Genomic DNA, 56,607 nt, shown 5'->3' with positions numbered 1-56,607 from the left:
GGAATGCCATGGCCGCGCAGGCGCGCCGCCGTGCCTTCCGACGAAGCCACGGTGCCCTTGATGCGGTCCTTGATCTTGGCCAGTTCGTCGATGAAGAAGTTGGCGGTCGAGCCAGTGCCGACGCCGATGATTTCGCCGTCGACCACGTAATCGATGGCGGCGCGTGCCACTGCCTGCTTGAGTTCGTCTTGAGTCATGATGCTCTGTTGGTAGAAGAAAAAGAATCCGCCATTTTAAAGTATTCGCATCGCGTCCCATACAAAACCGGTGAAGGAGCCCCGCGACCATCGGCGACTATATTTCGCTTGTGCAACACAAGTTGATGTCGAATAACTTTACACTCATGTACATACTCCGATCATGCAGAGGCACAAGTTATTGTTTTTGTTGTCAAATTTCCAGATGGCATCATATTTGCTTTATAAGGGGAAACAATTATTTCTCCTGAAAGACACTCCATGAAATTTGCTGCTCGTACCATCCTCACCGCCATTGCCGGCATCAGCGCCGCCTTGATCTCGACCAGCGCCAGCGCCGGCTACATCGGCAAACAGGTGTCGCTTAACTTCACCGCCGGCAACGCCAGCGCCGACCTCGTCTTCGCAGGTCCGCAGACTGTCGGCAGCGGTGTCGAATTCACCGGCCAATCCACCGACGTCTTTGGACAGGTATGGACGCTGAGCGTCGACGTGTTCGACACCGGCGTGATCCTCAAGACGGACTCCGGCACCTTCGGCAATATCAGCAGCTTCCCGGACCGCTTCCTGTTCGACCTCAGCTTCATGGGCGCACCGGTGTCGACCATGGCGCTGGCGGATCTCACGGTCCATCCGTATTTCAGCAACCCGCTGACCAGCATTACCTCGACCGGCCCGGACAGTATCCGCTTCGGCTTCCAAGGGATGTACACGGCTTCCAGCTATACCTTCGAGAACGTCCAGACGAACCAGGTGCCGGAGCCGGGCAGCATCGCACTGCTGGGCCTGGGCCTGGCCGGCCTCGGCGCCCTGCGCCGCCGCCGCGGCTGATCCCCCGGCCGGCCCGCGTCGGCGTGGACCGCATCGGCGACGGCGCCGGTCCACGCTCCACGGGCATCTTCCGCAACAGGCAAGCCTGGCGCTACGCGCGAAGGCTTGCCTCCATCGCGGAACGCATCATTGCCGCAGACACCTGCAAGATCATGCCCAGCGCATTGCCAGGACGGCGGCGACGCATCAAACTCGACACTTCCGAGCAATTGTCGATACCAATGAAGAAATCCAAGCTGCATCATCTCGTCCTCTTATGCACGCTGATGGGCCTCGGCGCCACAGGGCCATGCCGGGCCGAAGAGCCGAGCCTGTGCACCTCGCTGTGCGCGTCCCAGAAACAGGAATGCAAGGCAAGCGCGCTGGAGGCGACGGCACACGATACCTCGCCCCTCCTCGAAATCGAAGACAAGAATCCCTACGCGCGTAACGCGGCGCGCGGCCAGGTGGTTTCGGAAATCACGCGTACCGCCGAAAGGTCCGACTTCCAGAAGCGAAAGCAGGAACGCTTCGATACCTGCGACACCAGGTTCCGCCAGTGCACCCGCGCATGCAGCGCCCCGAACGCTTCGGTCGTCAGGAAATCCGGACGCCCGCAGTAAGGCGCCGACTATCGCCGGCTGGGGCGAACAAGCCGCTTCGACAAGTCATCCAAGCGCAGGGCAAGCCAGCGTGCGGCGCCAGGATGCAGGTTTTCCCGGCTCGACGGATCGGCCACGAACAGCGCCAGCACCTCTTCGTACAGCGCCAGGCTGCCGCGATAACGCTGCTGCCGCATCGCTGCCGGCTTGTCCAGGTGCCTGAGCACAAAGTAATCCGCCAGTAAGTCCCCTTGCGCCTCCATGTTGTAGTCGGCCAGGCTCGCGCCTTCGTGCAGGGTGTAGTCATAGGACAGCCCGATCCGGAACGCCCCGCGCAGCCGCACCGGATAGCCCAGCTGGTGCTGCCACACGTGCACCAAGGTATGATAGTCTGCACACCATGAACAAAGCTTACTCATACATCCGTTATTCTGACCCCCAGCAGGCCAAGGGCGACAGCTACGAACGCCAGCTACGGGATACCCTCGCTTACTGCAAGGCAAACGACCTTGAGCTAGTGTCAGACGCCGACTATATGTACTTCGATAAGGGCATATCTGGCTATTCCGGCAAGCTACGCGATGACGACACCGAATTATCCCGCTTCCTGTCCAACGTAAAGGACGGAAGCATTCCGCCCGGCTCAACTCTTATTATCGAATCGCTGGACCGACTCAGCCGGGAGCATGTGCGCACATCGTTACCCCGGTTTATGGATATATTAAATGCCGGCGTTAATATCCACACCCTGCACAGTAACAAGACCTATTCGCGTAATTATGACGAAATGGACTTGTTTCAATCTATCCTTGAAATGAGCAGGAGTCACCGGGAATCGAAATGGAAAGCAGAGCGTGTATCGGCTCGCTGGCAGCAGAAACAGGAACAGGCACTTGAAGGCGTCCCACTTGGCAAGACTAAGCCCGCATGGCTAGACCTTGAATACACCAACGGCACCGACAAGAAACCAACCGGCTTTATCCGCAATGACTTGCAACACATAGTTAAGCGGATATTCCAACTCACGCTTGACGGTTATGGGCGTAACATGATTGCCCGCATCCTTAATGAAGAAGGTATTCCAGCATTCAAGACGAAAGAAGGCTGGGGAGCCAGCACCATTAATCAGATATTAAACAACAAAGCTGTACTAGGAATCTACCAGCCGCACACAAAAGACGAAAACGGCAAACGAGTGCCACGCGGGGAACCGAACCCGAACTATTATCCCGCGATCATTGACCGGGATACCTTCGAGCGAGCTAGAGCCGCTGTAACAAGCCGGGACGCAGCCAAGGCCCGCAAGCAGACACCAGACTACCAGATATGGCAGGGAATCGCCCGCTGTGCTCTATGTGGAAGCCCCCTGCACTCTTACGGCAACGGCAGGAAGCCGAAGGAAGGCGAAAGCCCCGCACGATGGATGCGATGCTATAACGCTAAAAAGGGTAAATGTACAGCCGGAAGTATTGCGGTAGCTAGAACCGAACAAGTGTTCAAGCAGATATTAGCAAAACTAAATGTTCTAGCTTTGGTGAAAAGCAGCGCCAACGCAATTAACACCAAGTTGGAAGTAGTTACCGGGCAGCTAGTCGCAGAGCGTGCGAAGCTGGCCGATTTTAAGCGTGATTACGCCGCCAAACGATCTTTGACAGTGCTGGACCTAGTTATCGAAACGGAAGCCGTTATAGAGGCTCTGGTGAAGCAGGAACAAACATTAACGTCTGACCTTGCAGCAGACCAGATTATTGACAAGGAAGAATTCTTTGCCAAGCTCGACTTACATTCATTCCCCGGACGGTCAAGGGCTAATAGTATTCTTAAACGGCTAACGGTACAGGTCGATATTGACACGGCTGAAAATCGGTATCGCGTGTTCAAAGACGGTGAGCCAGTGTTTGAAATTGTAGACCATGGAACGGGCTATTATTACCAGCCCGGAAATTCCGAGTTAAGCGGTGTAATTCAAAGACAAGAAGGAACATTCACACCTTATTTTGTTGTGGACCGCAACGCATACGAGGAACCAGACGCCGAGTTTGAAAGCGAAGGCCACGATGTAAGGGATGGGTACTGACTGTGATAACCACTGGCATCAACAGCCAATAGCCGTTCTAGTTTAGAAAATGGCCGCGTTCCCTTTTAAATAAATACGTGGAAATTGCGGCCATTCCCGCCCGACCCGCACTACGAAGATAGTGTGTCTTTATATGTCCTGGGATGTCATAATTCCGCAGCCGATCTGCATGACTATTGCCCTCATGGCAACAGGTCTTGACAGGCGGACACATCTGTGCTATACTTTACCCGTTCACCGCCGCAGGCACCGTCTTTTCCGCAGTCTGCATTCTTGGTGACGGCAATCCCATCCGATAAACACGCTTTCCCTAACAGGAGGTACGACCATGGACGCTTACAAAGCTCCACCGGGCTTTGCGGCCAAGCTGCGCCTGCCCGAATACTACGAAGCTGTCACAACGACGATCAAGCTTCACCGCCGCACTATCACGCTTCGTGAAGTTGCAGCAAAGCTAAACGCGAAGAACCTGACTACCCCGGCTGGGCGAGTCTGGACACGCCAAAATTTGGCTTCGTTCATTCGCAATAACAACATTTGATATAAAGGAGTCAACATGACTACGAAAGCAGTAAAAGCAGCACCAGCAGCAACCATTACAACCGACATCGAGCCAGTTAGCCCAGCACCAACCGTGCTTGTTCTTGGACAGCTACCGCGTGAAGTTACCCTTTCCGGCCTAGCCTCGACCGTCTTCCAACAGTCGGTTGTGCTAGCCCGCAACGGCTATATTTACAATCCCGACCGCCACGCCGAAGTCTTCCCCAGCACCGGGCTAGCCTTCCTGCACATGATTCTTGGAACGCCCGAGGAACACGCCATTAAAGGCGCAACCGAGACCATCCAGCAGGCGCAGGCCGAAGAACAGCGGGAGTTCGACAAGCGCGTTGCAGCAGCAGCCAAGCAGTTGCTAGAAGACCAAGCAGCCGCAGCCAAGAAGGCCGAAGCAGCAGCCGCAATCGCAGCCGCTGAAGCAGCCCTAGCCGCTCTACGGAAAGCCGCACAATGAAGGCGCTAAAGGTAACGTACGCACTTCCGATTGCCAGCACCAGCAAGAAGCCGGAAAAGATCGTTGGCAAGCAAAGCAGCCGGGTAAGCTCAGCAAAGCTGGCCGAACTAATGGCGAAGTATGGGAGGCAGCCCAGCAACAAGAAGTAAAAGCCCATAGGAAGGCTTTTAAGGCCCCTAGAAGCGTCCGTAGAGCAAAGGTAAGGGGTAGGCGTACCCAAGCTCATCAAATCGCGTCTAGCGCGTTTTAATGCGTTTAGCGTGTCCGTAGCGTCAACTCCACAACTGAACAATTGCAAGCTGAACGAACAGTCGAACTCGATCAATTATGGTTTCTGCGGACACGCTTCTTTTCGCTATGATAGCACCGTCTTTGACGGTAAATCAATAGAAAGTTAACTTCCTATGTAAGTCCTTGATTTTAAAGGGCTTATACGTACCGATCTTGCCCAGATCGGCCGTGCTTTATGTAAGTAACTAAAGTAGATAACCAAGTTATACCCCGCTGGTAGACCTGCTGGGCAGTAACGAACAGCAAAGGAACCAGCATGACCAAGAAAGTAGAAACCAGCGTCACCCTAGCAAGGGGTGGGATGCACAGCCCAGCACGTTACAGGGCAGCGAAGAAGATGATCCTTGAATGTAAATATAAAAAGACAAGGCTTTATCACTTCATCCTGAAAGGCTCCACCGACCCGAAAGCCTACAACAAGGCTGCTGACGGTATCGCCCGACTGCTACGCGATAACAACATTCCATGCACCGGGAAAGGCTGCTGGGAAGTCAGCGAAGACAAGGGGTTGCACTTTCACTTCATGGTGCTGGTGGAAGCCGAGTACGGCAAGGTAGACCACTGGCTTAACCCAGCCGAAGACGGCCCATTGAAGACGATGCTAAGGCGCTTCGGCGTCAAGGTACACATTGCCGAACCCCAGAACGATATGCACCGCGTAGGCGGGAACAAGCTGGGGAAGATGCCGCTGTACGCCTACGTCAGCAAGAGCGGCCCGAAGCTGGAAGACGCCCTGATTCGCATTTCTTACCTTTTCAAGAAGGATCAGAAAGACGACAGCATGAAACGCATCTACTACAGCACCCGCGACCGGGCACCGAAGGCAGAAGCCCAGCCAGCCGAACAGGTAAGCGAAGCGCAGGCCGTGGAAGCGCCGGAACCAAACACGACAACGAACGAAGGAAACGATATGAACGTAACGAACCTAATCCCATCGGCATTCGCCTACCTTGGGGCGCACTACGAAACGTGCGTAGACCGTGGCTACAACCCGGTCGAGATTCAAGCCTACTTGGGCAGCAAGGGCATTCACAAGAGCGTGCTAGCGATCAAACACGACCTAGAGCATACCTTTCAGTTTGCCGGGTACGTAGAAGCGCACCCTGCCCCGCCGATGGTCAGCTATACCGAAGCAGATGCCCAGCTAGCGAAGGGCAGGCAATCCAGCAGAGTTGCAAAGTTGGCAGTGCCAACAATCGACCGATTTCCAACACCCCACTAACTCAACAATAGACCCTGTTAGAAAATTAGGGCTTGCACTTTCTAACAGATCAGCATATTCTAACACCCATTGATAACAGGGAAGGAAAGACAACATGGCAACGTTCGGATACGGAAGGGTCAGCCGATCAGACCAGACCACCGAGAACCAACGGCTTGAAATTGAAGGACAGGGCTACGCTGTCGATTACTGGTACGCTGACGAAGGAGTGTCGGGCAAAGTGTCGGCAATGCAGCGTCCGCAGTTCGCTAAGATGCTCGGCCAAATGCGGGACGGTGAAAAGCTGGTAGTGTCTAAGATCGACAGGCTTGGCCGCGATGCGCAGGACGTAGGCGCAACCGTCAAGCTGCTGAAAGAACGCAAGATTGAAGTCATCGTGCTTCAACTCGGCAAACTCGACCTGACCAGCCCAGCAGGCAAGATGATGATGACCATGCTAGCCGCTGTGGCCGAAATGGAAAGAGACTTGCTGGTGGAGCGTACACACGCCGGGTTAGAGCGTGCTAAGGCAGAGGGTAAGACACTGGGCCGCACTCCGAAGACGACCCCAGAACAGCGGGAAGCCATGAAGGCAGCGTACGCTAGCGGTGCATCGGTCAGCAGCCTTGCCCGTGACTATGGCGTAAGCCGTGCAACGGTGCTGGGCATCGTCACAGAGAAAGCAGCAGCGTAAACCCAGCAGCCCATAGGAAGCGATTACAGCCGTCTTCCCTGCTGGGGTCACTTACCCCTTACCCGCTTCACGATAGCCCCTCCTAGCCCCCCCTCCGTGGGTCTTGCTGAGCCTTCCTAGGCCAATCCATATTTGGCTACCAGAACAGGCCCCCTTCATTCAAAGAAAATACGGTGTTCACTCGGGCACTCGCTCGCGTGGACTTTCCGAACTGGCCCCGTCATATATTTCTGGAAACAGAGGGGGGGTGCTTTAGGAAAAGGCTTATCCGGATTTTAATTTTTTGCAAAAATCAGCCACCCGAAAAGGCCTTATCATTTCTACAACATCAGCACAGTGCAACGGATCAGCCCAGCCTCAAAATCCGGCGTGCCCCGTTCAGCACTACAACGCCAATCACCGTACCAATAACAAGGTCTGGGTATGGCGAGCCAGTCCACGCTACCAACGCACCAGCGGCGATAACGCCGATGTTCGCAATGACATCGTTGGCCGAGAAGATGTAGCTGGCCTTCATGTGCACGCCACTTTCACGCTTACCCGAAATCAGTACAAGGCACGCGACATTGGCAACCAGCGCCACTAACGCTACCCCCATCATCATCCCGGATTCAGGCTCGCTGCCGACGATGAACCGGCGAACAACTTCAGCCAACGCCCCAAGGGCCAACACAAGCTGAAGCCAGCCAGCCACGTGCGCAGCACGCTTTTTCATCGCTACAGCCTTGCCGACAGCGTACAGGGCAAGCCCGTACACCGCAGCGTCAGCGAACATATCCAGCGAGTCAGCTACCAATCCTGCCGACTTCGCCCACAGGCCCAACGCCAGTTCAAACACGAACATGACAGCGTTAATCGCCAGCAGCAAGCGTAGGGTCTTCGCTTCTGCCGCATCATCGACGCCACCACCGACACTGGCATTAGCTTCTACAGCTACTGGGGATGATTCAGCTACGGTAGCACCCAGCCCCAGCGGTACAAGACGGGAAAGGATAGGCTCGACACTGGCACGGTGAACTACAGCTAGCTCACGCCTAGGCAAGTCGAACGACAACGCCTGAACGCCTTCCACATCTGCCAACGCCATGCGGATCATTCGTTCTTCAGATGGGCAATCCATCTTCGGGACAGCGAACACGGTTCGGAAGCCCTGCGCAGTAGCGGCTAAGGGTTCGGACTGCTTTACTTTCGTGCCCAGCCCCAACGGTTCCAGCAGGCTAACCAGCGGTGCAACGTCGCCCCCATGCACCACGCGAAGTTCACGATTCTGCAAGTCGAAGGAAAGGGACTCCACTTCGCCCCTACCATCAAGCGCCATGCGGATAAGTCGTTCTTCCGAAGGGCAGTCCATCTTCGGTATCGACAACGTACTATTGTATTTTTGCATACTGATTCTGTGGAATGTGAACGTGATTCCAAGAATGATAACGCCTATTCGGACTGGACCCTGCCCTTCGCTAACCGCTTCATGTGCAGCAGGCTCCGGCCCCAATCGCGGGGGAGATTCGCCACGCTGGCGGGATCGGCAAGGAAATCGGCCAATACTTCTTCGTACAGCGGCAGACTGCCTGCATAGCGTTGCTGGCGCATGGCTACCGGCATGTGCAAGTGTTTGAGTGCGAAGTAATCTGCCAGCAAATCGCCTTGCGCTTCCATGTTGTAGTCCGCCAGTGTCTTACCCGGTGCTAGCTCGTAATCGTATGACAGCCCAATACGCACAGCACCCCGAAAGCGCACCCCATATCCAAGCTGATGTTGCCAAACATGCGCCATTTCATGAATGAACCAATGCATGACAGGCGGATCAGCACGCGTGTAGTCGGGGAGGAAGCAGGAACGGTGAAAGTACATACTGCCGTTAGGCGTCATGCAGCAGTTCTTCGGCTGTAAGGGTATGTAGCGACGGGCGTGAATACGTACGCGCTCGTAGTCGATTGACCCGCCAAACACCAACGCTGCCATTGCCTTTTCACCAGAAGTCAAAGGACGGGTTCGATTTGGTGTGCAAACTAGCATAACAGCACCATCTCGTGCATGAACCAGTGGATCGCGCCGGGATCGCCGCGCGTGTAATCGGGAAGAAAGCAGGAGTGGTGGAAGTACAGGCTGCCGTTCGGTGTCATGCAGCAGTTCCTGGGCTGGAACGGCAAATACCGCCGGTTGTGCACGCGCACCCGGCGGTAATCGATGGCGTCGCGGAACAGCAGCGACGCCATCCCGATCTCACCCGCGCTCAGCGGGCGCGCGAGCGTCGGCATGCGGAGGCGCTTACTGCTGCGGACGCAGCGCCGCGGCCGCCTTGGCCAGTTCGGTGATCTGGTCCCACTGGCCGGCGTTCATCAGGTCTTTCGGCGTCAGCCAGGAACCGCCCACGCAGGCCACGTTCTTACAGGCCAGGAACTTCGGCGCGGTCTCGATCGAGATGCCGCCGGTCGGGCAGAAGGTGATGTCCGGCAGCGGACCGCCGATCGCGTTCAGCATGCCCACGCCGCCCGCCGGCACCGCCGGAAACAGCTTGAGCTGGCGGAAGCCCGCTTCGCGCGCGGCCATCACTTCGGACGGGGTCATCACACCCGGCAGCAGCGGCAGGCCGCTGGTCCTGGCCGCTTCGATCAAGGCCGGGGTCAGGCCCGGCGACACGCCGAACACGGCGCCGGCGTCGCGCGCGGCGGCGAATTCTTCCGGCTGGGTCAGGGTGCCGACGCCGACGATGGCGCCTTCGACCGCGCTCATGTCGCGGATCGCCTTCAGGCCGTGCTGGGTGCGCAAGGTCACTTCCAGCACGCGGATACCGCCGGCGACCAGCGCCTTGGCCAGGGGCACGGCGTGCTCTGGATCGTCGATGGCGATCACCGGGATGACGCTCGCCGAGCGCATGATGTCAAGTAAGGTCATTTCTGCGTCCTAAAGAGAAAGTCTTCGTCGGAACCCGGCATGATCTCGCCGGCGTCGACGCCTTCATGCAGGGGTACGGTGGTGGGAATCGGCGACGGCAGCGGGAAGGTGGCCGCGCCCTCTTCCGCCGCGCTGATGGCGTTGCGGAACACCGCGAACAGTTCGCGGCCCATGCCGATGTGGCTCTTCGACAGGTCGGCGTGCGCCATCTTGCGCGCGGCCCAGACATCGCTCGGCACCAGGGCGTCGAGCGTGCCGCTGGTGGCGTCGACGCGGATCATGTCGCCGTCGCGCACCAGGCCGAGCGGGCCGCCGGCCAGGATCTCGGGCGAGACGTGGATCGCCGCCGGCACCTTGCCGGAGGCGCCCGACATGCGGCCGTCGGTCACCATCGCCACGTGGAAGCCGGCGTCCTGCAGGTTCGCCAGCGCCGGGGTCAGCGCGTGCAGTTCCGGCATGCCGTTGGCGCGCGGGCCCTGGAAGCGGATCACGGCCACGAAGTCGCGGTTCAGCTTGCCCGCCTGGTAGGCGTGCATGAAGTCGTCCTGCGAGTCGAAGGTCAGGGCCGGGGCCTCGACCACGTGGTACTCGGCCTTGACCGCCGAGATCTTCATCACCGCGCGGCCCAGGTTGCCCTGCACCAGCACCATGCCGCCGTTGTTGCTGAACGGGTTCGATGCCGGACGCAGCACGGCTTCGTCGCCGCTGTTCTGCGGCAAGTCGCGCCAGACGGCCTTGCCGTCCTCGCCCAGGAAAGGTTCCTTGCAGTGGGCGCGCAGGCCGTGGCCGAGGATGGTGTTGACGTCCTCGTGCGCCAGGCCGGCGTCCAGCAGTTCGCGGATCACGAAGCCCGGGCCGCCGGCGGCCTGGAAGTGGTTCACGTCGGCTTCGCCGTTCGGATAGATCCTGGTCAGCGACGGCACCACTTTCGACAGCTCGTCGAAGTCGTTCCAGTCAACCACGATGCCTGCTGCGCGCGCGATCGCGATGATGTGCAGGGTGTGGTTGGTCGAGCCGCCGGTCGCGTGCAGCGCGACGATGGCGTTGACGATGCTCTTCTCGTCCACGATGCGGCCGATCGGCATGTAGTTGCCGCCCTGCTGGGAGATCGCCACCGCGTGCTGGGCTGCGGCAGCCGTGAGCGCGTCGCGCAGCGGGGTGCCTGGGGTGATGAAGGCGGCGCCCGGCATGTGCAGGCCCATCATCTCCATCAGCATCTGGTTGCTGTTGGCGGTGCCGTAGAAAGTGCAGGTGCCGGCGCCGTGGTAGGACGCGGATTCCCCTTCGAGCAGTTCCTCGCGCGTGGCTTCGCCCTTGGCGTAGCGCTGGCGGATGGCGGCCTTTTCCTTGTTCGAGATGCCGGTGGTCATCGGCCCGCCCGGCACGAAGATGCCCGGGATATGGCCGAAGTGCAGCGCGCCGATGAGCAGGCCCGGCACGATCTTGTCGCAGATGCCCAGGTAGAGGGCGGCGTCGAACATGTTGTGCGACATGCCCACGGCGGTGGCCATGGCGATGGCGTCGCGCGAGAACAGCGACAATTCCATGCCCGGCTGGCCCTGGGTCACGCCGTCGCACATGGCCGGCACGCCGCTGGCGAACTGGGCCACGGCGCCGACTTCGCGCACGGCTTCCTTGATCACTTTCGGGAAATATTCGAAGGGCTGGTGCGCCGACAGCATGTCGTTGTAGGACGAGACGATCGCCACCGAGGGCTGCTTGTATTCGCGCAGCTTGAGCTTGTCGTTGGCGGGGAAAGCGGCGAAACCGTGCGCCAGGTTGGTGCACGACAGCGCGCCGCGCTGCACGCCCTGCACGCGCGCGGCTTCGAGGTGGGCCAGGTAGGCGGAGCGCGAGGACTTGCTGCGCTGGATGATGCGATTGGTAACCTGTTCAACTACAGGGTGGAGCGCCATGTTCGTTCCTTCCAAAATTTTGTATCTGAAATTTTACTACAGAATCGTGCTATGCGCTTGTCGCCCGCCTTTCCCTCTTTTGACGGGGTAAGTTGATCAGTTCGTTTGCCTGACCGCGGAGATGACGAGAGAACGCGCACGAACTTTTATGTAGTGAATTTACGGGCGCTTCCCTGTATTATTCGCCTATCTATCATGACAATAGTGCCACGCACCTCGATCCCATGCGCCAGCCTTCCCTGACCAGCACCGCCAGCTTCCAAGCCCTCGATCAACATGCAGAAGATGCCGAACTGTGGCAGATGCGCGAGCTGTTCGCCGCCGACCCGCAGCGCTTCGAGCGCCTGTCGGTCGAGGCCGCGGACCTGTTCCTAGACTATTCAAAAAATCGCCTCGACGGGCGCACGCTTGAACTGCTGGTCCAGCTGGCAAAAGAGCGCGGTGTCGAGGGCCGCCGCGACGCGATGTTCGCGGGCGAACGCATCAACAATACCGAGAACCGCGCGGTCCTGCACACCGCCCTGCGCGCCCCGCGCGACGCCGCCTTGACGGTCGACGGCCAGGACATCCCGGCCGACGTGCACGCCGTGCTCGACCGCATCAAGACCTTCAGCGACGCCGTGCGCAGCGGCGAATGGAAGGGTCACACCGGCAAGCCGATCACCGACATCGTGAACATCGGCATCGGCGGCTCGGACCTGGGCCCGAAGATGGTCGTGCTGGCCCTGCGCCACTACGCCCATCCGCGCCTGCGCATGCATTTCGTCTCGAACGTCGACGGCCACGACATGGATGCGGCCCTCGGCCAGGTCGATCCGGAAACCACCCTGTTCATCGTCGCCTCCAAGACCTTCACCACGGCCGAGACCATGATGAACGCGCAGACCGCGCGCAGCTGGTTCCTGGCCCACGCCACGGAAGAAGCGCTGGCGAAGCACTTCGTGGCGGTGTCGACCAACACTGAAGCAATCAAGACCTTCGGTATCGACCCGGCCAACATGTTCCCGTTCTGGGACTGGGTCGGCGGCCGCTATTCGGTGTGGTCGGCGATCGGCCTGCCGGTGGCGCTGGCGGTCGGCTTCGGCTACTTCAGCGACTTCCTGGCCGGCGCGCATGCGATGGACCAGCACTTCCGCACCGCCCCGCTCGAACAGAACATGCCGGCGATCCTGGCGCTGGTGGGCTTCTGGAACCGCCAGTTCCTGGGCTGCCCATCGGTCACCATCGCGCCCTACCACCAGGACCTGAACCGCTTCCCGGCCTACCTGCAGCAGCTCGACATGGAGAGCAACGGCAAGCGCGTCACCCGCGACGGCGAACCGGTCGACACCGCCACCTGCCCGGCGATCTGGGGCGAATGCGGCACCAACGGCCAGCACGCCTATTTCCAGCTGCTGCACCAGGGCACCGACCTGACCCCGATCGACTTCATCGCCGCCCTGCGTCCGGCCCACGAGATGGAGCACCACCACACCGCCCTGCTGGCGAACTGTTTCGCCCAGTCGGAAGCCTTTATGAAGGGCAAGACAGCCGACGAGGTGCGCGCCGACCTGCGGCAGCAGGGCCTGCCGGCCGAGGAAGTCGAGCGCCTGGTGGCGCACAAGACCTTCCCGGGCAACCGTCCGAGCAACACCATCCTGATGGAACGCCTGACCCCATCCACCCTGGGTGCGCTGATCGCGCTCTACGAGCACAAGACCTTCGTGCAGGGCGTGATCTGGGATGTCAACAGTTTCGACCAGTGGGGCGTTGAACTGGGCAAGGTGCTGGCCAAGAAGATCGAGGCCGAACTGGCGGGCGAGCCGCAGCCGGCCCAGCACGACGGCTCGACCAACGGCCTGATCGCACGCGCCAAGGCCGCCGTCTAAGCGTCCAACTCCTACCGAACAAAGAACATGGCAACGGAAAAATTTGACGTACTCCACGATGCGCCCATGCTCGTGGGCGAATCGGCGACCTGGCACGAGGTCGAATCGGCCCTGTACTGGGTCGACATCAACGGCATGACGGTGAACCGGGTGCACCCGGCGAGCGGCAAGTATTCGTCCTGGAAGATGGGCTCGGAACCGTCGGCGCTGGCGATCGACGGCGACAACAACCTCATCGTGGCCACGCGCCGCGGGCTGCTGCACCTGAACACGACCGACGGGTCGGAGACGCCGATCGCGGACGCGCCCTACGACGTGTCGAAGGTGCGTTTCAACGACGGCCGCGTGGACCCGGCGGGCCGCTTCTGGATCGGCACCATGTACGAACCGCGCGACCAGCCGGCCGCCGAGATGTACGTGCTCGACCACGGCCAGCTGCGCCGCGCCTGGTCCGGCGGCATGACCAACTCGAACGGCCTGGCCTGGAGCCTGGACGGACGCACGATGTTCCATGCCGACACCACGACCCACCGCATCGATTGCTACGACTACGACCTGGCGACCGGGACCCAGAGCAACGGGCGCACCCTGCTCAGCTTCCCGACCGACAAATCCGCGCCGGGCTACGGCGGGCGTCCCGATGGGGCGACGATCGACAGCGAAGGCGCCTACTGGGTGGCCATGTTCGAAGGCGGACGCGTGCTGCGCATTTCGCCCTCGGGCGAGATCCTGCGCGAGATCATCGTGCCGGCGCGCTGCCCGACCTCGATCGCGTTCGGCGGGGCGGATTTGCGGACCATGTATATCACCACGGCCAGCCATGGGAGGTCGGCGCAGGAGCTGGCGGAGTATCCGCTGAGCGGGAAGGTGCTGTGTACGCGGGTGGATGTGGCAGGGCGCGAGGAGCCGGAGTATCGCGGCTGAGCAGCCGACACCATTTACCTATCCTTGCGCCACTAACCGTAAGACCGTCATCCCGGCCTTCGCCGGGAGCCATTGCCGCCAGTGGCGGGAATGACGGTCTTTGGGCTAACGATACTCTCGGCAGTACTCCGCGCGCCTTGCGCCGAGCGCATACGGAAGCGCCCCTCCCCTCCCACTTATGGCACCATCAGTCGCCATCCTCCCATAGCGGTTTCGTAGTAAATTTTCTTGCAAATCCAATATTTGTGTAGTAAATTTACATTAAGCTCTCCCCCATCTTTTTGCACAGACTCCGACCATGGCCCTTTCCGATTTCGATCTCGTTTTCTTTGGCGGCAGCGGCGACCTTGCGATGCGCAAGCTGCTCCCCGCGATGTACGCGCGCGACGTCTGCAATGACCTCCCGAGCAGCGCCCGCATCATCTGCGTCGGCCGCGACGACATGGCTCAGGACGCCTTCCTGCAATTCGTCGAAAACAACTCGAAACCGCACATCAAGGAAACCCCGAACGCGGAGAAGTGGGCGCGCTTCCTCAAGCGCATCACCTACGTGGCCCTGAACGCCACCGACGTGTCCACCTACGGCCCGCTGGTCGACGCCCTGCGCAAGGACGAGTCGCTGACCCGCGTCTACTACCTGGCCACCCCGCCCCACCTGTTCGCCACCATCTGCGACAACCTGGCCGCCACCAGCCTGGCCACGCCGAATTCGCGCGTGGTGCTGGAAAAGCCGCTCGGTCGCGACCTGGCCTCGGCCAAGCAGATCAACCTGGACGTGGGCAAGGTGTTCGCCGAATCGCAGATCTACCGGATCGACCACTACCTGGGCAAGGAAACCGTGCAGAACCTGCTGGCCCTGCGCTTCGGGAACATCCTGTTCGAGCCGCTGTGGCGCCGCGAATGGATTTCGGACGTGCAGATCACCATTGCCGAGAAGATCGGCGTCGGCAACCGCCTGGGCTACTACGACACCTCGGGCGCGCTGCGCGACATGCTGCAGAACCACCTGCTGCAGCTGCTGTGCATCGTGGCCATGGAGCCGCCGACCTCGATTGCACCGGACGCCGTGCGCGACGCCAAGCTGCAGGTGCTGCGCTCGCTCAAGCGCTTCACCCCGACCACCCTGGCCCAGAACATCGTGCGCGGCCAGTACCGCGCCGGCCACATCGACGGCCAGGCCGTGCCGGGCTACCGCGACGAGCCGGAAGCGCCCAAGCAGTCGCGCACCGAGACTTTTGTCGCCATGAAGGCCGAGATCGACACCTGGCGCTGGGCCGGCGTGCCCTTCTACCTGCGCACCGGCAAGCGCATGGCCGACCGCCTGGCCGAGATCGTGGTGCGCTTCAAGCAGATTCCGCATTCGATCTTCAACCAGCCGACCTCGAGCTTCCAGCCCAACAGCCTGGTGATCCGCCTGCAGCCTGACGAAGGCCTGTCGATGAACCTGATGGCCAAGACCCCGGGCGACTCGATGCGCCTGAAGCAGGCCGAGCTCGAACTCGACTTCCGCGAACAGTTCACCAGCCCGCGCATGGAAGCCTACGAGCGCCTGCTGCTCGACGTGCTGCGCGGCCAGCTGACCCTGTTCATGCGCGGCGACGAGCTGGAAGCGGCCTGGGAATGGGTCGAGCCGATCCTGGACCACTGGGAAGAAGACGACAGCGCGCCGGCGCCGTATACCTCCGGCACCTGGGGCCCCGCCGCCTCGAGCGCCCTGATCGGCCGCGACGGCCTGCAGTGGCGCGAAGAAGTCCTGCCCGAAGACTGAGGTCCATCATGCTGCTCGACTCGATCCGCACCCAGCTCGATTCGCTCTCCAAGTCGGAGCGCAAGGTCGCGCTCGCGGTGCTCGCCGCCCCGTCCGCGACGGTCAGCCAGAACATCACGGCGCTGGCCAAGAGCGCGCAGGTGTCCGAACCGACCGTGGTGCGCTTCTGCCGCACCCTGGGCTACGAAGGCTGGCACGAGTTCAAGCTCAAGCTGGCGCAGGGCTTGGCCCTGGCCCTGCCCGGCGCCAACGAGCAGCCGGCCCAGGATGATTTGGCGGCGGACCTGATCAACAAGATCTGCAGCCGCTCGATCAACACCCTGCTCGACCTGCGCAACAACCTCAAGCCGGAACTGATCCAGAAAGCGCTCGACATCCTGTCGCGCGCCAACAAGATCGAGTTCTACGGACAGGGGACGTCCGGCTTCGTGGCGGCCGATGCGCAGCACAAGTTCTTCCGCTCCGGCGTGCCGACCGTGTCTTATACCGATCCGGCCATCCACTCGATCGCGGCGGCCCTGCTGCGCGAAGGGGATGCGGTGGTGGCGATCTCTCAGCGCGGCAACAACCCTGCCTTGACGCGCTCGGCCAAGCTGGCGCGCCAGGGTGGCGCGGAGGTGATCGTGCTGGCGCCGTCGGGAACGCCGCTGGCGGAGATGGCGACGCTCTTCATTCCGATCGACCTGGTGTTCGCGATCGACCCGTATACGCCGATTTCGGCGCGGCTGGCATATCTGGTTGTCATCGACGTACTGGCGGTGGGGCTGGCCTTGCGCCGCGGACCCGAATTCCGCAAGAAGATGCAGAATGCGCAGAAGGCCTTGCAAGAGTTTGATATGCAGTTTGATTCGTTTATTGGCTAACGCTGCGTTGGCAAACTTGGGTCCCCGCCTTCGCGGGGATGACGGTCTTCGAGCTGAAACAGAGTTTGATGTTGCCACTTACCTTGGCACGTCATCCCCGCGAAGGCGGGGACCCAAGTTTGCTGGCGTACCAACTCAGCCAACTTAAACGACAGGTGTAAAATACCGGGTTTCGACAGTCCATCGCCCTCCCGCCATGCACATCAACCCCGAACGCAGCACCCGCCCCGACTACGACCTGCTGGTCCGCCAGGTCACCAGCGTCCTCGAAGGCGAACGCGACCTGACCGCGAACGCCGCGCAGTTTTCCGCCCTGGTGTACGACACCCTCGCCGACCTGAACTGGGCCGGTTTCTACCTGACCGTGCCGGCGAAAAAAGACGACGGCCAGGACCTGCTGGTCGGCCCCTTCCAGGGCAAGCCCGCCTGCGCCCGCATTCCTTTCGGCCGCGGCGTGTGCGGCGCCACGGCTGTCGAGCGCAAGACCATCGTGGTGCCGGACGTGCATGCGTTTCCGGGGCATATCGCCTGCGATTCGGCGTCGGCGTCGGAGATCGTGATTCCGCTGATGAAGGGCGACAAGCTGGTTGGCGTGTTCGATATCGATAGCCCGAAGCTGGATCGCTTCTCGGAAGAGGATCGCGTTGGGCTGGAGCGGATGGTGGCGGCCTTCCTTGAGGGGACGGATTGCTGAACAAGTTATCGGTTTGCCAGCAAACTTGGGTTCCCGCCTTCGCGGGAATGACGTGCTGGAGCTAACGCGAAGTATTTCCAACCGCGGCGTTCGAATCGTCATCCCCGCGCAGGCGGGGACCAAAGTTCCCCAACCGATGCCCCCGCATTAAAATACACGTTACACCTCACCCAACACCGAGACCCACCATGAACCAACTCGAACAGCTCAAGCAATACACCACCGTGGTCGCCGACACCGGCGACTTCCAGTCGATCAAGGCCTACGCCCCGCAGGATGCGACCACCAACCCTTCCTTGATCCTGAAGGCCGTGCAAAAGCCGGAATACCGTCCGCTGCTGGAAAAGGCCATCGCCGACGCGCCGCACGCGGAAATCGATGAAATCGTCGACAACCTCCTGATCGGTTTCGGCGTCGAGATCCTGAAGTACGTGCCGGGCCGCGTCTCGACCGAGATCGATGCCGCCCTGTCCTTCGACACCGAAGCCACCGTGGCCAAGGGCCGCGAGCTGATCGCCCTGTACGAAAAGGCCGGCGTGTCGCGCGAGCGCGTCCTGATCAAGATCGCCTCGACCTGGGAAGGCATCCGCGCCGCCGAGATCCTGGAGAAGGAAGGCATCCACTGCAACCTGACCCTGCTGTTCTCGCTGTGCCAGGCCGTGGCCTGCGCCGAAGCCGGCGTGCAGCTGATCTCGCCCTTCGTGGGCCGCATCTACGACTGGTACAAGAAGTCGACCGGCAGCGAGTACACCGGCGCCGACGATCCGGGCGTGCAGTCGGTCAAGCGCATCTACCAGTACTACCAGAAGTTCGGCTACAAGACCGAAGTCATGGGCGCGAGCTTCCGCAACACCTCGCAGATCCTGGAGCTTAGCGGCTGCGACCTGCTGACCATCTCGCCGGACCTGCTGCAGAAGCTGGCCGACAGCGATGCACCGGTCGAGCGCAAGCTGACCCACGACGCCAACGCCGACATCGCCAAGATCGACATCGACGAAAAGACCTTCCGCTTCATGCTGAACGAAGACGCGATGGGCACCGAGAAGCTGGCCGAAGGCATCCGCGCCTTCGTGGCCGACTCGATCAAGCTGAAGAAGATGATTGCAGAGATGCGTTAAGCGTCACGCGCTCTGCGCATATGAGAACGCCGCCTTCGGGCGGCGTTGTTGTAGGGTCGGCGGGTTTCCCGCCGACGCGTCGATTGTTGGCGGCGCCGTTTTCGCGCACGGGCCGGCAAACGTGGTTTGAACGCTTAGCAGGCTTTCAGACCCGCCAGGTAGGTATCCACCACATGCCCGCCCAGTGCCAGCAGGTCGAAACTGGTGGGCTCGAAGATCCAGTTGCGGATCAGGCCATCGATCATGATCCAGCCGCCCATCGCCGCCTCGTGCGTGCCGACCTCGGGCCGCAGCATGCCCTTGTCCTTGGCCCGCTTCAGGTGGCCTTCCATCTTCTCTTTCCACATGCCGATCGACTCGCGGCGGCGCGCGCGCACCGCGTCGACCTCGTCCACGAATTCGGTCTTCAGGGTCGCGATCTCGAACACGCGGCGCGCCTTCTCGTCCTCGGCCACGATGCGCAGCACCGTCATCATCTCGTCGCGCAGGCACTGTAGCGGGTCGCTGATCTCGCGCTGCTCCAGCACCTGCATCGCCTCTTCGATCGGGAACTTGCCGCGGTCCATCATGGCGTTGAACAAGGCGCCCTTGTCCAGGAAATGCCAATAGATCGCCCCGCGCGTCACGCCCGCCGCGCTTGCTATATGCTGCAACGTTGTCCTGGAAACGCCTTGTTTCGCGAACAATATTTCTGCTGCGTCTAGAATACTGTCGCGGGTCGCGGCTGCTTCTTCCTTGGTACGACGGGCCATTTTTGAACGCCTATACGAAAGTCGGGGATGCCGAAAACAATTTACATACAATCGTGATAGTATATAAAACTAACTGCAAAAGCCAGCGATGATACCGGTCACAAGAGAGATTGTTGTTCTGTGAGTGAGTCATCATCCTGTTCACTACCTAGAAGGAAGCATTAATGCGCTCTGCCAACTCCTCTTCCCTGTCCATGACCCGGATCGCCGCCGGCACCCTGGCGGCCCTGGTGCTGCTGTCCGCCTGCGGCAAGAAGGACGGCGCCGCACCCGGCGCCGGCGGCCCGGGCGGCCAGATGCCGGCTCCGGAAGTCGGCGTCATCACCACCAAATTCGAACCGGTCGCCCTGCAGACCGAACTGCCGGCACGCGCCGAGCCCGTCCGCACCGCCCAGGTGCGCGCCCGCGTCAACGGCGTGGTCCTGAAGCGCCTGTTCACCGAGGGTAGCGAAGTCAAGCAAGGCCAGTCGCTGTTCCAGATCGATCCCGCCCCGTACCAGGCCCAGCTTAACAGCAGCCAGGCGGCGCTGGCGCGCGCCCAGGCCACCCTGACCCAGGCCGCGGCCCAGGCCAGGCGCTACCAGCCGCTGGCCGAAGCCAAGGCCATCAGCGAACAGGAATACACCAACGCCGTCGCCGCCCAGAAGACCGCCGAAGCCGAAGTGGCCGCCGCCAAGGCCCAGCTGCGCGTCTCGCAGATCAACCTCGGCTACTCCAACGTCTATGCGCCGATCTCGGGCCGCATCGGCCGCGCCCTGGTGACCGAAGGCGCGCTGGTGTCCGCCGCCGAAGCCACCGAAATGGCGCTGATCCAGCAGACCAACCCGATGTACCTGAACATCACCCAGTCGGCCAGCGAGCTGCAGCGCCTGCGCAAGCAGGCGGGCGGCGGCAACAAGGGCGCCGGCCTGCCGGTTACCGTGATGCTGGACGACGGCACCGAGATGCCGGTGCGCGGCAAGCTGCTGTTCTCGGACGTGACCGTGGACCCGAGCACCGGCCAGGTGACCCTGCGCGCCACCGTGCCGAACGCGGACAACGCCCTGCTGCCGGGCCAGTACGTGCGCGTGCGCCTGGCCCAGGCCGAGCTGCCGAACGGGATCCTGGTGCCGCAGCAGGCCGTGACCCGCGGCGGCGCCCAGGGCGACACCCTGACCGTGATCGGCGCCGACAACAAGCCGGCCCCGCGCACCGTCAAGATCGCCTCGCAGCAGGGCCAGAACTGGGTCGTCACCGAAGGCCTGAAGGAAGGCGAACGCGTGATGGTCGACGGCTTCCAGAAACTCCAGATGCTGCCGCCGGGCACCCCGGTCAAGGTGGTCCCGTGGACGCCGAAGGCGGCCACCGCCACCGCCGCCGCGCCGGCCGCCCCGGCCGCGAAGTAAGCCGCAGGACAAGAACAGGAACCTCCAATGGCACGTTTTTTCATTGACCGCCCTATTTTCGCCTGGGTGATCGCGCTGTTCATCATGGTGATCGGCGGCGTCTCGATCACCCAGCTGCCGATCGCCCAGTATCCGAACGTGGCTCCGCCATCGATCGTGATCAATGCCGCCTATCCGGGCGCATCGGCCCAGACCCTGGAAGACTCGGTCATCTCCGTCATCGAACGCGAGATGAACGGTTCGCCGGGCCTGATCTACATGGAATCGAGCAGCTCCGCCAACGGCAGCGGCTCGATCACCCTCACCTTCGAAACCGGCACCGACCCCGACCTGGCCCAGGTGGACGTGCAGAACCGCCTGTCGCGCGCGGCCCCGCGCCTGCCGCAGGCCGTGAACCAGCAGGGCGTGCGCGTCGACAAGGTGCGCGCCAACTTCCTGCTGTTCACGATTCTCTCGTCGGACGATCCGAAGTGGGACCCGATCGCGCTGGGCGACTACGCCTCGCGCACCGTGCTGCCTGAACTCCAGCGCATCAAGGGCGTCGGCACCGCGCAGCTGTTCGGCACCGAGCGCGCGATGCGCGTCTGGATCGACCCGGCCAAGCTGGTGGGTTTCCGCCTGTCCCCCGCCGACGTCAACAACGCCATCCGCAGCCAGAACGCCCAGGTGGCCTCGGGCACCATCGGCGAACTGCCGCTGGCCGCGGGCCAGGAAATCAACGCGACCGTGGTCGTGACCGGCCAGCTGAATACCGTCGAACAGTTCGGCAACATCGTGCTGCGCGCGAATCCGGACGGCTCCACCGTGCGCCTGCGCGACGTAGCCCGCATCGAGATCGGCGGCCAGGGCTACGCCACCTCGGCGCGCCTGAACGGCAAACCCTCGACCGGTATCGGCATCCAGCTGGCGCCGTCCGGCAATGCGCTGGAAACCGCGAAGCTGATCAAGACCCGCATGGAAGAACTGTCGAAGTTCTTCCCGGCCGGGATGAAGTACGCGATCCCCTTCGACAGCTCGAAGTTCATCGACATCTCGATCGAGCAGGTGGTGCATACCCTGGTCGAAGCGATCGTGCTGGTGTTCCTGGTGATGTACCTGTTCCTGCAGAACATCCGCTACACCCTGATCCCGACCATCGTGGTGCCGGTCGCCCTGCTCGGCTCCCTGGCCACCCTGCTGGCGCTGGGCTTCTCGATCAACGTGCTCACCATGTTCGGCATGGTGCTGGTGATCGGTATCGTGGTCGACGACGCCATCGTGGTGGTCGAGAACGTCGAACGCATCATGAGCGAGGAAGGCCTGCACCCGCTGGCCGCGACGCGCAAGGCGATGGGCCAGATCTCGGGCGCGATCATCGGCGTGACCGTGGTCCTGATGTCGGTGTTCGTGCCGCTGGCCTTCTTCGGCGGCGCGGTCGGCAACATCTACCGCCAGTTCGCGGCCGTCATGGTGTCCTCGATCGCCTTCTCGGCCTTCCTGGCGCTGACCCTGACTCCGGCGCTGTGCGCCCACCTGCTGAAACCCGTCGAAGCGGGCCACCACCACGAGAAGAAGGGCTTCTTCGGCTGGTTCAACCGCAAGTTCACGGCCACCGCCAAGAACTACGAGAGCTGGGTCGCGCGCCTGCTGCGCGGCACCGGCCGCGCGATGCTGGTGTTCGTGGTGGTCACCGGCGTGGTCGCCCTGCTGTTCACGCGCATGCCGAACTCCTTCCTGCCGAACGAGGACCAGGGCTACGTGATCGCCAACATCCAGCTGCCGCCGGGCGCCACCCAGGAACGCACCAGCGAAGTGATGCGCCAGGTGGAAGGCTTCGTCATGAAACAGCCGGAAGTGGCCAACATGGTCAGCGTGCTGGGCTTCTCGTTCTCGGGCTCCGGCCAGAACATGGCGCTGGCCTTCATTCCGCTCAAGGACTGGGACGAGCGCAAGGGCGACGGCTCGAGCGCGCAGGCGCTGGCCGGCCGCATCATGGGCGGCCTGTCCGGCGTGCGCGACGCCTTCATCTTCGCGCTGTCGCCCCCGCCGATTCCCGAACTGGGGCGCGGCACCGGCTTCACCTTCCGCCTGCAGGACCGCGGCGGCGCCGGCCACGACGCCCTGCTGGCGGCGCGCAACCAGCTGCTGGGCATGGCGGCGCAGAGCAAGATCCTGGCCGGCGTGCGCCCGGAAGGCCTGGAAGACGCGCCCCAGGTGATGCTCGATATCGACCGCGACAAGGCGCAGGCCCTGGGCGTGACCTTCGACGCCATCAACACCGCGATCTCGACCTCGCTCGGTTCGTCCTACGTGAACGACTTCCCGAACGCCGGCCGCCTGCAGCGTGTCGTGGTGCAGGCCGAGGCCAGCGCCCGCATGCAGCCGGACGACCTGCTGCGCCTGAACGCGCTCAACGTCCAGGGCCAGCCGGTGCCGCTGTCGTCCTTCGCCACCACGCGCTGGATCACCGGCCCGATGCAGACCATCCGCTACAACGGCTACCCGTCGATGAGCATCGCCGGCGACAGCAAGCCGGGCTACTCGACCGGCGACGCGATGGCCGAGATGGAGCGCCTCGCGGGCCAGCTGCCGTCGGGCTTCGCCTTCGAATGGACCGGCCAGTCGCGCGAGGAAAAGCTGTCCGGCTCGACCATGGGCATCCTGATGGCCTTCTCGATGCTGGCGATCTTCCTGGCGCTGGCGGCGCTGTACGAGAGCTGGTCGATCCCGGTCTCGGTGCTGCTAGTGGTGCCGCTGGGCGTGCTGGGCGCGATCCTGGCCGCCATGCTGCGCGGCTATCCGAACGATGTGTACTTCAAGATCGGCCTGGTGACCATCATCGGCCTGGCGGCGAAGAACGCGGTCTTGATCATCGAATTCGCGAAGGATCTGCAAGCGCAGGGCAAATCGCCGATGGAAGCCGCGATCCAGGCGGCGCACCTGCGCTTCCGTCCGATCATCATGACCTCGCTGGCCTTCATCCTGGGCGTGCTGCCGCTGGTGATCGCCGGCGGCGCGGGCTCCGCATCGCAGCGCGCGATCGGTACCGGCGTGATGGGCGGCATGATCACCGCGACGACCCTGGGCGTGCTCTTCGTTCCGGTATTCTTCGTCGTGATCCGCAAGTTCTTCAAGGGCAGCGAGCGCCAGCGCAAGAAGTACGCGCATGAAGAAGAAACCCTCGTCGAGGACAAGAAAATATGATCAAACGCATCAAACTCATCGTGACTCCGCTGGCGCTGGCGATGGCGCTGGCAGGCTGCATGTCGCTGGCGCCCAAGTACGAGCGTCCGCAGGCGCCGGTGGCCGGCAGCTTCCCCGAGGTGCCGCGCGCAGCCAGCGCACCGGCCAACGCGGCGGCGACGGAAGCGCCGGCGGCCATCGAATGGCAGCGCTTCTTCGCCGACGCGCGCCTGAAGCAGCTGATCGGGCAGGCCCTGGCCAACAACCGCGACCTGCGCATCGCCATCGCCAACATCGAGCAGGCGCGTGCGCAATACCGCATCCAGCGCGCCGACCGCCTGCCGTCCGTGGGCGCGGCCATCACCGGCCAGCGCCAGACCACGGGCGAGGACCAGCCGATCGAGAGCGTCTACCAGGCCGGCCTGACCGTGTCCGCCTTCGAGCTCGATTTGTTCGGCCGCGTGCGCAACCTGTCGGAAGCCGCGCTGGCGCAGTACCTGGCCACCGAGGAAGCGCGCAAGACCGCGCAGATCAGCCTGATCTCCTCGGTCGCCAACGCTTACTTGCAGCTGCTGGCGGACGAGGAACTGCTGTCGCTGGCCCAGCGCACCGTGCAGACCCGCGAGGAATCGGACAAGCTGACCCAGCTGCGTTTCGAGAACGGCGTGTCCTCGCGCCTGGAAGTGCAGCAGTCGCGCTCGCTGGTCGAGACTGCGCGCACCACCCTGGCGCAGGCCCAGCGCCAGCGCGCGCAGGACATCAACCTGCTGACCCTGCTGGTGGGCCAGCCGATCCCGGAAAACCCGGCCGGCGCCACCCTGGCGTCGACCGAGCTGCCCGACCTGCCGGCCGGCCTGCCCTCGGACCTGCTGGCCAGCCGCCCGGACATCCGCGCGGCCGAGCAGCAGCTGATCGCGGCCAACGCCAACATCGGCGCAGCGCGCGCCAACTTCTTCCCGCGCATTACGCTGACGGGCAGCGTGGGCAGCGCCAGCACCGAGCTCTCCGGCCTGTTCAAGAGCGGCTCGTATGGCTGGACCTTCGCACCGCAGGCGATCCTGCCGATCTTCGACTACGGCCGCAACACGGCGGTACTGGGTTCGGCCCGCGCCCAGCGCGACGTGGCGGTGGCGCAGTACGAACGCTCGATCCAGACCGCGTTCCGCGAAGTGGCGGACGCGCTGGCGGGCCAGGCCACCTTCAGCGAACAGCTGCGCGCCCAGCGCGCGGTGGCGGAAGCGGAAGCCGACCGCTTCAACCTGTCGGACCTGCGCTACCGGAACGGCGCGGCCAGCTACCTGGACCTGCTGGATGCGCAGCGTTCGCTGTTCCAGGCGCAGCAGCTGGCGATCCAGGCGAACCTGCTGCGCTTGCAGAACCAGGTGACCTTGTATCGCGTGCTGGGAGGTGGGTGGACGGAGGCTGCGACGCCAGTGGCGGCGCGCTGAGCGTACTCTCGGAACGGGCCTGCGGGCCCGTTTTTTATTGTAGTGGTGTGCTTGCAAACTTGGGTTCCGGCCTTCGCCGGAACCCAAGTTCAACGCGCCGCGTTAGCCTCGCAACTCCCGCACCCCTTTCCCCAACCGCTTGCGCAGCAAGGACCGCAACGTCACCCCATCCCGATACCCCACCTGCTCCGCAATCCGCTCCACCGCCAAATCGCTCGTCCTGAGCAAATGCACCGCCCGCTCCACCCGCAAATCCTGCACGTGCTCCACCGGCGTCTTCCCCAGCGTCTCATCCAGCCTGCGCGCCAGGGTGCGCTTGCTGGTCGCGAGCGCGGCCGCCGCCGCGTCCAGGCTGAAGCGCTCGGCCAGGTGCTCGCGCGCCCAGCGGTCGAAGCGGCTCACCAGCGGATCGTCGTGCAGCAGGTGGTCGGAGATCACATAGGCGCTCTGGCTGGGCCGCGCGTCGACGATCAGGTAGCGCGCCACCAGGCTGGCGAGCTCGGGGCTGCTTTGCCGGATCAGCCACAGCGCCAGGTCCAGGTGCCCCAGCGCCGCGCCCGCCGTGACGAAGGGTCCTGACGGCACCACCATGCGCCGTGGATCCAGTTCCACCAGCGGATAGCGTTCGCGGAACATCGGCGCCAGCCACCAGGTGCAGGTGGCTTCCTGCCCGTCCAGCAGGCCGGCCTCGGCCAGCACGAAGGCGCCGATGCAGGGCGCCGCGATGCGCACGCCCAGCTCCGCCCAGCGCCGCAACACGGCGCCCGCTTCGCGCACTTCCTCGCTGTCCAGAGCCCTGGCGAGCGGCTCCGGCATCTTGTACCCGATGGCGGGCACGATGGCCAGGTCCGGCAGACCGCATGCATCCAGCGGCGCCACCGGCACGCCCAGGCCCTGCGCGGTGCGTACATTGGGAAGTACACTGGTCAAGGTCAGCTCGAAGGGCGCGTGCGCATCGGGCGACAGGCCCGCCAGCTCATTGGCGGTGCGGAATGCATCGAGCACCGCGGCCAATCCGGTGTCAAACACCCCATCCAGGGCAAGAACGGCGATGCGCATGGCAAACCCGGTGTCGATATAGTCAATTCTGCCAGTATCCCACCGCGCCTGGCCCCTGTACAGTAACGCCACGTTTCGAATGAGGAGTACACACATGTTCCAGAAAACCCTGGTCGCCGGATGGGGCGACATGGACTTCAACGCACACATGCGCAATACCGCCTACCTGGACAAGTCGGCCGACGTACGCATGATGTATTTCGCCGAGCACGGCTTTCCGATGTCCGAGTTCATGCGCCTGCAGCTGGGACCGGTGGTGATGCGCGACCAGATCGAGTACTTCCGCGAATGCCGCCTGCTCGACGAGATCACGGTGACCTTCGCGATGGCCGGGCTGTCGGAAGACGCCAGCCGCATGAACCTGCAGAACACCTTCTACCGCGACGGCGTGCTGTGCGCGCGCGTGACTTCGCTGGGCGGCTGGTTCGACCTGCGCCAGCGCAAGCTGGCGGTGCCGCCGCCGGAGCTGGCCGACCTGCTGCGCAGCCTGGCGCGCACCGAGGATTTCGCGGTCCTGCCCGGCAGTGCGCGTTGAAGCTTGTTGAAGCGCGGAATTGAGCCGCGGGCGCACGCAGCGCGAAAGCGATTTGGCTACACTGGACGCATCGACCGCGTTAGGAATGGCGCCTTGGGCGCCTGCCGGCCATGCGACAATTCTTGCACTCACACTGGAAGCTGATTGCGATCCTGCTTGCCATCGTGCTGGCGCTGATCACGGCGGAAATCGATTCCGCCCCCGCAGCGCCGCCATTGTCGGCGCGCCTGCGCGCCCACGTGGAAGCGGCTGCCGCAACGAAGCACGATACTTCCGGGCGCTATATCGAGAGCTCGCTGAAGGCCTTCGGCTATGCCCCTGCCCGCCTGACGCAGGAAACCGGCGGGCGCAGGCTGCGCAGCATCGAGGCCGTGCTGCGCAACGTGGCGCCGGGCGCGCGGCCCGAGCGCGTCTTCCTTGTCGGCGACCGCGGCAGCGGCACGGCGGCGGTGCTGGAACTGGCGCGCCTGCTGAAGACCGTACAGCCCAGCCGCGGTACCGAGATCAGGTTCGTGTTCCTTCTCGACCAGGCCGCAGCCGCTCCGGACGGCGCCGCGGAGGACGCGGGGAATTTCATTGCCTTCGCCGGCACCATGGCCTCGTCGGCGCGGGTGCGCCAGGCGCTGGCCGCCTTCAAGGAGCAGCCCGACACGCTCGAGCATGGACTGGCGGCGCCGGCCCACGTGATGGGCGTGACGCTGTCCAGCCACGGCAAGCCTTATACGCCGAGTCTCGGCGCTTATCCCGCCCTGCTGGTGACCGACACCGGCTTCCTGGGCTATCCCTACCACGAGACCACCGCGGACGCCGACAAGGTGGACGTCGAAGCCATGGCGCGCACGGTGAGCGGCCTGGCGCGCACCCTCACCGCGCTGGCGGGCGCGGTGCGCACTTAATCCGCCTTCCTCCCGCCTCATTCGGCCAGGAACATCTCCTGCAGGTCGTTCAGGAAGCGCTGGCCCAGTTCTGTCGGGCGGATCAGCTTGTGGTCGCGGTAGAGCAGGCCCTTGGCCTCGGCCGCGTCGAGGTCCTTGGCGATGGCGCTGATGCTCATGCCGGTGCGTTCGCCGAACAGGTTCGGGTCGAAGCCGTCCACCAGGCGCAGCGTATTGAGCATGAACTCGAAGCCCATCTCGGCGCGGGCGAGCTCGCGCTCTTCCTGCACCGGGTTGCCGCGTTTCGCCGCTTCCATGAAGGAAGCCGGCTGCTTGAAGCGCGCCTGGCGCAGGATGCGGTGCGGGAAGGAGATCTTCGAGTGCGCGCCGGCGCCGATGCCCAGGTAGTCGCCGAACTGCCAGTAGTTCAAGTTGTGGCGCGCGCGGCGGCCCTTGTGCGCATAGGCCGACACTTCGTAGTGCTCGTAGCCGGCGACCGCGGTCAGCTCCGCGATCATGTCCTGCATGTCGGCGCTCGCGTCGTCGTCCGGCAGCTGGGGCGGGTACTTGGCGAAGACCGTGTTCGGTTCCATCGTCAGGTGGTACAGCGACAGGTGCGGCGGCTCGAAGGACAGCGCCGTTTCCAGGTCGCGCCGCGCCTCCTCCAGCGTTTGCGCAGGCAGCGCGTACATCAAGTCGAGGTTGAAATTGTCGAAAGTCGACTTCGCGATCTCGACCGCGCGCAGGGCTTCGCCGCCGTCATGGATGCGTCCCAGGGCCTGGAGGTGGGCAGGGTTGAAGCTCTGGATGCCGATCGACAGGCGGTTCACGCCGCTGTCGCGGTAGGCCTTGAAGCGCTCGGCCTCGAAGGTGCCCGGGTTGGCTTCCATCGTGATCTCGGCGTCCAGCTCGAGCGGCAGCAGGGTGCGCACCATGGCCAGCAGCTGGTCCAGGGCCTGGGCCGACATCAGGCTGGGCGTGCCGCCGCCGATGAAGACGGTGTGGATCTTGCGGCCCCAGATCAGCGGGAGCGACTGCTCCAGGTCGAGGCGCAGCGCGTCCAGGTATGCCTGTTCCGGCACCTCGCCCTTGGCCTCGTGCGAATTGAAGTCGCAGTACGGGCACTTGCGCACGCACCAGGGCCAGTGGATGTAGAGCGACAGCGGCGGCAGCGCCGTCAGATTCAGCGCGCCCGGCTGCAGGTATTGCAGGGCGGCGGTGGCGGGAGACCGGGGCTCGCCGGACGCTTGTCCCGCGACTTTGATGGGAATCATTTCAGTTTCTCGACGAGGGCGCGCAAGGCCTGGCCGCGGTGCGACATGCCGTTCTTTTGCGCCGGGTCCAGCTCGGCGGTGGTCTTGCCGAGCGAGGGAATCAGGAAGTGCGGGTCGTAGCCGAAGCCATTGGCGCCGCGCGGCTCGGCGATGATCTCGCCGGCCCAAGTACCATCGGCGATCACCGGCTGCGGGTCGTCGGCGTGGCGCACGTAGACCAGCACGCAGTAGTAGTAGGCCGACTTGTCGGCGTGGCCGGCCAGGTCGGCCACCAGCTTCTCGTTGTTGCGGGCATCGGATTTCGGTTCGCCCGCATAGCGCGCCGAGTAAACGCCCGGTGCGCCGCCGAGAGCGTTCACGCACACGCCCGAATCGTCGGCCAGCGCCGGCAGGCCGGTCAGGCGCGCGGCATGGCGCGCCTTGGCCAGGGCGTTCTCGACGAAGGTGCCGAAGGGCTCTTCCGCTTCCGGCACGTCGAATTCGCCTTGCGGGTGCAGGTCGAAGCCGATGGGTGCGAGGAGCTGGGCGAATTCCTTCAGCTTGCCGGCGTTGTTGGAGGCGAGGATCAGGCGTTGGGTCATGGCGGTGTGTGGGGTGAAATCTGCGGAGGGGGGATATTTTACTGCTTTGGGCTAGCGCGTGCTCTTGCGGCTGCGGTGCAAACATGGGTCCCCGCCTGCGCGGGGATGACGTGCTAGCCGAAGTGGCAAGCTCAAAAACCGTCATCCCCGCGCAGGCGGGAACCCAAGTTCGCTTGTTAAACCACCAACCCCAGCGCCTGCCGCTGCAGCTTCACCAGATCCGTAATGCCCAGCTGCGCCAGATCCAGCAAGCGGTTCATTCCCGCCCGGTCGAACGCCGCGCCTTCCGCCGTCCCCTGCACTTCGATGAAGTGCCCGGAATCCGTCATCACCACATTCATGTCGGTATCGCAATCCGAATCCTCGACATAATCCAGGTCCAACACCGGCATCCCGCGGTACACGCCCACCGAGATCGCCGCCACGAAGTGCCGCACCGGCACCGAGGCGATCATGTCGCGGCCCGCCAGCGCCTGGAAGGCGTCGTAGGCCGCCACCATGGCGCCGGTGATCGAGGCGGTACGGGTGCCGCCGTCGGCCTGGATCACGTCGCAGTCCAGGTGCAGGGTGCGCTCGCCGAAGGCTTCCAGGTCAAAGGCGGCGCGCAGCGAGCGGCCGATCAGGCGCTGGATTTCCTGGGTGCGGCCGGTCTGCTTGCCGCGCGCGGCTTCGCGGTCCATGCGGGTATGGGTCGAACGCGGCAGCATGCCGTATTCGGCGGTCAGCCAGCCCTGGCCCTTCCCTTTCAGGAAAGGCGGCACCTTCTCCTCGATGCTGGCGGTGCAGATCACCTTGGTGTCGCCGCATTCGATCAGGACCGAACCCTCGGCATGCTTGGTGTACTGGCGCGTGATGCGGATCGGGCGCAGCTGGTCGACCGCGCGCCCGCTCGGGCGGTGTTCAAATGTCATGGGTGTGCTTTCTTATTTGAGTAATTGGGAAGACTTCTCGATCGCCTCGCGGATCTCGGCGATCGCCTTTTCGATTTCGTCCTCGTCAAAGGCGTCGGTCTCGGACGGCGCCGGCTGGCCGGCGGTGATCGTCGAGCTGACCCCGTCCTCGGGCAGCATCTGGGTGGAAATCACGTTCTCCGCGGCGGCGCCGGGCACGTCGGCCCCCTGCCACATGATACCGAGGGCGGTCGTGTTGTCGGCGCGCGCGCCGCCGATCGCGGCTGCCATGGACACCATGTCGGGAATCGCCTGCCCCAGGGGGGAAGTCGAGAGCCGGTGCACGATCTCGGTGTCGGGCAGCATGCCCCACAGGCCGTCGGAACACAGCAGCAGCAGGTCCCCCGGCTCCAGGCTGGCCTGGCGCGAGAGCTCCACTTTCGGCGTGCCGGAGGCGCCCAGGCAGTTATACAGCTTGTTGCGGTCCGGGTGGGTGTTGCGCTCAGCCTCCGTGGCGCGGCCTTTTTCGATCAGGTATTCGAGGTGCGAGTGGTCGCGCGTGCGCGCCAGGATCTGGTTGCGGCGCAGCCAGTACAGGCGCGAGTCGCCGCAATGCGCCCAGATCGCGTAGTTATGCTGCACCAGGCAGGCCACCACGGTGGTGCGCGGCGTGTCCGGCAGCTGGTGCCTGGCCGCGTAGTCGTTGATGTCGCGATGCGCCTGCTGCAGGGCTTCCTCCAGGAAGCGCTCGGGTTTCTTCACGTAGGGCTTGGCCTGCATGCGGAACAGCATCGAGATGGTCTGCAGGGCGATGGTGGCGGCGATCTCGCCGCGCAGGTGTCCGCCCATGCCGTCGGCCAGCACCAGCAGCAGCGCGTCGCGCGTGAAGCTGTAGCCCATGCGGTCCTGGTTGACCTTGCGTCCGCCGATGTGGCTTTGCTGGTAGACGGAAAACTGCATCATCCCTCCTTACTTGCGGCCCAGGCCGAAACGGCCCGCCAGCCCCCGCCAGCCGGATGCCCGTTCTTCTTCAACAGGTTCCGGCTCCGGCAGCGGCGCCGCGGGCGCCGCCTGCAAGACCTTCTGGATCGCGAACACGCTCTGCGGGCGCGCCAGCGGATCGAGCGCCAGGCAGGAACGCACCATGGTCACCAGCTCGCGCGAATAGCGCGCTTCGAGTGCGTCGAGCTGGGCCGGCAGCTTGTCCTCCTGCCTGCGCGCGTCGACCGCCTGCGGCGTGACGCAGGCCATGCACGCGAACATGGCCGCGCCGATGCTGTAGATGTCGGTCCAGGGACCGAGGGCCGCGCCCCTGGCGCCCAGTTCCGGCGCCGCGAAGCCCGGCGTGTACATGGGCGCCAGCATGGGCGCGTCGATGTTGATGGTCTGGCGCGCCGCGCCGAAGTCCAGCAGCAGCGGCGAGCCGTCCAGGCGCAGGTAGATGTTGGCGGGCTTGAGGTCGAGGTGGAGCAGCTTGTTGGCGTGGACTTCGCGCAGCCCGCCGCACACCCCGTTGAACACCTGGCGCACGAACTGCTCGCCCAGGCGGCTGCCGCGCCCGGCCACGCGCGCGATGTGGTCCTGCAGGGTGTGCCCGGATTCGTAGGCCATCACCATGTACACCGTCTCGTTCGCGCGGAAGAAATTCACCACCCGCACCACATTCGGATGGACGATCCTGGCCAGCGCCCGCCCCTCCTCGAAGAAACACTTCAGGCCGATGCGGAAGATCGGTAGATTGGGCTTTGAAACAAGCGGTATGAGCTCGCCCGGCTGGCGCAATGCGAGCGCGCTGGGCAGGTATTCCTTGATCGCGACCGCGTTCCCTTCGCCGTCATATGCCAGATAAACAATACTGAACCCACCGGACGCAATTTTCTTTACAATGCGGTATCCGGCAATTTCCAGGCCATCGGGCAGGGGTGCGTTATTCTGAGCGGCCATCCAAGTGGGTTTCCTTGCTAAACAGGACGATTGTGTGGATAAATATCGGCTTTGTAAAGAATAAGAGCGTCTAACAAAAATCTCGGGGCAAGCGCTACAACGCCGCCATGGGGGTTTTGTGAGGCGCTCTAAAAATACCGGGGATCCCATTGAGCATTTCAAGCATGACTGGTTATGCGGTCGCCACCAGCGAAGGCGCTGCCGGCACCCTCACGATCGAGATCAAGAGCGTCAATTCGCGCTTCCTCGATCTTCAGTTCCGCATCAACGACGACCTGCGCGCGCTGGAACCCGAGCTGCGTGCGGCGATCATGGCCGCGATCACCCGCGGCAAGGTGGAAGTGCGCCTGTCCTTCGGCCGCAAGGCCAGCGGCGGCTCGCAGGCCCTCAACCAGGAACTGCTGAACGACCTCGCCCGCCTGCAGGCTGAAGTGACCCGCCATTTCGCGTCCGCGCCCCAGATGACGGTAGCGGAACTGCTGCGCTGGCCGGGCGTGATCGAGGAATCGACCATCGGCCAGGAATCGCTCCAGGCCGACGTCGCGGCCCTGACCAAGACCACCATCGCCGCCTTCGTGGAAAGCCGCAAGCGCGAAGGCGCGGCCCTGGACGCCATGCTGCAGTCGCGCATCGACGCCATGGAAGCCATCGTCAAGCGCATCACCCCGCTGATCCCGCAAGTCATCGCCCAGTTCCAGCAGAAGGCCATCGAGCGCATGCAGGACGCGCTCGGCCTGGCCGGCCACGGCAACCCGACGACCCTGACGCGCCAGGAAGTGCTGGAACGCATCCGCCAGGAAGTGACCCTGTACGGCATCCGCATCGACGTGTCGGAAGAGCTGTCGCGCCTGTCGGCCCACCTGAACGAAACCCGCCACATCCTGAAGAAAGGCGGCCAGGTCGGCAAGCGCCTCGACTTCATGATGCAGGAACTGAACCGCGAAGCGAACACGCTGGGCGCCAAGGCCTCGGTCAAGGAGCTGGCGGATGCGTCGATGGAGCTCAAGCTGCTGATCGAGCAGATGCGCGAGCAGGTGCAGAATCTCGAGTAAATCGGACGTTCGTTGGACGCGTGGACGGGGGACCCGTCCACCCTACAGTTTGCGATAACGTAGGGTGGACGGGTTTCCCGTCCACGCGTTCAACGTTAACATGAATCACCGCGAAGCGATTTCGCAAGACAAGAAGGAAAACACCATGTTCCCATCCGCCTTCTCCGGCAGCCTGTTCATCGTCGCGGCCCCTTCGGGCGCCGGCAAGTCGACCCTGGTCAATGCCCTGCTGGCGCAGGAACCGGGCATCAAGCTGTCGATCTCGACCACCACCCGCCCGCCCCGTCAGGGCGAGCAGGACGGCCGCGAATACTACTTCACCACCGCCGAGGACTTCGTCAACCGCGCCGAGCGCGGCGAGTTCCTGGAATGGGCCGAGGTGCACGGCAATTACTACGGCACCAGCCGCCTGACCGTGGAACAGGAGATGAAGACCGGCACCGACATCCTGCTGGAAATCGACTGGCAGGGCGCGCGCCAGGTCAAGAAGCAGTTCCCGGACGCGGCCGGCATCTTCATCCTGCCGCCCTCGATCGAGGCTTTGGAGGAGCGCCTGCACAAGCGCGGGACGGACGAGCCCCACATCATCACCCGCCGCCTGCTGGCCGCCGGGGGGGAGATGGCTCACGCTCCGGAGTTCGAATATGCTATCATCAACGAAGAGTTCAACGTCGCCCTGGCCGAACTGCAGGCGATTGTCAAAGCGACACGTTGCCGTTTCGCCCAGCAGGCGGCCCGCAACGCTACGCTGTTTGCCCAGCTGGGAATCCACGCGCAACAACCCCAATCGTAAGCGCGCGCACCTTTCGGTACGCCGCACGCATTGCTATTTATTTAGGAGCACAACATGGCCCGCATCACCATTGAAGACTGCCTCAAGAACGTCCCGAACCGCTTCCAGCTGACCCTGGCCGCTACCTACCGCGCTCGTCAGTTGCTGCAAGGCCACACTCCTAAGGTCGAAGCCAAGGACAAGCCGACCGTCGTTGCCCTGCGTGAAATCGCGGCTGGTAAAGTTGGCCTGGAAATGCTGAAAAAGGTTCCCATGTAAGACCCCAGGGATTGCCTGGATTAGTCAATCCGTTATTCTGCTATTCTGTAATATCACTGCGGCTTGACGATATCAAAGTATGAATTTGCCTTATCCGGATTCGACTCATCCAGGCAACACCAGCGGCCGGGCCAAGCGCCCGGATAACCGCCCGCAGGACCCGATCGAGGCCCCCGCTCCCGGCGTCGCCTCCGTCACCCAGCTGATCAACAAGCTGTCCGACTACCTCACCCCCGCCGAACTCAAGAAGGTCAAGGAAGCCTACCGCTTCTCGGACGAGATGCACCTGGGCCAGGTACGCAAGTCGGGCGAGCCGTATATTTCCCATCCGATCGCCGTCGCCGAGATCTGCGCCGAGTGGAAGCTCGACGCCCAGGCCATCATGGCCGCCCTCCTCCACGACGTGATCGAAGACCAGGACGTCAAGAAGGACGACCTGGTCGAGCGCTTCGGCGCCCAGGTCGCCAACCTCGTCGACGGCCTGTCCAAGCTGGAAAAGATCGAATTCCAGAGCCAGGTGGAAGCGCAGGCGGAAAACTTCCGCAAGATGCTGCTGGCCATGGCCTCCGACGTGCGCGTCATCCTGATCAAGCTGGCCGACCGCCTGCACAACATGCGCACCCTCGGGGTGATGATCCCGGCCAAGAAGCGCCGCATCGCCAGCGAGACCATGGAAGTCTACGTGCCGATCGCGCACCGCCTGGGCCTGAACAACATCTACCGCGAGCTGCAGGACCTGTCCTTCTCGCACCTGTACCCGCTGCGCTACCAGACCCTGTCGAAGGCGATCAAGGCCGCGCGCGGCAACCGCCGCGAAGTGGTCAAGAAGATCCTCGAGGCGGTCAAGAACCAGCTGGCGGCCGGCGGCATCCAGGCCGAGGTCTACGGCCGCGAGAAGACCCTGTACGGCATCTACAAGAAGATGCACAACAAGCACCTGTCGTTCTCGCAGGTGCTGGACGTGTACGGCTTCCGCGTGGTGGTCGACACCGTGCCGAACTGCTACGTGGCCCTGGGCACCCTGCACGCGCTGTACAAGCCGATGCCGGGCAAGTTCAAGGACTACATCGCGATCCGCAAGATCAACGGCTACCAGTCGCTGCACACCACCCTGATCGGCCCCTACGGCACCCCGGTCGAATTCCAGATCCGCACCCAGGAAATGCACCGCACCGCCGAGAGCGGCGTGGCGGCGCACTGGCTGTACAAGACCGGCGACTCGAACATGTCGGACCTGCAGCAGCGCACCCACGCCTGGCTGCAGTCGCTGCTCGACATCCAGCAGCAGACCGGCGACTCGGCCGAGTTCCTGGAGCATGTGAAAGTCGACCTGTTCCCCGATTCGGTCTACGTGTTCACGCCGAAGTCGAAGATCATCGCCCTGCCGCGCGGCGCCACGGCGCTCGACTTCGCCTACTCGATCCACACCGGCATCGGCGACCATACGGTCTCGGTCAGGATCAACAACGAGGAACAGCCGCTGCGCACCGAGCTGCACAACGGCGACATCGTCGAGATCGTCACCGATCCGGAATCGCGCCCGAGCCCGACCTGGCTGTCCTTCGTGCGTACCGGCAAGGCGCGCTCGGCGATCCGCCACCACCTGCGCACCGTGAACGTGAACGAATCGGTGGAGCTGGGCCAGGAACTGCTGGCCGGCGCGCTGGCCCTGCGCAACATCCGCCCCGAGCTGGCCCCGGCCACCATCGAGAAACTGCTGGCCGAATCCTCGGCCAAGTCGATGGACGAGCTGTACGCCGACATCGGCATCGGCAAGCGCATGCCGGCGCTGGTGGCGCGCCATATCTTCGGCCTGATGGAAGGCGACCCGGACCTGATGCCGACCAGCCAGCCGCTGCCGTCCAGCAGCATCGACCCGGTTACGATCTACGGCAGCGAAGGCGTGGCCGTGCAGCTTGCCCCCTGCTGCCTGCCGATCCCGGGCGACCAGATCATCGGCCAGCTGCGCCGCGACCAGGGCTTGGTGGTGCACACCTGCGAATGCCTGCCGGCCAAGCGCGTGCGCGCCAAGGAACCGGACCGCTGGATCGCGGTGCAGTGGGGCGAGGAGCTGAACCGCCGCTTCGACTGCCGCATCCGCCTGCTGATCAACAACGAAAAGGGCATCCTGGCCCGGGTGGCCGCCGAGATCGGCGAGTCCGACGCCAACATCACCTATGTCGGCATGGACGAGGACGACGAACACAGCATGACCCAGCTGCGCTTCACGATCCAGGTCAAGGACCGCGTGCACCTGGCGCAGTTGATCCGCAACCTGCGGCGCGTCGCGGGGGTCAACCGCGTCGAGCGCGAGCGTTCCTGAGCAGCTGCACACGATGCCGGCGCCCGACGACGCGATCCAGACAATCATCCAGGAGGCCATGCAGGCCGCGCTGCGCGAGGCCGAAGCCGGCCAGCTCGACCAGGCCGGGGCCCTGTACCGCGCCGTCCTCGACCTCCAGCCCGGCCACGCGGGCGCGCACTTCGGGCTTGGCTGGCTGGCGCTGCAGGCCGGACGGCTGCCTGAAGCGATCCCCTGCTTTGCCACCGCGGTACAGAACGACCCTGCCGAAGAAAGCTACTGGCTTGCCTACATCGACGTGCTGATGGAAGCGCGCCAGTTCGCGACCGCGCGCGAACTGCTCGAACTCGGCCGCCGCCATGGCCTGCAGGGCGCCACGATCGACGCCTTCGAACAGCAGCTGGCAAGCGCCGGCGCACCGGCGGCGCAGGAGATCGACGCCGCCGCCGACCTGTATGCGCGCGGGCAGTTCGATGCCGCCGGCAATGCCGCGCGCGCCCTCACCGAGCGCTTCCCCCAGCATGCCTTCGGCTGGAAGCTGCTGGGCGCGGTCCTCTACAAGCAGCGCGCCGCCGTCGCGGCCCTGGAAGCGATGCGCAAGGCCGTGAGCTATGCGCCCGACGACGCGGAAGCGCTCACCAACCTGGGGCTGGTGCTGAAGCGGGTCAACCTGCATGCCGAAGCCGAAGGCGTCCTGGAGCGGGCGATCGCCCTCAAGCCGGACAGCGCCCATGCGCACAACCACCTGGCGGCGACGCTGCTGGAGATCGGCCGCCTGGCCGAAGCCCAGGCCCACGCCACCACCGCCAAGGACCTGGATCCGCACTACCTCGACGCCTGGCACACGCTGGCCCTGGTGCTCGACAAGCGCGGCCGGTCTGGCGAAGCACTCGACGCCTACCGCTGGGTGCTGGAGCGGGATCCGGACAATGTCGACGTGCGCACCAACATGCTGTTCTGCCTGAGCCATATGGAGAGCGTCACGCCCGCCGCGCTGTTCGAGGAACACCGCCTGTTCGGTCAGCGGCTGGAAGCGCGCGTGAAAGCGTCGCGCCACTGGGAGAATGCGCCCGATCCCGAGCGGCCCCTGCGCGTCGGCATCGTGTCGGGCGACCTGCGCAACCATGCCGTCTCCAGCTTCGCCGAGCCGCTGTTCGGGCGCCTGGCGGGGCGGCCGGGCCTGGTGCTGCATGCCTACTACACCTTCCCGGTCCACGACGCCATGACGGCGCGCCTGCGCGGCCACATGGCGCAATGGCGCGATGTGTCCACGCTCGACGACGCGGCGCTGGACGCGCTGGTCCGCGCCGACGGCATCGACATCCTGATCGACCTTTCCGGCCACACCTCGTACAACCGCCTGTCCATGTTCGCGCGCAAGCCGGCGCCGCTGCAGGCGAGCTGGATCGGCTACCCGGGCACCACCGGCCTGGCGGCGATGGACTACTACATCACCGACCGCCACCTGCTGCCGCCCGGGCAGTTCGATCACCTGTTCACCGAAAAGCTGGCCCTGCTCCCGGTGACGATCGCGTTCGCGCCGGCGGTGGAAGCGCCGGAAGTCGCGCCCCTGCCCGCGCTGGCAAATGGGTATCCCACCTTCGCCAGTTTCAACCGGGTCACCAAGATCAGCCGCGAAGTGATCGCCCTGTGGGCCAGGCTGCTGCGCGCCCTGCCGGACGCGCGCTTGCTGGTGGGCGGCATGCCCCAGGGCGGCGGCTACGAGCACTTGCACGCCTGGCTGCAGGAAGAAGGCATCGATGCGGCGCGCACGCGCTTCCAGCCGCTGGTGGGCATGCGCGACTTCCTGCCGCTGTACGGCCAGGTCGACATCTGCCTCGACACCTTCCCCTATTCGGGCGGCACCACGACCATGTATGCCCTCTACATGGGCGTGCCGACCCTGACCCTGGCGGGCGACACGATGGCGGGACGGCAGACGGCCTGCCTGCTCGAAGCCAATGGCCTGCGCCAGTACATCGCCGTCGATGGCGACGACTTCGTCGCCAAGGGCCTGGCGGCGGCCGGCGACCTGGCGGCCCTGGCCGCCCTGCGCCCGGCGCTGCGCGCCGATTCCCCGCTGTGGCGGCCGGACGGCGTGACGCGGCTGGCCGACAGCGTCGAACTGGCGCTGCGCATGATGTGGCGGCGCTGGTGCGCCGGCCTGCCGGCGCAAGCGCTGGAAGTCCCCGCCAGCCGGCCCTAGCCGCCGGACCGCTATTGACCCAGCGCGGCGCGCTGGCGTTCTTCCTGCTCGCGCAGCTCCGGGGTCATGGTGTCGCCGAAGTCTTCCATCTCGAAGATCTGGCGGATCTCGATCTCGGCCTCGCCGGATTCCATCGGCATCGGCACCTTTTTCACCCATTCGATGGCTTCCTCGCGCGAGGCCACGCGCCAGATCCAGAATCCGGCGACCAGCTGCTTCGTTTCCGGGAAGGGACCGTTTTCCACGCGCACGCCGCCATCCTTCGAGAAGCGCACACGCGCGCCGCGCGAGGACGGGTGCAGGCCCTCGCCGGAGACCATCACGCCGGCCTTGATCAGTTCATCGTTGAAACGGCCCATGTCGGCCAGCAGCTGCTCGCTGGGCATGTGGCCGGCTTCGCTGTGGGGATCGGCTTTGAGCAGAATCATGAAACGCATGGTGTCCTCCGGGTGGTTGTGGTCGATGAGCGGCTGATTTGTGTGCCGTTTATCGTACGACGAATGGGACAGGAGGGAATCGACACACGAAGCAAAATTATTTTTGCTCACCTAACCGTAAAACCGTCATCCCCGCGAAGGCGGGGACCCAAGTTTGGATGCGTCGTGGCTTCGCTCACTGTTGACGGCACGCGAAGAAACTTGGATCCCGGCCTGCGCCGGGATGACGTGCGTACGCTACTGGTGAAGGATTAGCTGTCCGTCTGTTCCGACGCCAACCCCAGCGCAATGATGCTGTCAAACGCCGCACACGCCCCCGCGCAGGCCTCGGCCGTTTCCTCCGGCGTCCTGACTTCGGCCTTCAGCGCCAGCATGAATGCGCGCCAGCGCGCTCCTGGCCCGCCCTCGGCCCCGCGCAGGTAGCGCAGCGGGTGCGGCGCCAGGCGGTCGGCCAGGCGGCCGTAGAGCACGGTCCCGCCCAGCTGCGACCCTTCGATCACGTAGCACACGCCCCAGCGATAGGCGCTGCTGGCCCCTGCCGGCCAGGCATGGACGGCCGCCGGTTCGCGCAGCGCGGGCATGCCCGGTTCAAGCAGGTCGAGCGCGATCGGGCCCAGGCGCTCGACCGCGGGCAAGGCCGCCTGCGGACCATCCGTGTAATCCGCCAGCCAGCCCTCCAGCGGCGCCAGCCAGTCGCGCACCATGCGCAGGTGGGCCGCGTAGTCGTTCAGGCCGGGACGCGCCCCCGAGAGGGGCAGGCTGCTGTCGAGCCGCTCGTGGCGCGTGGCCGTGGCGGCGCGCAGCGCGGCCAGCGCATCCGGCCCGCGCACGGTGTCGTGTGCTTGATTCAAAATTCAGTCCGCATGGGGTTCGGGATACTCGACCGCCAGGATCTCGAGCTCGTCGATGCCGAGCGGCGTGTGCAGCTGCACCACGTCGCCCTCGCGCGCCTTGGTCAGGGCGCGCGCCACCGGCGAGACCCAGCTGATCTTGCCCTTCAGCGGATCGAGTTCGTCGATGCCGACGATGGTGACGGTGTGCTCTTCCCCCGCCTTGTTGAGATAGGTGACGGTGGCGCCGAAGAAGACCTGGTCGTTGCCGTAATGAACGCTCGGGTCGACCGGGAAGGCGGAATCCAGGCGCTTGGTGAGGAAGCGGATGCGGCGGTCGATCTCGCGCAGGCGGCGCTTGCCGTAGATGTAGTCGCCGTTTTCCGAGCGGTCGCCATTCGAGGCCGCCCAGTGCACGATCCTGACCACCTCGGGACGGTCGACGTCGATCAGCTGCAGCAGCTCATCCTTGATGCGCTGGTAGCCGGCGGGCGTGATGTAGTTCTTGGCGCCGGCGGGAATCGCCTGCGCCAGGGCCAACGCGTCGTCGTCGTCCTCGTTGTCGGACTCTTTTACAAATGCCTTGTTCATGCGCCCTATTGTAGCGGCTGTGGCGTCGGGACGCCCTCCGGATGCCGTATCATGGCAGCCATGAGACGAGCGCCCCCCTCCCGCAGCCGCTTGCTCGCGCCCCTGGCCCAGCTGGCGGCGCTGGTGTTGCTTGCCGAAGCCTGGACCTGGCAGGTCGGCGCGCGCATCGCGGCCGCCATCGCCGCCTGGCCGCCGCTGCACTGGCTGGAGGGCCGCATCCGCCGCCTGCCGCCCTGGGCCGCGCTGGCCGCCTTCGTGCTGCCGGGTCTGTTGCTGCTGCCGGTCAAGCTGCTCGCCCTGCTCGCCATCGCCCACGGCCATGCCCTGGCCGGCATCGTGGGCTTCGTCGCGGCCAAGCTGGGCGGCGCCATCGTCGTGGCCCGCATCTATATCCTGACCCTGCCCACCCTGCTGAGCGTGGCCTGGTTCGCGCGCTGGCACGGCGGCTTCATGGCCCTGAAAGACCGCCTGCTGGCGGCCCTGCGCGCCAGCCCCTTCTACCGCCGCGTGCGGCGCCTGATGGATGGCTGGCGCCATGGCGCGCGCCGCATGCTGCGCCGCCTGCGCCGCCGGGGACGCACCGTTCCCGACCAGGGCAGCCACCTGCTGCGCGTACTGCGCCGCTTCAGTGCGCGCATGCGCAGCAGCGCGCGCGCCCGGCGCCAGAAGAAACCCGAAACCGGAGCCCCATGAGCGACCACCCCTCCCTTGCCGCCGAGATGCAGTCGGCCACTTCCGAGATCTTCCTGTTCGACGCCGCCACCCTGGGCGTGGTCGACGCCAACCAGGCCGCGCGCCTGAACCTCGGCTACGACAACGCCACCCTGTGCAAGATGAACGCCTTCGACCTGGCGCCCTCGCTCGACCGCGCCGCCGTCGGCGAGCTGCTGGCCGGACTGGGCGAGGACGTCGGCGCCCAGGTGGTGCTGCGCACCCGGCTGCAGCGCGCCAACAATGGCAGCTACCCGGTCAAGCTGTGCATCCTGCGCATCGTGCGCGAGGGCCGCTCGCTGCTGCTGGCCATCGGCGACGACCTGTCGCTGGAACAGGCGGCGGTGCAGGCGCTGCAGCAATACCAGGCGCGCTTCAACGCCGTCGTCAACAACACGCCCGGCCTGGTCTACCAGTTCGTGCTGCACCCGGACGGGCGCACCGCTTTTCCCTATCTGAGCGACGGCTGCCAGGCCCTGCTCGGCCTGTCGGTGCTGGAACTGCAGCACGAGGCCGCGCTGTTCGAGCGCCTGATCCTGCCCGAGGACCGCAAGGGCTACCAGGAGGCGATGCAGGCCTCGCGCCAGGCGATGTCGGCCTGGAACTGGGAAGGCCGCATCTGGATCGACGCCTGGAAGGACGTCAAGTGGATCAACCTGCGCGCCACGCCCCACCTGCTGCCCGATGGCGCGCTGCAGTGGGACGGCATCATGACCAACATCACCGCCAGCCGCGAGGAGCAGGAAGAGGTGCGCCGCTCGCGCGCCCGCCTGGCCGAACTGACCGCCCACATCGAGCAGGTCAAGGAACAGGAACGCACCCGCATCGCGCGCGAGATCCACGACGACCTGGGCGGCAACCTGACCGCCATCAAGATGGCGCTGGCCATGATGACGGCGCGCCTGCCCGAGGACCAGCCGGCCCTGCTCGACAAGGCCACCTATGTCGACGACCTGGTCGACCGCACCATCGAGGCCGTGCACCGCATCTCGCTCGACCTGCGCCCCACCACGCTCGACCTGGGGCTGGTCGCGGCGCTCGAATGGCAGGCGCAGGAGTTCGAGAAGCAGATGGGCATCGCCGTGATCATGCGCTGTCCCGACAAGGACATCGAGCTCGACCCCGACCACGCCGCCGCCCTGTTCAGGATTTTCCAGGAAGCCCTCACCAACATCGCCAAGCACGCCGCCGCCACCCGGGTCACGGTGTCGCTGCGGCGCCAGCGCCAGCAGCTCACCCTGAGCATCTGCGATAACGGCCGCGGCATGACGCCGGCGGACCGTCTGAAGCCCCAATCCTTCGGCCTGCGCGGCATGAAGGAGCGGGCCAAGGCGCTCGGCGGCACGCTGGCCTTGTCGCCGGCGCCCGGAGGTGGCACGATGGTGACCATCAAGACCAGGCTGGCGCAGGCCGGCGGCGCGGGACGCTCCGCGCCGGCTGCCCTGCCTACACATGCCGCACAAGAAGAATGACAGATAAAGCAACTATCCGGGTTTTCATTGCCGATGACCATGCCATTGTCCGCGAAGGACTCAAGCAGATCCTGGCCGAGCAGCGCGACATCATCGTTGCCGGCGAGGCCGAGAACGGCATCGACGCCACCAAGCTGATCGGGAAGGCGCGCTGCCACGTCATGCTCCTCGACATTTCGCTGCCCGACCGCAACGGCATCGACGTGCTCAAGCAGGTCAAGAAGGACCGCCCGGAACTGGCGGTGCTGATGCTGTCGATGCACCGCGAGGATCAGTACGCGATCCGCGCGCTCAAGGCCGGCGCCTCCGGCTATCTCACCAAGCAGAGCGCGCCCAAGGAGCTGGTCACGGCCATCCGCCAGGTGGCCTCGGGCCAGAAATACGTGAGCGCCGCGCTGGCCCAGACCCTGGCCAGCCAGATCGGCGAGGACCATGAGACGGCGGTGCACGAGACCCTGTCCGACCGCGAGTACCAGACCCTGACCATGATCGCCTCGGGCATGACGGTCAGCGAGATCGCCAAGGAATTGTCGCTGTCGGTCAAGACCGTCAGCGAGTACCGCGCGCGCCTGCTGGTCAAGATGAAACTCAAGACCAGCGCCGAGCTGACGACTTACGCGATACGCAACGGATTGGTGGATTAGGGAAGCACCGATTTATTCATGGCGGCGGCCTCGGCCACGAGAAAATGCGCCCTGCGGCGTTGCAAATTCTCGCGATACCACGGGGTATCGCTCCGATTTGCGCCTTGCCAGGCACATTTTTCGTGACCGATTCCTGCGCGCCAGAATAAATCAGTGCTTCCCTGCTGTCGTTTTGGCACGTCGGACGGAAATAAGGCACTTTGTTACGGTTTTCTTATTGATGAGAAGCAAAAAAGCTGCTTATCATGTCGGGATTAGTGCCTGTGTGTTTACATCATGTCGAACCTGCCGTCCCCTTCCGCCGCGCCCGCCCTGAGCGCCGCCTCGAACCCCGCCGACATTGCCCGCGAAGCCTTCCGGCGCCTGGCCACGCGCCGCATTGCGCCCACGCCGGACGCCTACCGCGCGATCTATGACGAGATCGCCGGGATTCCGCCCGCGCCGCCGGCGCCGGCGCCCGACAGCGGCGCGGCCGAGGTGTTGGCCGGCTTCGCGCGCCGCCTGGCCGAGACCCCGGGCGAGATCTCGGAATACGGCCGGCGCATGGTGCGTTCGGTCAAGACCGGCGACTGGAGCGGCGCCACCCAGGCGCTGGGGCAGTTGTCCGAGCGTCACCTGCGCCGCAACACCCCGATCATGGCCCTCGGCGCCGAGGAGCCCGACACCCGCCTGCTGCGCGAGATGCTGGCGCGCACCCTGTCCTTCGCCGTGGCTTCGCTGCTGGACGGCAGCCCGGCCCTGGTGGCCGAAGCCGAAAGCCTGGGCAGCGCCGTCAAGGCCGCGACCGGCGAAGCCGAACTGCAGGACATCGCTTCGCGTCTTAAACAGCTGTGCTACCAGATCGAGCTGCGCGGCGGCGACAAGGTCGAAGAGCAACAACTGCTGCTGCGCCTGTTCAAGCTCCTGCTCGACAACGTCAGCGAACTGCTGGACGACGACAGCTGGATGCGCGGCCAGATCGCCACGGTCCAGGATTTGATCGCCGGCCCGCTGGATGCGCGCGCGCTGGAAGACGCCACCCGCAGCCTGAAGGACGTGATCATCAAGCAGGGACACTTGAAACATGGCATCGCCGATGTCAAGTCGACCATGAAGAACATGATGATGACCTTCATCGACCGGCTCGGTTCGGCGGCGGCGGCCAGCAGCGACTACCACGCCAAGCTGGGCGGGCTGTCGGAGCGTATCGGCCGCGCCGGCGACATCAACGAACTCAACGATGTGCTGGAAGAAGTGCTGCGCGAGACGCGCAGCGCCCAGGACGAAGCCCTGGCCGCGCGCGACCGCATGGTCGCCGCCCACCGCGAAGCCCAGGCGGCCGAGCAGCGCATCCGCGAGCTGGAAGCGGAACTCCAGCACATGAGCGAACTGGTGCGCGAGGACCAGCTGACCGGCAGCCTCAACCGTCGCGGCCTGGACGACGTGTTCGAACGCGAAAGCGCACGCGCCGACCGGCGCAATACGCCCTTGTGCGTGGCCCTGCTCGACCTGGACAATTTCAAGCGCCTCAACGATACCTACGGCCACCTGGCCGGCGACGCCGCCCTCAAGCACTTGGTCAAGGTGGTCAGGGACACCCTGCGCTCGATGGACGTGATCGCGCGCTTCGGCGGCGAGGAATTCCTGATCCTGCTGCCCGAGACCACGGTCGACGCCGCGGCCGCCGCCATGGTGAGGGTGCAGCGCGAGCTGACCCGCCACTTCTTCCTGCACGAGAACGAGAAGATGCTGATCACCTTCTCCTGCGGCGTGGCGCTCAGGCTGCCGAACGAGGACCAGCAGTCGCTGATGGCGCGCGCCGACAAGGCGATGTACCAGGCCAAGAACACCGGCAAGAACCGGGTGGTGGTGGCGGACACCCCCTGAGCGGGCCTTTCTCTTGTCATTCAGCTACGCCGCGTTCCGGGAAACCGGTCCGCGGCCTTGTTCTTTTATTAGCGGGATAAGCGGAACTGCAACGGGACTGCGCCGGCTTTAGAAAAATATTTCTCAAAAAAAATAATTTTTTTTGCCCTAAAGTCTGCATTTTTGTCGCCGACAAGACGCGCCCCAGAGTGATATGAGAGCGACAAGAGCGAAAAAAACTTCGATTTTTCCCCTCAAGTTTTTCCCCAGAATAACGTTACCTGCATCAACAGCGGTTTGATCGTCACAAGAACAGCGTGGCGGACCAAAGTGAACAGGGCACAGCAGCCCACCCCTGAAAGACATTAGTCTGGAGAAATACCATGGCATCCGTAATCAACACCAACGTCGCATCCCTGAACTCGCAGCGTAACCTGTCGACCTCGCAGGCTTCCCTGAACACCTCGATCCAGCGCCTGTCGTCGGGCCTGCGCATCAACAGCGCCAAGGACGACGCTGCCGGCCTCGCGATCTCCGACCGCATGAACTCGCAGATCAAGGGCATGACCCAGGCGACCCGCAATGCGAACGATGGTGTGTCGATGGCCCAAACCGCTGAAGGCGCCCTGTCGAGCTCGGGCGACATCCTGCAGCGTATCCGTGAACTGGCAGTGCAGTCGTCGAACTCGTCGAACTCGGCTGGCGACCGCAAGGCCCTGCAAACCGAAGTGACCCAACTGACCTCGGAACTGAACCGTATCGCCGGCACCACCGAGTTCAACGGCCAGAAGCTGCTGGACGGCACGATGGGCACCGCGAACTTCCAGGTCGGCGCCAACGCAGGCCAGCTGATCTCGATGACCGGCTCGAACTTCACCACCTCGACCTACGGCAACAACCGTCTGGACGCCAGCGCGGTCCAGGCCAGCTCGGCTTCGACCAACAACGGCGTTACCGGCGGCACCATGACCATCAACGGTTCGCTCGGCTCGGAAGACATCACCATCGCGACCGGCGCATCGGCCAAGGAAACCGCAGCCATGATCAATGGCAAGAGCGGCGACACCGGCGTGACCGCCGAAGCCAAGACCGAAGCCCTGGTGAAAGCAACCATCGGCAAGTCGTACACCTTTGACATCACCTCGGACAACTCGACCGCCGTGACGGTCTCGTTCTCGGTCGCCACCGACGATGCGAACGGCTACGCCGCAGCAGTCAGCGCCTTCAACGCCCAATCGGCCAAGACCGGCGTGACCGCTTCCTACGACGCGACCAACGGCGGCCTGAAGCTGACCAACGCCAGCGGCGAAGACATCAAGCTGGACAACCAGTCGGCTGACGCAACCGCCCTGGCCACCATGGGCACCTACGACGCCGACGGCGAACCGATCGCCACCCCGGCCACCACCGAAGGCGCCAACGGCGCGACCGCCACCGGCCGCCTGGTGCTGGACTCGGAGCAGAGCTTCTCGGTGACCGACGGTTCGGGCTTCAACATCGACGGCGGCGGCACCACCGGCTCGTCGGAACTGAAGTCGGTCGCCGACCTCGACATCAGCACCTTCGCAGGCGCCCAGCTGGCAATCAAGGTTGCCGACGCAGCCCTGGGCCAGGTGAACAGCCAGCGCGCGGAATACGGCGCACTGCAGTCGCGCTTCGAATCGGCGATCTCGAACCTGCAATCGTCGACCGAGAACCTGTCGGCTTCGCGTAGCCGCATCGTCGACACCGACTTCGCTGCTGAAACCGCGAAAATGACCCGCGGCCAGATCCTGCAGCAAGCTGGTACCTCGATGCTGGCCCAGGCGAACTCGCTGCCGAACGGCGTCCTGTCGCTCCTGCGTGGTTAATCCCGGACTAGCTAGTCCATCCGTGCTGTAAAACGGATCCTCGGCTGAAGAAATTCAGCCGAGGATTTTTCGCTAGGGAAGTCACATGAACATCCAATCGCTTGGTTCACCCGTGGCGTCACGTCTGGAGGAGCGCACGCTTCCGGCCATCGAGCAGCAGAATGTCCAGCCTGCGAAGGCCCAGGCGCAAGCCCCCGACGCCGCCCCGCCTTCGCGCGAGCAGGTCAACGATGCTGTCAAGAAGATTAACGAAAGCATGAGCGCCTCCTCGCAAAGCCTGGAATTCGCGATCGACGAAGACAGCAAGGAAATCGTTGTCAAGATCATCGACCAGGGCACGCGCGAAGTGGTGCGCCAGATCCCGTCCGTCGAAGCGCTCGAGATCGCCAAGTCGATCGACAAGATGCGCGGTCTCCTGATCAGCCAAACCGCCTGATCGTCTCCTACAGCCAGCGTGCTTCCCGTCCGGGAACGCACGCTGCGCTTGTCTACCTGTCAACTCCCGCTCAACTATTTGAATTGGGACCCATTTCCCACTCTTAAGTCCGGTTTGCTTCTGTCGATAATGACTTACATTATCGCTTTCACGGGAGAAACAAAGTGGGCATCAGTTCATCCGGCATCGGTTCCGGGCTCGACGTCGACGGCATCATCGCAAAGCTGATGCAGGCCGAAGCGGCGCCGCTCGCGAACTTCGACAAGAAGGCGGCGGCCCTGCAGTCGCGCATGGCCGCGCTCGGCAAGGTCAGCGCCGCCGTGGGCGTGTTCCAGGGCGCCCTGACCGCACTCAATTCTCCCTCGACCTTCAGCGCCCTCGGCACCAGCTCCACCAACAAGGACATCCTGACCGGCAGCGCCGGCGCCGGCGCGGTGGCGGGCAAGTACAAGATCAACGTGTCGCAGCTGGCGTCGGCCCAGAGCCTGAGCACGGCCGGCAAGGCCAGCATGAGCGCCACCATCGGTTCCGGCGCCAAGACGGTCCTGACCTTCCAGTTCGGCAGCGTCAGCGGCGGCGACTTCGGCGTGGCCGGCAGCGCCCTGGCCCCGTCGATCGCGACTGGCGGCATCAGCAACGGCTCGCTGTCGATCAACGGCACCGCCATCCCCACCAGCGCGACCACCCGCAGCGCCGCCCAGCTGGCCGAAGCGATCAACGCCAAGAGCGAGACCACCGGCGTCACCGCCAAGGCCGGCACGGCCACCAGCAGCGCGAGCCTGTTCGCCGGCTTCGGCGACGTCAGCGTCGCCAGCGGCGCCAGCTACGGCCTGACCGTGGGCGGCGTGCAGATCGTTTCCCATACCGACGACACGAGCCCGCTCGGCGCGGCCGGCATCGACGCGGCCCTGGCCACCGGCAACGTGAGTTCCGCGCTGGCCGCCGCCAACATCACCGTCAGCGGCACGGCCGCCGCCGGCACCCTGCAGTTCACCGCGGCCGACGGCTCCAACCTGACCGTGACCGAGGCCGTGAGCGGCGCCGTGACCGGCGGCACCAAGGGCGCGGGCAATGCGAACACCGGTTCGAGCGTCACCACCACCGCCGGCGTGACCCTGAGTTCCAGCGACGGCACCCAGATCCTGGTGGGCGGCACCAATCCGGCCGCGGCCGGCCTCGCGGCGGGCAGCGCCGGCAGCTACCTGGGCGGCGCCGCCTTCGTGCAGGACGGCGCGCAGGCGAGCGGCACCGTGACCCTGGACGCCGGCGACCAGTCGCTGCAGGGCATCCGCGACGCCATCAACAAGGCCAACATCGGCGTCACCGCGACCATCGTCTCGGATGGCGGCGACAACCCCTACCACCTGGTGCTGACCTCGAACAAGACCGGCGCCAAGTCCTCGATGAAGATCGGCGTCGACGGCGACGGCGGCCAGCCGCCGAATCCGGACATCGCCGCCCTGCTGGGCCACGATCCGGGCGGCGCCCAGGGCCTGACCCAGACCAGCGCGGCCCAGGACACGCTGCTGAACATGAACGGCATCGACATCCGCAGCAGCAGCACCACCGTGACCGAGGCGGTGCAGGGCGTCACGCTCGACGTCAGCGCGGTCGGCAGCTCGACCCTGAACGTGAGCCGCGACACCGCGGCGGTCTCGACCGCCGTCAACGGCTTCGTCAAGGCGTACAACGACCTCAACAAGACGATTTCGAGCCTGACCGGCTACAACCCCGAAACCAAGACCGCCGGCGTGCTGCAGGGCGACGCCTCGGTGCGCTCGATCCAGAGCATGCTGCGGCGCCAGCTCGGCGCGGCCGTCGAAGGCCTGGGCGGCAAGCTGACCACGCTCGGCCAGGTCGGCATCACCTTCCAGAAGGATGGCAACCTGGCTGTCGATTCCGGCAAGCTGAACAAGGCCGTCACCGAGAACTTCGCCGAGATCGGCGGCCTGTTCGCGGCGATGGGCAATGCCACCGACGGCATGGTCAAGTTCGAGAAATCGGGCGCGGCCACCAAGCCGGGCACCTACGGCGTCAACATCACCACCCTGGCCAGCCAGGGCACGCTGACCAGCGCCGCCGCACTGTCGGGTTCGACCACGATCGCCGCCGGCACCACCTGGCGCATCACGCTCAACCAGACCGACCCGGTTACCGCCAGCAAGACCCAGGACATCGCGCTGACCGCCGGCACCTATACCAACGCCCAGCTGGCCTCGATGCTGCGCGCGGCGATCAACGGCAATTCCACCTTCGCCGGCGCCGGCGACACGGTCGAGACCAAGGCCGACGACAACGGCTTCCTGTCGATCTCGTCGAGCAAGTACGGTTCGACCTCGAACATCGCCATCGCCACCGTCAGCGGCACCGACCCGGCCACCCTGTTCGGCAGCGCCACCCCGGTGGTCGGCAAGGACGTCGAAGGCACGATCGGCGGCGTCGCCGCCACCGGCAACGGCCAGAAGCTGAGCGCCGCGGCCGGGTCGCCGGCCGAGGGCATCGACCTGTCGATCACCGGCGGCGCGATCGGCGAACGCGGCACCATCAGCTTCTCGAAAGGCTTCGCCTTCGAACTGACCAACCTGGCCGCCGGCTTCACCGGCAAGGGTAGCCTGCTCAACAGCAAGACCGACGGCCTGAACATCAGCCTGAAGGCCGTCAACACCCAGAAAGACCAGTTCAACTCGCGCCTGGAAGGCATTGAAAAACGTTACCGGGCCCAGTTCACGGCGCTCGACGCCGCGCTGGTGTCGATGCAGTCGACCTCGGCCTACCTGACCCAGCAGCTTGCGGCGCTGAACGCGAACGCGGGCTAATCTCACGGAAAACCTGGAGAAGCAACATGTTTGGAACCATGAAACGCGGCGTCAACGCCTACGCCAACGTCGGTCTCGAGACCGGCGTCGCGGCGGCCTCCCCGCACAAACTGGTAGTCATGCTGTACGACGGCGCGATGGTCGCGCTGCTCGGCGCCATCAACAACATCAAGTCGGGTAACATCGCGGCCAAGGGCAACGCGATCTCGAAGGCGATCACGATCATCGACAACGGCCTGCGCGCCTCGCTCGACAAGAAGGCCGGCGGCGACATCGCCGAGAACCTGGACTCGCTGTACGACTACATGAGCCGTCGTCTGCTGGAAGCGAACATCAAGAACGACGCCGCGATCGTGACCGAGGTGCACAGCCTGATGTCGGACCTGCGCGAGGCCTGGGTCGCCATCGGCGAACAGTCCGTCCCGCCGCCGGCCGCCCCGACGGCCATGCCGAAAACCGCTACCCTGGTGAGTGTGTAATGATGATGACCCAGCAAGAAGTCGTGACCGTGTACGAGACCATGGTCGGCATCACCGACCAGATGCTGCACGCCGCCACCGCCAGCGACTGGGACCGCCTGGTCGAACTCGAGCAGGAATGCGCCGCCTGCGCGCGCCGCCTGCGCGACAACGAAGGCGTGCCTGCCCTGGCTGGCCAGGAGCGCGTGCGCAAGGTCAACGCGATCCGCAAGATGCTCGACGCCGACCGCCAGATCCGCGACCTCACCACCCCGTGGATGGCGCGCCTGTCGGCCCTGATCGGCAACACCGCCACCGAACGCCGCGTCGCGCGCGCCTACGGCGTCTAAGCCGCTTCCCTGACGGATGCTGCCGCGCGACCTGGTCTCCGCCGTCGGCCGGGTCGATCCGGCCCAGGCGCCCGAACGGACCGCCGATCCGCGCCAGCAGGCCTTCCAGCGCGCCGTCGCGCCCCTGCTGGGCAAGGCCATCCACGGCGAAGTACTCGCCAAGCTCACCGACGGCAGCTTCGTGGTCAAGGTGGCCGATGTCCCGGCCCGCATGCAGCTGCCCCCCGGCGCCCAGGTCGGCGCCGACGTTCCCCTGACCCTCGTTTCGCTCCAGCCGCGGGCCACCTTCCAGGTCGGCGCCCAGGCCACCACCGCCTTTTCCGAAGCCGGCCCGCCTTTGCCGGAAGGCGCCGACCCGTCCAAGGCCCCGCTGGCCTACCGCGAAGGTGCGCCGGTCGGCCGCGCGGCCGCCCTGCTGGCCCAGGCCGGCGCCAACGCCACGCAAGCCTTCGCCGCCGGCGCCGAAGCCAACGCCACCCGGCTCAGCCCCACCGGCCAGGCCATCGCGAACGTGCTGGCCGCGGCCGGCAAGGCCGACACGCCAATGGCCGGCCTGGTGGGCCGCGCGCCCGTGGTGGCCGGCCCCTCGCTCGACTCCGGCGCGATCGCCCAGGGCCTGCAGCAGGCCGTGGGAAAGAGCGGCCTGTTCTACGAATCGCACGTGGCCGAATGGGCGCAAGGCGCCCGCCCGCTGGCCGAACTGGCCGGCGAGCCCCAGCAACAGGCGGCGCGCGAAGGCGCCCGTCCGGTCCTGACCGATCCCGCCACCGCCCAGTTCGTCAATCTGCAGCTGGCGACCCAGGAGCAGGCCCAGATCGCCTGGCAGGGCCAGCTGTGGCCGGGCCAGCCGATGGAATGGGAAGTGCGGCGCGAGGATGAAGGCGAAGCCGCCCAGGACCCCGAACAGGCCGCCTGGCACAGCCGCCTGCGCCTGCGCTTTCCCGAACTGGGCGAGCTGGACGCCACCCTGAGTTTCGTCAACGGCGCCTTGCAGGTGCGCTTCGCGGCCGGCAGCGAGGACAGCGCCGCCCTGCTGCGCCGCCATGCTCCCCAGCTGGCCACGGCGCTCGAGGCGGCCGGCACGCGCCTGCAGGGTTTCGAAGCGCGCGCCGTGGATGCCGGCGATGAGTGAGAGCGGCAAGCGCCGCCAGAGCGCGGTCGCCCTCGCCTACGGCGCCGGCGACCCGGCGCCCAAGGTCGTGGCCAAGGGCCAGGGCCTGGTGGCGGAAAAGATCATGGAGCGCGCCCGGGAAGCGGGCGTGTTCGTGCACGAGTCGAAGGAGCTGGTGTCGCTGCTGATGCAGGTGGACCTGGACCGCGAGATCCCCCCGGCTTTATATCGGGCAATTGCGGAACTGTTGGCCTGGTTATATCATATCGAGTCGGCACAAAAGAATGGCGGGATGCCTCTTCCCGCACCGCCTGATCCGACAGCCCACCCAGAACCCGTGGCAAGGACGACAAGCAGCAATGAATAATGCAGAACTGGAAAACTGGCACGACTACGAAGTGAGTTCGCGCCGCGAGATCGTGTCCCTGCTGCGCCAGATCGGCGAGAAGAACCAGCTGATCCGCATGCTGGTCAAGGGCGAGTCCGACGTCGCCGTGACCTCGATCCTGGAAGTCGACGAAGACAGCGACACCCTGGTGCTGGACCGCTCGATCGATCCGCTGCAGAACGACCGCATCGTGGCCGCCGGCGATGTGCGCTGCGAAACCACGCTCGACAAGATCCGCATCCTGTTCACCGCCGAAGCCCTGGACGAGACCAGCTACCGTGGCGGCGTCGCCCTGCGCGCCGACATTCCCCCGACCCTGATCCGCCTGCAGCGGCGCGAGTACTACCGCATGCCCACCCCGGTCAGCAACCCGGTGCGCGCGCTGATCCCGCTGCCGCTGGAACTGGGCGGCGGCACCGGCGTCTTTCCCCTGCACGACATCAGCGTGGGCGGCATCGCCATCCTGGACAACCGGATGCAGCTGAACACCACCATCGGCCAGGTGATCGAGAACTGCCGCATCGAGCTGCCGGAGATCGGGGCGATCACGGCCTCGCTCCAGGTGCGCAACTCGCTCGACATGACCTTGCTGAACAACAAGACCAACCGGCGCCTCGGCTGCCAGTTCGTCGACATCTCGCGCGGCGCCCTGGCCGGCGTGCAGCGCTACATCACCAAGCTCGAACGCGAACGCAACGCCCGCCTGGCCGGCTTGGCCTGAACCAAGGACGCTCGTGCAAACTGGTATAAATCTTATACCAGTTAATGCTCTTTATGAGTAACACTTAGGCTACACTAGGGGTATCTGCACCTGCCGACGCGACGCCGATGCCTCCCAGTTCTCCGGAAAACCTGTTTTCTGCCGCATTCTCCCATTCGCAGGTCGGCATGGCCCTGGTGGGCCTGCGCGGCCACTGGCTGGAGGTCAATCCTTCGCTGTGCCGGATCCTCGGCTATTCGCGCGGCGAACTGCTGGCCACGACCTTCCAGGACCTGACTCACCCCGAAGACCTCGACGGCGACCTGTCGCTCATGGACCGGGTGCTGGACGGCGAACTCGACACCTACACGCTCGAGAAGCGCTACCGCCGGATGGACGGCCGCATCGTCTGGGCCCAGCTGACCGTCTCGGTGACGCGCGACGAGAGCGGCAAGCCCGAATGCTTCGTCGCCCAGGTGATCGACATCTCGGCCCAGAAGGCGGCGCTGGAAGACCGCGACGCCTTCTTCATGCTCTCACCCGACCTGCTGGCCATCGCCGACACCAAGGGCTACCTGCTCCAGGTGAATCCATCCTGGACCGATGCGCTGGGCTGGACGGCGGAAGACCTGACCTCGCGCCCCTTCATCGATTTCGTGCACCCGGACGATGTCGAGTCGACCCTGGCCGAGGCCAGGGCGGTCAACGCGGGCGGCCTGACCACGGGCTTCTGCAACCGCTACCGCCATGCCGCCGGCGGCTACCGCTGGCTCGAATGGAGCACCCGCTCGGTCAGCAATGGCCGCCTGTATTGCACCGTGCGCGACGTCACCGACTTCGTCGAGAATGCCGAGGCGCTGCGCAGCCAGGAGGAAAAGATCCGCCTGCTGCTCGACCAGGCCAACGACGCCTTCCTCGGCATGGACGAGCATGGCGTGATCACCGAATGGAACAAGCAGGCCGAGCTGACCTTCGGCTGGACGGCCGAGGAAGCGATCGGCCAGCCCATGGTCGAGCTGATCGCGCCGCCGCACCTGCGCCAGCGCCACCTGGACGGCATGGCGGCCTTCCTGGCGGCCAACGACGGCCGCACCCATACCAAGCGGGTCGAAGTGCCTGCCCTGCGCCGCGACGGCCAGGAAATCCTGATCGAGTTCTCGGTCGGCATGCTGGCCCATCGCGGCCAGCGCTATTTCTACGCCTTCCTGCGCGACGTCTCCGAACAGCGCCGCCTGGCCGAGCAGATGCACTACCAGGCCACCCACGATTTCCTGACCGGCCTGCCGAACCGCTACGCCTTCATGGAGCGCCTGCAGCACGCGATCGACAGCGCCCAGCGCCAGCCGAATTCGCTGGCCCTGCTGTTCATCGACCTGGACGGCTTCAAGTCGGTCAACGATGTCTGCGGGCACGAGGCGGGCGACGCGGTGCTGATCGACTTCGGCCGTCGCCTGACGGGGGCGGTGCGCCGCACCGACATGGTGGCGCGCCTGGCGGGCGACGAATTCGTGGTCATGCTCGACCAGGCCGGCGACGCGCGCGCGGACATCGAGCAGATCGCCCGCAAGATCCTGGTGGCGGGCGCCGCCCCCTATCCGGCGGCAAGCGGCTGCCCCACCCTCGGCGCCAGCATCGGGGTGGCCTTCCACACGGCCGGCGACAGCGCCGACGCGCTGCTGTCGCGCGCGGATACGGCCATGTATGCGGCCAAGAAGGCGGGGAAGCACCAGGCGGCGATCCTGACTGCGGATGAGCGGGTGATTTATTGCAGGGTGACTTGAACGCGGCAACTCGCCGCATGCATTACGCATACCCATAATTTTTATTCCCCACGTCACACCACCCCGCCATGGCTCGTCTTATCAGGCATGAGGACAGCAACCGCTGCCCACCACCCTGAAAGGACACCCCATGTCGCACGCCGCCCGTATCAACCTGTTCTCCCACGCCCCGGCCAACCTGAAGGCCATGATCAACCTCTCCCACACCAACAAGAAGGGCGCCCTCGGCGAGCGTCTGGTCGAACTGGTGCAGCTGCGCGTCTCGCTGGTCAACGGCTGCGGCGTGTGCATCGACATGCACTGGCGGGAACTGGTGAAGCAGGGCCTCGACCCGCGCCACCTGAACGCCATCGGCGCCTGGCGCGAAGCGCCCTGGTTCAGCGAGCGCGAACGCGCGGCCCTGGCCTGGGCCGACGCCGTCAACGCCCTGCCTCACCGGGACGACACCGACGCCGCCTGGCCGGCCCTGCGCGAGCATTTCACGGACGCCGAGATCGCCGAACTTGGCTATACTATCGCCGCCATCCGGGGCTGGAACGCGATCAACCTGAGCCTGCGCAACCAGATCCCGGAGCAGCCCGCGCCCGGCATGTAATCGCTGCGCCAGGGCGGCCCGCCTGAACCGAACCAGGAAACTCGCCCACTTGCCTCCCCTTCCGCCCTCGCAGCTGCGCGGCCACGACAGCATCGGCCTGGCCCAGGCCCTGCAGCTCGTGGGCAGCGCCGGCGACCTGGCCACGGGCC

At 64.7% G+C, this 56,607-nt stretch carries 54 protein-coding genes (1 of these 54 only partly in view); 37 read left to right on the top strand and 17 right to left on the bottom strand.

From position 1 onward, the window contains the following. Positions 1-197, bottom strand: the beginning of a protein-coding gene (gene rpiA, locus KBW98_RS02845) for a ribose-5-phosphate isomerase RpiA (RefSeq protein ID WP_211518577.1). It extends 481 nt beyond the left edge of the window; 197 of the gene's 678 nt are visible here — the first part of the coding sequence; its start codon is at positions 195-197; its stop codon lies beyond the left edge, outside the window. Between the two features lie 261 nt (positions 198-458). Between rpiA and KBW98_RS02840 the strand changes: the two genes are divergently transcribed. Beyond that, the gene (locus KBW98_RS02840; protein ID WP_211518576.1) at positions 459-1,028 is read left to right on the top strand and encodes a PEP-CTERM sorting domain-containing protein; all 570 of its coding nucleotides are present in this window, start codon (positions 459-461) and stop codon (positions 1,026-1,028) included. A 23-nt stretch (positions 1,029-1,051) separates the two neighbouring features. Next, positions 1,052-1,630: a hypothetical protein gene (locus KBW98_RS02835; RefSeq protein WP_211518575.1), complete on the top strand. Its 579-nt coding sequence runs from the start codon at positions 1,052-1,054 to the stop codon at positions 1,628-1,630. A gap of 8 nt (positions 1,631-1,638) precedes the next feature. On the opposite strand, the gene KBW98_RS02830 is transcribed toward KBW98_RS02835, so the two are convergent. Further along, complete coding sequence (locus KBW98_RS02830; protein ID WP_211518574.1) at positions 1,639-1,980, bottom strand: hypothetical protein; 342 nt, start codon at positions 1,978-1,980, stop codon at positions 1,639-1,641. Between the two features lie 29 nt (positions 1,981-2,009). On the opposite strand from KBW98_RS02830, the gene KBW98_RS02825 reads away from it, so the two are divergent. The 5 genes from KBW98_RS02825 to KBW98_RS02805 all read left to right on the top strand — a co-directional run bounded on the left by KBW98_RS02825 (position 2,010) and on the right by KBW98_RS02805 (position 6,881). Beyond that, on the top strand, positions 2,010-3,686 hold the full coding sequence (locus KBW98_RS02825; protein ID WP_211518573.1) for a recombinase family protein: 1,677 nt from the start codon (positions 2,010-2,012) through the stop codon (positions 3,684-3,686). A gap of 328 nt (positions 3,687-4,014) precedes the next feature. Then, positions 4,015-4,227 (top strand): hypothetical protein, encoded by a 213-nt coding sequence (locus KBW98_RS02820; protein ID WP_211518572.1) that lies wholly within the window; start codon positions 4,015-4,017, stop codon positions 4,225-4,227. A gap of 15 nt (positions 4,228-4,242) precedes the next feature. After that, a complete protein-coding gene (locus tag KBW98_RS02815; RefSeq protein WP_211518571.1) occupies positions 4,243-4,695 on the top strand; it encodes a hypothetical protein in 453 nt (150 codons plus the stop codon). A 547-nt stretch (positions 4,696-5,242) separates the two neighbouring features. Further along, positions 5,243-6,208, top strand: a complete 966-nt coding sequence (locus KBW98_RS02810; RefSeq protein ID WP_211518570.1) for a hypothetical protein — start codon at positions 5,243-5,245, stop codon at positions 6,206-6,208. A 94-nt stretch (positions 6,209-6,302) separates the two neighbouring features. Further along, positions 6,303-6,881: a recombinase family protein gene (locus KBW98_RS02805; RefSeq protein ID WP_211518569.1), complete on the top strand. Its 579-nt coding sequence runs from the start codon at positions 6,303-6,305 to the stop codon at positions 6,879-6,881. Between the two features lie 346 nt (positions 6,882-7,227). On the opposite strand, the gene KBW98_RS02800 is transcribed toward KBW98_RS02805, so the two are convergent. From KBW98_RS02800 to edd, 5 genes are read right to left on the bottom strand one after another with little or no spacing between them, the layout of a single operon-like run. Beyond that, positions 7,228-8,268 carry a cation transporter gene (locus tag KBW98_RS02800; RefSeq protein ID WP_229428944.1) on the bottom strand — a complete coding sequence of 347 codons (1,041 nt, stop codon included), beginning with the start codon at positions 8,266-8,268 and terminating at the stop codon, positions 7,228-7,230. Positions 8,269-8,312: 44 nt separating this feature from the next. Further along, complete coding sequence (locus KBW98_RS02795) at positions 8,313-8,843, bottom strand: Rhs element Vgr protein (RefSeq protein WP_229428943.1); 531 nt, start codon at positions 8,841-8,843, stop codon at positions 8,313-8,315. A gap of 47 nt (positions 8,844-8,890) precedes the next feature. Next, the gene (locus KBW98_RS02790) at positions 8,891-9,139 is read right to left on the bottom strand and encodes a hypothetical protein (RefSeq protein ID WP_211518567.1); all 249 of its coding nucleotides are present in this window, start codon (positions 9,137-9,139) and stop codon (positions 8,891-8,893) included. 10 nt (positions 9,140-9,149) lie between these two features. Beyond that, a complete protein-coding gene (gene eda, locus KBW98_RS02785) occupies positions 9,150-9,776 on the bottom strand; it encodes a bifunctional 4-hydroxy-2-oxoglutarate aldolase/2-dehydro-3-deoxy-phosphogluconate aldolase (protein WP_211518566.1) in 627 nt (208 codons plus the stop codon). Further along, positions 9,773-11,692 carry a phosphogluconate dehydratase gene (edd, locus tag KBW98_RS02780; RefSeq protein ID WP_211518565.1) on the bottom strand — a complete coding sequence of 640 codons (1,920 nt, stop codon included), beginning with the start codon at positions 11,690-11,692 and terminating at the stop codon, positions 9,773-9,775. The genes eda and edd overlap by 4 nt, the downstream gene beginning before the upstream one ends. A gap of 224 nt (positions 11,693-11,916) precedes the next feature. Between edd and pgi the strand changes: the two genes are divergently transcribed. From pgi to tal, 6 genes are all read left to right on the top strand, one after another. Further along, a complete protein-coding gene (gene pgi / locus KBW98_RS02775; RefSeq protein ID WP_211518564.1) occupies positions 11,917-13,560 on the top strand; it encodes a glucose-6-phosphate isomerase in 1,644 nt (547 codons plus the stop codon). A 66-nt stretch (positions 13,561-13,626) separates the two neighbouring features. Then, the gene (locus tag KBW98_RS02770) at positions 13,627-14,484 is read left to right on the top strand and encodes an SMP-30/gluconolactonase/LRE family protein (protein WP_211518563.1); all 858 of its coding nucleotides are present in this window, start codon (positions 13,627-13,629) and stop codon (positions 14,482-14,484) included. 298 nt (positions 14,485-14,782) lie between these two features. After that, a complete protein-coding gene (gene zwf / locus KBW98_RS02765) occupies positions 14,783-16,252 on the top strand; it encodes a glucose-6-phosphate dehydrogenase (RefSeq protein ID WP_211518562.1) in 1,470 nt (489 codons plus the stop codon). An 8-nt stretch (positions 16,253-16,260) separates the two neighbouring features. After that, positions 16,261-17,115: an SIS domain-containing protein gene (locus KBW98_RS02760; protein WP_211518561.1), complete on the top strand. Its 855-nt coding sequence runs from the start codon at positions 16,261-16,263 to the stop codon at positions 17,113-17,115. A gap of 196 nt (positions 17,116-17,311) precedes the next feature. Then, on the top strand, positions 17,312-17,809 hold the full coding sequence (locus tag KBW98_RS02755; RefSeq protein WP_211518560.1) for a GAF domain-containing protein: 498 nt from the start codon (positions 17,312-17,314) through the stop codon (positions 17,807-17,809). Positions 17,810-17,997: 188 nt separating this feature from the next. Continuing rightward, positions 17,998-18,927: a transaldolase gene (tal, locus tag KBW98_RS02750; protein ID WP_211518559.1), complete on the top strand. Its 930-nt coding sequence runs from the start codon at positions 17,998-18,000 to the stop codon at positions 18,925-18,927. A 134-nt stretch (positions 18,928-19,061) separates the two neighbouring features. Here tal and KBW98_RS02745 read toward each other — a convergent pair whose 3' ends face one another. Next, entirely contained in the window at positions 19,062-19,679 is a 618-nt protein-coding gene (locus KBW98_RS02745; protein WP_211518558.1) for a TetR family transcriptional regulator, read from the bottom strand. A 164-nt stretch (positions 19,680-19,843) separates the two neighbouring features. On the opposite strand from KBW98_RS02745, the gene KBW98_RS02740 reads away from it, so the two are divergent. Genes KBW98_RS02740 through KBW98_RS02730 form a run of 3 tightly spaced genes read left to right on the top strand, consistent with a single transcriptional unit; the run spans position 19,844 to position 25,674 of the window. Continuing rightward, positions 19,844-21,064: an efflux RND transporter periplasmic adaptor subunit gene (locus tag KBW98_RS02740; protein ID WP_211518557.1), complete on the top strand. Its 1,221-nt coding sequence runs from the start codon at positions 19,844-19,846 to the stop codon at positions 21,062-21,064. Between the two features lie 27 nt (positions 21,065-21,091). After that, positions 21,092-24,247, top strand: coding sequence for an efflux RND transporter permease subunit (locus KBW98_RS02735; RefSeq protein ID WP_211518556.1), 3,156 nt, complete (start codon positions 21,092-21,094; stop codon positions 24,245-24,247). After that, positions 24,244-25,674 (top strand): efflux transporter outer membrane subunit, encoded by a 1,431-nt coding sequence (locus KBW98_RS02730; RefSeq protein WP_211518555.1) that lies wholly within the window; start codon positions 24,244-24,246, stop codon positions 25,672-25,674. The genes KBW98_RS02735 and KBW98_RS02730 overlap by 4 nt, the downstream gene beginning before the upstream one ends. A 102-nt stretch (positions 25,675-25,776) precedes the next feature. Here the strand turns inward: KBW98_RS02730 and KBW98_RS02725 are convergent, their stop codons facing one another. Beyond that, positions 25,777-26,733, bottom strand: coding sequence for a GlxA family transcriptional regulator (locus KBW98_RS02725; RefSeq protein ID WP_211518554.1), 957 nt, complete (start codon positions 26,731-26,733; stop codon positions 25,777-25,779). Positions 26,734-26,827: 94 nt separating this feature from the next. Here KBW98_RS02725 and KBW98_RS02720 point away from each other — a divergent pair, with 94 nt between their 5' ends. Continuing rightward, entirely contained in the window at positions 26,828-27,268 is a 441-nt protein-coding gene (locus tag KBW98_RS02720; RefSeq protein ID WP_211518553.1) for a thioesterase family protein, read from the top strand. 122 nt (positions 27,269-27,390) lie between these two features. Further along, positions 27,391-28,164, top strand: a complete 774-nt coding sequence (locus tag KBW98_RS02715; protein ID WP_211518552.1) for a hypothetical protein — start codon at positions 27,391-27,393, stop codon at positions 28,162-28,164. A 17-nt stretch (positions 28,165-28,181) separates the two neighbouring features. On the opposite strand, the gene hemW is transcribed toward KBW98_RS02715, so the two are convergent. The 5 genes from hemW to KBW98_RS02690 all read right to left on the bottom strand — a co-directional run bounded on the left by hemW (position 28,182) and on the right by KBW98_RS02690 (position 32,832). Beyond that, on the bottom strand, positions 28,182-29,417 hold the full coding sequence (gene hemW, locus KBW98_RS02710; protein ID WP_211518551.1) for a radical SAM family heme chaperone HemW: 1,236 nt from the start codon (positions 29,415-29,417) through the stop codon (positions 28,182-28,184). Further along, positions 29,414-29,998, bottom strand: a complete 585-nt coding sequence (gene rdgB / locus KBW98_RS02705) for an RdgB/HAM1 family non-canonical purine NTP pyrophosphatase (protein ID WP_211518550.1) — start codon at positions 29,996-29,998, stop codon at positions 29,414-29,416. The genes hemW and rdgB overlap by 4 nt, the downstream gene beginning before the upstream one ends. Before the next feature lie 176 nt (positions 29,999-30,174). After that, positions 30,175-30,909, bottom strand: a complete 735-nt coding sequence (rph, locus tag KBW98_RS02700) for a ribonuclease PH (protein WP_211518549.1) — start codon at positions 30,907-30,909, stop codon at positions 30,175-30,177. A 12-nt stretch (positions 30,910-30,921) separates the two neighbouring features. After that, positions 30,922-31,848, bottom strand: coding sequence for a PP2C family serine/threonine-protein phosphatase (locus KBW98_RS02695; protein WP_211518637.1), 927 nt, complete (start codon positions 31,846-31,848; stop codon positions 30,922-30,924). Positions 31,849-31,857: 9 nt separating this feature from the next. Then, a complete protein-coding gene (locus tag KBW98_RS02690; protein ID WP_211518548.1) occupies positions 31,858-32,832 on the bottom strand; it encodes a serine/threonine-protein kinase in 975 nt (324 codons plus the stop codon). Between the two features lie 164 nt (positions 32,833-32,996). Here KBW98_RS02690 and KBW98_RS02685 point away from each other — a divergent pair, with 164 nt between their 5' ends. The 5 genes from KBW98_RS02685 to KBW98_RS02665 all read left to right on the top strand — a co-directional run bounded on the left by KBW98_RS02685 (position 32,997) and on the right by KBW98_RS02665 (position 39,443). After that, positions 32,997-33,884, top strand: coding sequence for a YicC/YloC family endoribonuclease (locus KBW98_RS02685; RefSeq protein WP_211518547.1), 888 nt, complete (start codon positions 32,997-32,999; stop codon positions 33,882-33,884). A gap of 145 nt (positions 33,885-34,029) precedes the next feature. Further along, a complete protein-coding gene (gene gmk, locus KBW98_RS02680) occupies positions 34,030-34,677 on the top strand; it encodes a guanylate kinase (protein ID WP_211518546.1) in 648 nt (215 codons plus the stop codon). Between the two features lie 54 nt (positions 34,678-34,731). Next, entirely contained in the window at positions 34,732-34,935 is a 204-nt protein-coding gene (gene rpoZ / locus KBW98_RS02675) for a DNA-directed RNA polymerase subunit omega (protein WP_005665923.1), read from the top strand. A gap of 79 nt (positions 34,936-35,014) precedes the next feature. Then, positions 35,015-37,258 (top strand): bifunctional (p)ppGpp synthetase/guanosine-3',5'-bis(diphosphate) 3'-pyrophosphohydrolase, encoded by a 2,244-nt coding sequence (locus tag KBW98_RS02670; RefSeq protein ID WP_211518545.1) that lies wholly within the window; start codon positions 35,015-35,017, stop codon positions 37,256-37,258. A 13-nt stretch (positions 37,259-37,271) separates the two neighbouring features. Continuing rightward, the gene (locus KBW98_RS02665) at positions 37,272-39,443 is read left to right on the top strand and encodes a tetratricopeptide repeat protein (RefSeq protein WP_211518544.1); all 2,172 of its coding nucleotides are present in this window, start codon (positions 37,272-37,274) and stop codon (positions 39,441-39,443) included. 11 nt (positions 39,444-39,454) lie between these two features. Here the strand turns inward: KBW98_RS02665 and KBW98_RS02660 are convergent, their stop codons facing one another. The 3 genes from KBW98_RS02660 to greB form a co-directional block, all read right to left on the bottom strand. Continuing rightward, the gene (locus KBW98_RS02660) at positions 39,455-39,880 is read right to left on the bottom strand and encodes a YciI family protein (RefSeq protein WP_211518543.1); all 426 of its coding nucleotides are present in this window, start codon (positions 39,878-39,880) and stop codon (positions 39,455-39,457) included. A 251-nt stretch (positions 39,881-40,131) separates the two neighbouring features. Next, positions 40,132-40,731 (bottom strand): biliverdin-producing heme oxygenase, encoded by a 600-nt coding sequence (locus KBW98_RS02655; RefSeq protein WP_211518542.1) that lies wholly within the window; start codon positions 40,729-40,731, stop codon positions 40,132-40,134. Positions 40,732-40,734: 3 nt separating this feature from the next. Further along, entirely contained in the window at positions 40,735-41,301 is a 567-nt protein-coding gene (gene greB / locus KBW98_RS02650; RefSeq protein WP_211518541.1) for a transcription elongation factor GreB, read from the bottom strand. A gap of 51 nt (positions 41,302-41,352) precedes the next feature. On the opposite strand from greB, the gene KBW98_RS02645 reads away from it, so the two are divergent. The 14 genes from KBW98_RS02645 (at position 41,353) to KBW98_RS02580 (ending at position 56,458) form a co-directional block, all read left to right on the top strand. Continuing rightward, positions 41,353-41,994 (top strand): hypothetical protein, encoded by a 642-nt coding sequence (locus tag KBW98_RS02645; RefSeq protein ID WP_211518540.1) that lies wholly within the window; start codon positions 41,353-41,355, stop codon positions 41,992-41,994. After that, positions 41,991-43,484, top strand: a complete 1,494-nt coding sequence (locus tag KBW98_RS02640) for an ATP-binding protein (protein ID WP_229428941.1) — start codon at positions 41,991-41,993, stop codon at positions 43,482-43,484. The genes KBW98_RS02645 and KBW98_RS02640 overlap by 4 nt, the downstream gene beginning before the upstream one ends. After that, on the top strand, positions 43,481-44,128 hold the full coding sequence (locus KBW98_RS02635; protein WP_211518539.1) for a response regulator transcription factor: 648 nt from the start codon (positions 43,481-43,483) through the stop codon (positions 44,126-44,128). Before KBW98_RS02640 ends, KBW98_RS02635 begins: the two co-directional genes overlap by 4 nt. A gap of 276 nt (positions 44,129-44,404) precedes the next feature. Then, a complete protein-coding gene (locus KBW98_RS02630) occupies positions 44,405-45,994 on the top strand; it encodes a diguanylate cyclase (protein WP_211518538.1) in 1,590 nt (529 codons plus the stop codon). A 362-nt stretch (positions 45,995-46,356) separates the two neighbouring features. Then, complete coding sequence (locus KBW98_RS02625) at positions 46,357-47,823, top strand: flagellin (protein WP_211518537.1); 1,467 nt, start codon at positions 46,357-46,359, stop codon at positions 47,821-47,823. 85 nt (positions 47,824-47,908) lie between these two features. Continuing rightward, positions 47,909-48,259 carry a flagellar protein FlaG gene (locus tag KBW98_RS02620; protein WP_211518536.1) on the top strand — a complete coding sequence of 117 codons (351 nt, stop codon included), beginning with the start codon at positions 47,909-47,911 and terminating at the stop codon, positions 48,257-48,259. Positions 48,260-48,423: 164 nt separating this feature from the next. Further along, positions 48,424-51,075 carry a flagellar filament capping protein FliD gene (gene fliD / locus KBW98_RS02615; protein WP_211518535.1) on the top strand — a complete coding sequence of 884 codons (2,652 nt, stop codon included), beginning with the start codon at positions 48,424-48,426 and terminating at the stop codon, positions 51,073-51,075. A gap of 26 nt (positions 51,076-51,101) precedes the next feature. Beyond that, entirely contained in the window at positions 51,102-51,554 is a 453-nt protein-coding gene (gene fliS / locus KBW98_RS02610) for a flagellar export chaperone FliS (RefSeq protein ID WP_211518534.1), read from the top strand. Then, on the top strand, positions 51,554-51,883 hold the full coding sequence (locus KBW98_RS02605) for a flagellar protein FliT (protein WP_373888895.1): 330 nt from the start codon (positions 51,554-51,556) through the stop codon (positions 51,881-51,883). The genes fliS and KBW98_RS02605 overlap by 1 nt, the downstream gene beginning before the upstream one ends. Before the next feature lie 16 nt (positions 51,884-51,899). Continuing rightward, a complete protein-coding gene (locus tag KBW98_RS24040) occupies positions 51,900-53,015 on the top strand; it encodes a flagellar hook-length control protein FliK (protein ID WP_211518533.1) in 1,116 nt (371 codons plus the stop codon). Next, positions 53,008-53,361, top strand: coding sequence for an EscU/YscU/HrcU family type III secretion system export apparatus switch protein (locus KBW98_RS02595; RefSeq protein ID WP_211518532.1), 354 nt, complete (start codon positions 53,008-53,010; stop codon positions 53,359-53,361). Before KBW98_RS24040 ends, KBW98_RS02595 begins: the two co-directional genes overlap by 8 nt. Beyond that, positions 53,354-54,103: a flagellar brake protein gene (locus KBW98_RS02590; RefSeq protein WP_211518531.1), complete on the top strand. Its 750-nt coding sequence runs from the start codon at positions 53,354-53,356 to the stop codon at positions 54,101-54,103. The genes KBW98_RS02595 and KBW98_RS02590 overlap by 8 nt, the downstream gene beginning before the upstream one ends. A gap of 107 nt (positions 54,104-54,210) precedes the next feature. Next, on the top strand, positions 54,211-55,863 hold the full coding sequence (locus KBW98_RS02585) for a PAS domain S-box protein (RefSeq protein WP_211518530.1): 1,653 nt from the start codon (positions 54,211-54,213) through the stop codon (positions 55,861-55,863). Between the two features lie 130 nt (positions 55,864-55,993). Beyond that, a complete protein-coding gene (locus KBW98_RS02580; RefSeq protein WP_211518529.1) occupies positions 55,994-56,458 on the top strand; it encodes a carboxymuconolactone decarboxylase family protein in 465 nt (154 codons plus the stop codon). Positions 56,459-56,607: the final 149 nt, after the last annotated feature.

Origin of the sequence: Massilia sp. ST3 (assembly GCF_018119405.1) — a bacterium.
GTDB lineage: Bacteria > Pseudomonadota > Gammaproteobacteria > Burkholderiales > Burkholderiaceae_D > Telluria.
Note: the sequence above shows the minus strand (reverse complement) of the source record. Positions and strands in the feature narration are given on the sequence as shown.

Bases quoted from the DNA above. Each gene is read 5' to 3' on its own strand.
- KBW98_RS02840 (WP_211518576.1), top strand. From the start codon at position 459: ATGAAATTTGCTGCTCGTACCATCCTCACCGCCATTGCCGGCATCAGC.
- KBW98_RS02825 (WP_211518573.1), top strand. From the start codon at position 2,010: ATGAACAAAGCTTACTCATACATCCGTTATTCTGACCCCCAGCAGGCC.
- KBW98_RS02820 (WP_211518572.1), top strand. From the start codon at position 4,015: ATGGACGCTTACAAAGCTCCACCGGGCTTTGCGGCCAAGCTGCGCCTG.
- KBW98_RS02815 (WP_211518571.1), top strand. From the start codon at position 4,243: ATGACTACGAAAGCAGTAAAAGCAGCACCAGCAGCAACCATTACAACC.
- KBW98_RS02810 (WP_211518570.1), top strand. From the start codon at position 5,243: ATGACCAAGAAAGTAGAAACCAGCGTCACCCTAGCAAGGGGTGGGATG.
- KBW98_RS02805 (WP_211518569.1), top strand. From the start codon at position 6,303: ATGGCAACGTTCGGATACGGAAGGGTCAGCCGATCAGACCAGACCACC.
- KBW98_RS02800 (WP_229428944.1), bottom strand. From the start codon at position 8,268: ATGCAAAAATACAATAGTACGTTGTCGATACCGAAGATGGACTGCCCT.
- KBW98_RS02795 (WP_229428943.1), bottom strand. From the start codon at position 8,843: ATGGCAGCGTTGGTGTTTGGCGGGTCAATCGACTACGAGCGCGTACGT.
- KBW98_RS02790 (WP_211518567.1), bottom strand. From the start codon at position 9,139: ATGCCGACGCTCGCGCGCCCGCTGAGCGCGGGTGAGATCGGGATGGCG.
- eda (WP_211518566.1), bottom strand. From the start codon at position 9,776: ATGACCTTACTTGACATCATGCGCTCGGCGAGCGTCATCCCGGTGATC.
- edd (WP_211518565.1), bottom strand. From the start codon at position 11,692: ATGGCGCTCCACCCTGTAGTTGAACAGGTTACCAATCGCATCATCCAG.
- pgi (WP_211518564.1), top strand. From the start codon at position 11,917: ATGCGCCAGCCTTCCCTGACCAGCACCGCCAGCTTCCAAGCCCTCGAT.
- KBW98_RS02770 (WP_211518563.1), top strand. From the start codon at position 13,627: ATGCTCGTGGGCGAATCGGCGACCTGGCACGAGGTCGAATCGGCCCTG.
- zwf (WP_211518562.1), top strand. From the start codon at position 14,783: ATGGCCCTTTCCGATTTCGATCTCGTTTTCTTTGGCGGCAGCGGCGAC.
- KBW98_RS02760 (WP_211518561.1), top strand. From the start codon at position 16,261: ATGCTGCTCGACTCGATCCGCACCCAGCTCGATTCGCTCTCCAAGTCG.
- KBW98_RS02755 (WP_211518560.1), top strand. From the start codon at position 17,312: ATGCACATCAACCCCGAACGCAGCACCCGCCCCGACTACGACCTGCTG.
- tal (WP_211518559.1), top strand. From the start codon at position 17,998: ATGAACCAACTCGAACAGCTCAAGCAATACACCACCGTGGTCGCCGAC.
- KBW98_RS02745 (WP_211518558.1), bottom strand. From the start codon at position 19,679: ATGGCCCGTCGTACCAAGGAAGAAGCAGCCGCGACCCGCGACAGTATT.
- KBW98_RS02740 (WP_211518557.1), top strand. From the start codon at position 19,844: ATGCGCTCTGCCAACTCCTCTTCCCTGTCCATGACCCGGATCGCCGCC.
- KBW98_RS02735 (WP_211518556.1), top strand. From the start codon at position 21,092: ATGGCACGTTTTTTCATTGACCGCCCTATTTTCGCCTGGGTGATCGCG.
- KBW98_RS02730 (WP_211518555.1), top strand. From the start codon at position 24,244: ATGATCAAACGCATCAAACTCATCGTGACTCCGCTGGCGCTGGCGATG.
- KBW98_RS02725 (WP_211518554.1), bottom strand. From the start codon at position 26,733: ATGCGCATCGCCGTTCTTGCCCTGGATGGGGTGTTTGACACCGGATTG.
- KBW98_RS02720 (WP_211518553.1), top strand. From the start codon at position 26,828: ATGTTCCAGAAAACCCTGGTCGCCGGATGGGGCGACATGGACTTCAAC.
- hemW (WP_211518551.1), bottom strand. From the start codon at position 29,417: ATGATTCCCATCAAAGTCGCGGGACAAGCGTCCGGCGAGCCCCGGTCT.
- rdgB (WP_211518550.1), bottom strand. From the start codon at position 29,998: ATGACCCAACGCCTGATCCTCGCCTCCAACAACGCCGGCAAGCTGAAG.
- rph (WP_211518549.1), bottom strand. From the start codon at position 30,909: ATGACATTTGAACACCGCCCGAGCGGGCGCGCGGTCGACCAGCTGCGC.
- KBW98_RS02695 (WP_211518637.1), bottom strand. From the start codon at position 31,848: ATGCAGTTTTCCGTCTACCAGCAAAGCCACATCGGCGGACGCAAGGTC.
- KBW98_RS02690 (WP_211518548.1), bottom strand. From the start codon at position 32,832: ATGGCCGCTCAGAATAACGCACCCCTGCCCGATGGCCTGGAAATTGCC.
- KBW98_RS02685 (WP_211518547.1), top strand. From the start codon at position 32,997: ATGACTGGTTATGCGGTCGCCACCAGCGAAGGCGCTGCCGGCACCCTC.
- gmk (WP_211518546.1), top strand. From the start codon at position 34,030: ATGTTCCCATCCGCCTTCTCCGGCAGCCTGTTCATCGTCGCGGCCCCT.
- rpoZ (WP_005665923.1), top strand. From the start codon at position 34,732: ATGGCCCGCATCACCATTGAAGACTGCCTCAAGAACGTCCCGAACCGC.
- KBW98_RS02670 (WP_211518545.1), top strand. From the start codon at position 35,015: ATGAATTTGCCTTATCCGGATTCGACTCATCCAGGCAACACCAGCGGC.
- KBW98_RS02665 (WP_211518544.1), top strand. From the start codon at position 37,272: ATGCCGGCGCCCGACGACGCGATCCAGACAATCATCCAGGAGGCCATG.
- KBW98_RS02660 (WP_211518543.1), bottom strand. From the start codon at position 39,880: ATGCGTTTCATGATTCTGCTCAAAGCCGATCCCCACAGCGAAGCCGGC.
- greB (WP_211518541.1), bottom strand. From the start codon at position 41,301: ATGAACAAGGCATTTGTAAAAGAGTCCGACAACGAGGACGACGACGAC.
- KBW98_RS02645 (WP_211518540.1), top strand. From the start codon at position 41,353: ATGGCAGCCATGAGACGAGCGCCCCCCTCCCGCAGCCGCTTGCTCGCG.
- KBW98_RS02640 (WP_229428941.1), top strand. From the start codon at position 41,991: ATGAGCGACCACCCCTCCCTTGCCGCCGAGATGCAGTCGGCCACTTCC.
- KBW98_RS02635 (WP_211518539.1), top strand. From the start codon at position 43,481: ATGACAGATAAAGCAACTATCCGGGTTTTCATTGCCGATGACCATGCC.
- KBW98_RS02630 (WP_211518538.1), top strand. From the start codon at position 44,405: ATGTCGAACCTGCCGTCCCCTTCCGCCGCGCCCGCCCTGAGCGCCGCC.
- KBW98_RS02625 (WP_211518537.1), top strand. From the start codon at position 46,357: ATGGCATCCGTAATCAACACCAACGTCGCATCCCTGAACTCGCAGCGT.
- KBW98_RS02620 (WP_211518536.1), top strand. From the start codon at position 47,909: ATGAACATCCAATCGCTTGGTTCACCCGTGGCGTCACGTCTGGAGGAG.
- fliS (WP_211518534.1), top strand. From the start codon at position 51,102: ATGTTTGGAACCATGAAACGCGGCGTCAACGCCTACGCCAACGTCGGT.
- KBW98_RS02605 (WP_373888895.1), top strand. From the start codon at position 51,554: ATGATGATGACCCAGCAAGAAGTCGTGACCGTGTACGAGACCATGGTC.
- KBW98_RS24040 (WP_211518533.1), top strand. From the start codon at position 51,900: ATGCTGCCGCGCGACCTGGTCTCCGCCGTCGGCCGGGTCGATCCGGCC.
- KBW98_RS02595 (WP_211518532.1), top strand. From the start codon at position 53,008: ATGAGTGAGAGCGGCAAGCGCCGCCAGAGCGCGGTCGCCCTCGCCTAC.
- KBW98_RS02590 (WP_211518531.1), top strand. From the start codon at position 53,354: ATGAATAATGCAGAACTGGAAAACTGGCACGACTACGAAGTGAGTTCG.
- KBW98_RS02585 (WP_211518530.1), top strand. From the start codon at position 54,211: ATGCCTCCCAGTTCTCCGGAAAACCTGTTTTCTGCCGCATTCTCCCAT.
- KBW98_RS02580 (WP_211518529.1), top strand. From the start codon at position 55,994: ATGTCGCACGCCGCCCGTATCAACCTGTTCTCCCACGCCCCGGCCAAC.